General features: G+C 67.0%; 42 protein-coding genes and 1 tRNA gene (1 of these 43 only partly in view). 22 read left to right on the forward strand and 21 right to left on the reverse strand.

Going from position 1 to position 57,671, the window contains the following annotated elements; all coding sequences use genetic code 11:
* From ACFYLW_RS11685 to ACFYLW_RS11735, 11 genes are all read left to right on the forward strand, one after another.
* Nucleotides 1-708, forward strand: the 3' portion of a protein-coding gene (locus tag ACFYLW_RS11685; protein WP_390183051.1) for an acetylornithine deacetylase/succinyl-diaminopimelate desuccinylase family protein. The gene continues 579 nt to the left of window position 1, outside the view; 708 of the gene's 1,287 nt are visible here — the last part of the coding sequence; its start codon lies beyond the left edge, outside the window; its stop codon occupies nt 706-708.
* 5 nt (nt 709-713) lie between these two features.
* Nucleotides 714-1,283: a cupin domain-containing protein gene (locus ACFYLW_RS11690; RefSeq protein ID WP_390183052.1), complete on the forward strand. Its 570-nt coding sequence runs from the start codon at nt 714-716 to the stop codon at nt 1,281-1,283.
* A gap of 291 nt (nt 1,284-1,574) precedes the next feature.
* Nucleotides 1,575-3,770 (forward strand): TonB-dependent receptor, encoded by a 2,196-nt coding sequence (locus ACFYLW_RS11695; RefSeq protein ID WP_390183053.1) that lies wholly within the window; start codon nt 1,575-1,577, stop codon nt 3,768-3,770.
* A 180-nt stretch (nt 3,771-3,950) separates the two neighbouring features.
* Nucleotides 3,951-5,270: an aspartate aminotransferase family protein gene (locus tag ACFYLW_RS11700; protein WP_390183054.1), complete on the forward strand. Its 1,320-nt coding sequence runs from the start codon at nt 3,951-3,953 to the stop codon at nt 5,268-5,270.
* Nucleotides 5,271-5,298: 28 nt separating this feature from the next.
* The gene (locus ACFYLW_RS11705; protein ID WP_390183055.1) at nt 5,299-7,518 is read left to right on the forward strand and encodes a TonB-dependent receptor; all 2,220 of its coding nucleotides are present in this window, start codon (nt 5,299-5,301) and stop codon (nt 7,516-7,518) included.
* An 80-nt stretch (nt 7,519-7,598) separates the two neighbouring features.
* Complete coding sequence (locus tag ACFYLW_RS11710) at nt 7,599-9,179, forward strand: alkaline phosphatase D family protein (protein ID WP_390183056.1); 1,581 nt, start codon at nt 7,599-7,601, stop codon at nt 9,177-9,179.
* Nucleotides 9,180-9,202: 23 nt separating this feature from the next.
* Nucleotides 9,203-10,057, forward strand: coding sequence for a phosphatase PAP2 family protein (locus ACFYLW_RS11715; protein WP_390183057.1), 855 nt, complete (start codon nt 9,203-9,205; stop codon nt 10,055-10,057).
* 87 nt (nt 10,058-10,144) lie between these two features.
* A complete protein-coding gene (locus ACFYLW_RS11720) occupies nt 10,145-12,751 on the forward strand; it encodes an ABC transporter substrate-binding protein (protein WP_390183058.1) in 2,607 nt (868 codons plus the stop codon).
* Complete coding sequence (locus ACFYLW_RS11725) at nt 12,748-13,605, forward strand: ABC transporter permease (RefSeq protein ID WP_390183059.1); 858 nt, start codon at nt 12,748-12,750, stop codon at nt 13,603-13,605. The genes ACFYLW_RS11720 and ACFYLW_RS11725 overlap by 4 nt, the downstream gene beginning before the upstream one ends.
* A gap of 2 nt (nt 13,606-13,607) precedes the next feature.
* Nucleotides 13,608-15,224 (forward strand): ABC transporter ATP-binding protein, encoded by a 1,617-nt coding sequence (locus tag ACFYLW_RS11730; protein WP_390183061.1) that lies wholly within the window; start codon nt 13,608-13,610, stop codon nt 15,222-15,224.
* Complete coding sequence (locus ACFYLW_RS11735) at nt 15,221-16,345, forward strand: P1 family peptidase (RefSeq protein WP_390183062.1); 1,125 nt, start codon at nt 15,221-15,223, stop codon at nt 16,343-16,345. Before ACFYLW_RS11730 ends, ACFYLW_RS11735 begins: the two co-directional genes overlap by 4 nt.
* A 34-nt stretch (nt 16,346-16,379) precedes the next feature.
* Here the strand turns inward: ACFYLW_RS11735 and ACFYLW_RS11740 are convergent, their stop codons facing one another.
* Entirely contained in the window at nt 16,380-18,851 is a 2,472-nt protein-coding gene (locus ACFYLW_RS11740) for a zinc-dependent metalloprotease (protein ID WP_390183063.1), read from the reverse strand.
* Between the two features lie 27 nt (nt 18,852-18,878).
* Entirely contained in the window at nt 18,879-20,618 is a 1,740-nt protein-coding gene (ggt, locus tag ACFYLW_RS11745) for a gamma-glutamyltransferase (protein WP_390183064.1), read from the reverse strand.
* 393 nt (nt 20,619-21,011) lie between these two features.
* Between ggt and ACFYLW_RS11750 the strand changes: the two genes are divergently transcribed.
* Both ACFYLW_RS11750 and ACFYLW_RS11755 read left to right on the forward strand, forming a co-directional pair.
* Nucleotides 21,012-23,993: a TonB-dependent receptor domain-containing protein gene (locus tag ACFYLW_RS11750; protein WP_390183065.1), complete on the forward strand. Its 2,982-nt coding sequence runs from the start codon at nt 21,012-21,014 to the stop codon at nt 23,991-23,993.
* Between the two features lie 82 nt (nt 23,994-24,075).
* Nucleotides 24,076-25,527: an amidohydrolase gene (locus ACFYLW_RS11755; RefSeq protein ID WP_390183067.1), complete on the forward strand. Its 1,452-nt coding sequence runs from the start codon at nt 24,076-24,078 to the stop codon at nt 25,525-25,527.
* A 229-nt stretch (nt 25,528-25,756) separates the two neighbouring features.
* On the opposite strand, the gene ACFYLW_RS11760 is transcribed toward ACFYLW_RS11755, so the two are convergent.
* The 3 genes from ACFYLW_RS11760 to ACFYLW_RS11770 form a co-directional block, all read right to left on the reverse strand.
* Complete coding sequence (locus ACFYLW_RS11760) at nt 25,757-26,206, reverse strand: low affinity iron permease family protein (RefSeq protein ID WP_292082072.1); 450 nt, start codon at nt 26,204-26,206, stop codon at nt 25,757-25,759.
* Between the two features lie 33 nt (nt 26,207-26,239).
* On the reverse strand, nt 26,240-27,733 hold the full coding sequence (locus ACFYLW_RS11765; protein ID WP_390183068.1) for an amidase: 1,494 nt from the start codon (nt 27,731-27,733) through the stop codon (nt 26,240-26,242).
* A 98-nt stretch (nt 27,734-27,831) separates the two neighbouring features.
* Complete coding sequence (locus ACFYLW_RS11770; protein ID WP_390183069.1) at nt 27,832-30,123, reverse strand: S9 family peptidase; 2,292 nt, start codon at nt 30,121-30,123, stop codon at nt 27,832-27,834.
* A gap of 105 nt (nt 30,124-30,228) precedes the next feature.
* On the opposite strand from ACFYLW_RS11770, the gene ACFYLW_RS11775 reads away from it, so the two are divergent.
* Together ACFYLW_RS11775 and ACFYLW_RS11780 are read left to right on the forward strand one after the other, a co-directional pair.
* A complete protein-coding gene (locus ACFYLW_RS11775) occupies nt 30,229-31,044 on the forward strand; it encodes a ferredoxin--NADP reductase (RefSeq protein ID WP_313102289.1) in 816 nt (271 codons plus the stop codon).
* 4 nt (nt 31,045-31,048) lie between these two features.
* Nucleotides 31,049-31,381: a chorismate mutase gene (locus tag ACFYLW_RS11780; protein ID WP_390183070.1), complete on the forward strand. Its 333-nt coding sequence runs from the start codon at nt 31,049-31,051 to the stop codon at nt 31,379-31,381.
* A 178-nt stretch (nt 31,382-31,559) separates the two neighbouring features.
* On the opposite strand, the gene ACFYLW_RS11785 is transcribed toward ACFYLW_RS11780, so the two are convergent.
* Together ACFYLW_RS11785 and ACFYLW_RS11790 are read right to left on the reverse strand one after the other, a co-directional pair.
* Nucleotides 31,560-31,913, reverse strand: coding sequence for an Hpt domain-containing protein (locus ACFYLW_RS11785; protein WP_390183071.1), 354 nt, complete (start codon nt 31,911-31,913; stop codon nt 31,560-31,562).
* On the reverse strand, nt 31,913-33,322 hold the full coding sequence (locus ACFYLW_RS11790; protein ID WP_390183072.1) for an amino acid permease: 1,410 nt from the start codon (nt 33,320-33,322) through the stop codon (nt 31,913-31,915). Before ACFYLW_RS11790 ends, ACFYLW_RS11785 begins: the two co-directional genes overlap by 1 nt.
* A gap of 195 nt (nt 33,323-33,517) precedes the next feature.
* Here ACFYLW_RS11790 and ACFYLW_RS11795 point away from each other — a divergent pair.
* Together ACFYLW_RS11795 and ACFYLW_RS11800 are read left to right on the forward strand one after the other, a co-directional pair.
* Nucleotides 33,518-33,593 (forward strand) — tRNA-Lys (locus ACFYLW_RS11795).
* A gap of 163 nt (nt 33,594-33,756) precedes the next feature.
* Nucleotides 33,757-34,698 carry a DUF808 domain-containing protein gene (locus ACFYLW_RS11800; protein WP_390183073.1) on the forward strand — a complete coding sequence of 314 codons (942 nt, stop codon included), beginning with the start codon at nt 33,757-33,759 and terminating at the stop codon, nt 34,696-34,698.
* 9 nt (nt 34,699-34,707) lie between these two features.
* On the opposite strand, the gene ACFYLW_RS11805 is transcribed toward ACFYLW_RS11800, so the two are convergent.
* The 7 genes from ACFYLW_RS11805 to cyoA all read right to left on the reverse strand — a co-directional run bounded on the left by ACFYLW_RS11805 (nt 34,708) and on the right by cyoA (nt 41,639).
* Nucleotides 34,708-35,253 (reverse strand): response regulator transcription factor, encoded by a 546-nt coding sequence (locus tag ACFYLW_RS11805; RefSeq protein WP_292082061.1) that lies wholly within the window; start codon nt 35,251-35,253, stop codon nt 34,708-34,710.
* Nucleotides 35,250-36,572 (reverse strand): ATP-binding protein, encoded by a 1,323-nt coding sequence (locus ACFYLW_RS11810; protein WP_390183075.1) that lies wholly within the window; start codon nt 36,570-36,572, stop codon nt 35,250-35,252. Before ACFYLW_RS11810 ends, ACFYLW_RS11805 begins: the two co-directional genes overlap by 4 nt.
* On the reverse strand, nt 36,569-37,276 hold the full coding sequence (locus ACFYLW_RS11815) for an SURF1 family protein (RefSeq protein ID WP_390183076.1): 708 nt from the start codon (nt 37,274-37,276) through the stop codon (nt 36,569-36,571). Before ACFYLW_RS11815 ends, ACFYLW_RS11810 begins: the two co-directional genes overlap by 4 nt.
* A gap of 69 nt (nt 37,277-37,345) precedes the next feature.
* Nucleotides 37,346-37,735, reverse strand: coding sequence for a cytochrome o ubiquinol oxidase subunit IV (gene cyoD, locus ACFYLW_RS11820; protein ID WP_292082055.1), 390 nt, complete (start codon nt 37,733-37,735; stop codon nt 37,346-37,348).
* A complete protein-coding gene (cyoC, locus tag ACFYLW_RS11825; protein WP_390183078.1) occupies nt 37,732-38,376 on the reverse strand; it encodes a cytochrome o ubiquinol oxidase subunit III in 645 nt (214 codons plus the stop codon). Before cyoC ends, cyoD begins: the two co-directional genes overlap by 4 nt.
* 4 nt (nt 38,377-38,380) lie before the next feature.
* Nucleotides 38,381-40,378 carry a cytochrome o ubiquinol oxidase subunit I gene (gene cyoB, locus ACFYLW_RS11830; protein ID WP_313472305.1) on the reverse strand — a complete coding sequence of 666 codons (1,998 nt, stop codon included), beginning with the start codon at nt 40,376-40,378 and terminating at the stop codon, nt 38,381-38,383.
* Between the two features lie 37 nt (nt 40,379-40,415).
* Nucleotides 40,416-41,639, reverse strand: coding sequence for a ubiquinol oxidase subunit II (cyoA, locus tag ACFYLW_RS11835; protein WP_390183079.1), 1,224 nt, complete (start codon nt 41,637-41,639; stop codon nt 40,416-40,418).
* A 190-nt stretch (nt 41,640-41,829) separates the two neighbouring features.
* On the opposite strand from cyoA, the gene ACFYLW_RS11840 reads away from it, so the two are divergent.
* Nucleotides 41,830-43,173 carry an MFS transporter gene (locus tag ACFYLW_RS11840; RefSeq protein ID WP_292082045.1) on the forward strand — a complete coding sequence of 448 codons (1,344 nt, stop codon included), beginning with the start codon at nt 41,830-41,832 and terminating at the stop codon, nt 43,171-43,173.
* Nucleotides 43,174-43,399: 226 nt separating this feature from the next.
* A complete protein-coding gene (locus ACFYLW_RS11845) occupies nt 43,400-43,888 on the forward strand; it encodes a hypothetical protein (RefSeq protein ID WP_390183080.1) in 489 nt (162 codons plus the stop codon).
* 2 nt (nt 43,889-43,890) lie between these two features.
* On the opposite strand, the gene ACFYLW_RS11850 is transcribed toward ACFYLW_RS11845, so the two are convergent.
* The 6 genes from ACFYLW_RS11850 to ACFYLW_RS11875 all read right to left on the reverse strand — a co-directional run bounded on the left by ACFYLW_RS11850 (nt 43,891) and on the right by ACFYLW_RS11875 (nt 52,469).
* Complete coding sequence (locus ACFYLW_RS11850) at nt 43,891-44,853, reverse strand: hypothetical protein (RefSeq protein ID WP_390183081.1); 963 nt, start codon at nt 44,851-44,853, stop codon at nt 43,891-43,893.
* Nucleotides 44,850-47,345 carry a hypothetical protein gene (locus ACFYLW_RS11855; RefSeq protein WP_390183082.1) on the reverse strand — a complete coding sequence of 832 codons (2,496 nt, stop codon included), beginning with the start codon at nt 47,343-47,345 and terminating at the stop codon, nt 44,850-44,852. The genes ACFYLW_RS11850 and ACFYLW_RS11855 overlap by 4 nt, the downstream gene beginning before the upstream one ends.
* A gap of 80 nt (nt 47,346-47,425) precedes the next feature.
* Nucleotides 47,426-48,262 (reverse strand): hypothetical protein, encoded by an 837-nt coding sequence (locus ACFYLW_RS11860; protein WP_390183083.1) that lies wholly within the window; start codon nt 48,260-48,262, stop codon nt 47,426-47,428.
* Nucleotides 48,263-48,397: 135 nt separating this feature from the next.
* Entirely contained in the window at nt 48,398-49,237 is an 840-nt protein-coding gene (locus tag ACFYLW_RS11865) for a hypothetical protein (RefSeq protein ID WP_390183084.1), read from the reverse strand.
* Nucleotides 49,238-49,476: 239 nt separating this feature from the next.
* On the reverse strand, nt 49,477-50,076 hold the full coding sequence (locus ACFYLW_RS11870; protein WP_390183086.1) for a hypothetical protein: 600 nt from the start codon (nt 50,074-50,076) through the stop codon (nt 49,477-49,479).
* Nucleotides 50,077-50,315: 239 nt separating this feature from the next.
* The gene (locus ACFYLW_RS11875) at nt 50,316-52,469 is read right to left on the reverse strand and encodes a malate synthase G (protein ID WP_390183087.1); all 2,154 of its coding nucleotides are present in this window, start codon (nt 52,467-52,469) and stop codon (nt 50,316-50,318) included.
* 103 nt (nt 52,470-52,572) lie between these two features.
* Between ACFYLW_RS11875 and ACFYLW_RS11880 the strand changes: the two genes are divergently transcribed.
* Nucleotides 52,573-53,463 carry a LysR family transcriptional regulator gene (locus tag ACFYLW_RS11880; protein WP_390183088.1) on the forward strand — a complete coding sequence of 297 codons (891 nt, stop codon included), beginning with the start codon at nt 52,573-52,575 and terminating at the stop codon, nt 53,461-53,463.
* Between the two features lie 161 nt (nt 53,464-53,624).
* Here ACFYLW_RS11880 and ACFYLW_RS11885 read toward each other — a convergent pair whose 3' ends face one another.
* Nucleotides 53,625-56,090, reverse strand: coding sequence for a prolyl oligopeptidase family serine peptidase (locus ACFYLW_RS11885; protein ID WP_390183089.1), 2,466 nt, complete (start codon nt 56,088-56,090; stop codon nt 53,625-53,627).
* A gap of 168 nt (nt 56,091-56,258) precedes the next feature.
* On the opposite strand from ACFYLW_RS11885, the gene ACFYLW_RS11890 reads away from it, so the two are divergent.
* A complete protein-coding gene (locus ACFYLW_RS11890; RefSeq protein ID WP_390183090.1) occupies nt 56,259-56,960 on the forward strand; it encodes a CoA transferase subunit A in 702 nt (233 codons plus the stop codon).
* A 3-nt stretch (nt 56,961-56,963) separates the two neighbouring features.
* On the forward strand, nt 56,964-57,614 hold the full coding sequence (locus ACFYLW_RS11895) for a 3-oxoacid CoA-transferase subunit B (protein ID WP_390183091.1): 651 nt from the start codon (nt 56,964-56,966) through the stop codon (nt 57,612-57,614).
* Nucleotides 57,615-57,671: the final 57 nt, after the last annotated feature.

A 57,671-nucleotide genomic window follows, 5' to 3' on the forward strand; every position in this document is an offset into this window, starting at 1 on the left:
GTGGACCGGGTCTGCATCGGCCACCGTGGCGTCTGGTGGGCCGAGATCGAGACCAAGGGCCGCATCGCCCATGGCTCCATGCCCTTCCTCGGCGACTCGGCCATCCGCCACATGGGCGCGGTGATGGAAGAGTTTGAATCCAAGCTCTACCCGGCCATGGCCGCCCGCCATTCCGACATGCCGGTCGTGCCCGAGGGCGCGCGCCAGTCGACCATGAACATCAACTCCATCCACGGCGGTCAGGCCGAGGGCTTCGACGGCCTGCCCGCGCCCTGCGTGGCGGATTCCAGCCGCATGATCATCGACCGCCGCTTCCTGATCGAAGAGACGCTGGAGGATGTGAAGGGCGAGGTGAAGGCCATCCTCGACGGGCTGGCGGCCCAGCGCCACGGCTTCCGCTACGAGATGCGCGACCTGTTCCAGGTGGCCCCCAGCATGGCCGACCGCGACGGCCCGGTGGCCAGCACCACCGCCGCCGCCATCGAGACGGTGCTGGGACGCAAGGCCCAGTTCGTCTGCTCGCCCGGCACCTATGACCAGAAGCACGTCGACCGCATCGGCAAGTTGAAGGACTGCATCGCCTACGGACCCGGCGTGCTCGACCTGGCGCACCAGCCTGACGAATGGGTCGGGATCGACGACATGACCAACTCGGCCAAGGTCATGGCCCGCGCGGCCTACGACCTGCTGACCCGCAAGCGAGGATGAGCGACATGGCGCGTGGAGACGGCGACGAAGGCGACAACATCATCGGCCCGCGCCTGCGGGCCCTTCGGGACCGGCTGGGTCTGTCGCAGCGCGCCCTGGCGCGCAAGGCGGGCGTGCCCTCCAGCACCGTCAGCCTGGTCGAAAGCGGCCGCACCAGCCCCTCGGTCGGCTCGCTGAAACGTCTGCTGGACGCCGCCGGCGTGTCGCTCGGCGAGTTCTTCAGCTCCGAGTTCGAGACCCCGACCAAGCACTTCTATCGCCACGACGAGCTGACCGACATCTCGCGCGGCGAGGTCTCCTATCGCCAGCTCGGCTCGGGTCAGGACAGCAGTCTGCAGATCTTGCACGAGACCTATCAGCCCGGATCGGACAGTGGCCGCGTCATGCTCTCCCACGAAGGCGAAGAGGGCGGGCTGATCATTTCCGGCCGCCTGGAAGTCACCGTGGACGGCCAGTCGCGCGTGCTGAAAGCCGGCGACGGCTACCTCTTCCCCAGCACCCTGCCCCACCGCTTCCGCAACGTCGGCGACGTCCCCTGCGTCGTCATCAGCGCCTGCACCCCGCCGACCTTCTGACCCTGCGTTGCACTTGCTCAGAATACTGAGCGAGAAAAAAAAAATTACCCATCTTCTCAGCCCATTGGCCTCCCGAAGAAACAGGCTTGTCGATCTTCCCGTTTCGCCAGCTACTTCGTGCGTGACAGTGGAGTGACACCGGGAGGCGGCCAAGGGACAGGCAGGGCTTGCTGCATTGCACAACGCCCCGAGGCCGAGGATAGATTACGGGTGGCGGAACCGTCGTTCCGCCTCGGCCGCAACGAGACCGCTGAAGAAAGGTCCGCGCGGCGTCATGGGAGGGATGAGACGATGAATCGTCTGTTGGTCAGCGTATCCGTCGGGGCGCTCGCAGCCCTGTGTTCCACCACCGCCATGGCCCAGCAGGCGCCGCCTGACCGGGCCACCACGATCGACGAAGTCATCGTCACCGCCCAGCGCCGCGAGCAGGCTGCCCAGGACGTCGGCATCGCGCTGAGCGTCCTCAGCGGCGAGAGCCTGGTCCAGCAGGGCATCACCAACGTCAACCAGCTTCAGAACGCCACGCCCAACCTCGAGGTCGAACCGGCCTTCGGCGGCGGCGCGGCCCAGTTCCGGATGCGCGGCGTCGGCTTCCAGGACTACGCCTCCAACAACTCGCCCACCGTCGGCGTCTATGTGAACGAGGTCGCCTATCCGGTCCCGGTCATGACCCAGGGCCTGATCTTCGACGTCGACCGGGTCGAGGTCCTGCGCGGGCCGCAAGGCACCCTCTACGGCCGCAACACCACCGGCGGCGCCATCAGCTTCGTCACCAAGCGCCCGACCGAGGAACTGTCGGCCGGCCTGATGACCGAATGGGGCAGCCACGACCTGTTCCGCGCCGAGGGCCATGTCTCCGGCCCGCTGGCGGGCGGCCTGCGTGGCCGTCTGGCGGTCTCGACCGAGCAGGGCGGCGCCTGGCAGCGCAACCGCACGACGGGCGAAAGCTTGGGCGACGCCGACCGCACCGGCGCTCGCGCCCTGCTGGCCTGGGATCCGAGCGAGAGCCTGTCCCTGCTGCTCGACGTTCATGGCGGGATCGACAAGTCCGAGAACCTGGGCCTCTACCTGCTCAGCGATCTGCGCACGCGCGGCGGGACCGGCCCGACCATTCTCGCGGACAAGGATCACTCCAAGACCGGATGGGGCCTGTCGCCGCGCTTCGCCGCCTCGATCGGCCGCGACGTCACGGACAAGCCGGGTCGCGACAACTCGTCCTGGGGCACGTCGCTGAACGCCAACCTGGCGCTCAAGGGCATGAACCTGACCAGCATCACCAGCTACGAGACCCTGGACCGCAGCGAATACGGCGACTGGGATTCCAGCGCCTCGGTCGAGGCCGACACCTTCTTCGGCAGCGACGTGGACGTGCTCTCGCAGGAACTGCGCCTGGCCTCTGACAACGACAGCGCCCTGACCTGGGTGGCCGGCTTCTACTATTCCAAGCAGGACCTGAACGAGCGCTACTTCTCGGACTTCATCGACATCTACGGCACCTACGCCCAGGTCACCTATGACCAGTCGGTCGAATCCTGGAGCCTGTTCGGTCAGGCTGAATACGCCTTCGCCGAGCGCTGGAAGGCCATCGTCGGCCTGCGCTACGAGGAAGAGACGCGCGAGCTTCAAGGCTTCGGCTCGGCCTTCGGCGGCGCCACCGCCCTGCCCCCGACCACGGTCGACACCAAGATGACGCCCCTGACCGGCAAGGCGGCGCTGGAGTTCAAGCCGACTGACAACGTCCTGATCTACGGCTCGGCCAGCCGGGGCGCCAAGTCGGGCGGCTTCACCACCTACAACACCGGCAATCGCAGCGGCATCGAGCCCTTCAACCCGGAAATCCTCTGGGCTTACGAAGTCGGCTTCAAAGCCGATCCCTCGCGCGCCGTTCAGATCAACGGCGCAGCCTACTACTACGACTACACCGACCAGCAGGTTCTGTCGGCGGTCTGGGGCGCCAACGGGCCCGTCGGCCGCTTCACCAACGTGCCTTCGTCCCACATCTGGGGGGCTGAACTGGAGGCGGTGCTCAAGCCTATCCAGGGCCTGCGGATCAGCCAGTCGCTCAGCTACAAGAAGGGCGAGTACGACGAATACGCAGCCCTCGACGTCCCCGCGTCGCGTGCCGCCAACATGGCCGTCTTTGAAGACAAGGCGGGCGACCCGATCCTCTTCCCCGCGTGGAGCTACGCCGGTTCGATCAGCTACGACTGGACCGTCAGCGGCTTCGCCGTCACGGCCGAAACCAACTACAGCTACCGTGACGAATACCCCTCGTGGCTGGGCGTCAAATACGACGTGCCGGACTACTGGCTGGCCAACGCCAGCGTGACCGTGGGGCCGGAAACCGCGAACTGGTCCGTCACCTTCTGGGCGCGCAACCTGTTCGATCAGGAATACGACCTGACGCGCAACTTCTTCACCAGCGCCGACATCGCCCAGCCGGGTCGGCCGCGCACGATCGGCGCACGCCTCAGCTTGCAGTATTGAGGATCGCCGCCGGGCTGGAAGGTGTCCGTACGCCTTCCAGCCCGCCCCTGATCGGGGCGCCCACTTTCCTGATCGCGCGACGCTCAAATCATAACAAATCAAAGACTTACGGCGCGCGAATAACAGGCTTCCCTTCCCCCGACATTCATCGACTACTGGGCGTTCTGAAAGGATGTCTGCATGACCGCACGGGCCGCCAACGACCTTGATCCCTTCTGGATGCCGTTCACCGCGAACCGCAGCTTCAAGGCGCATCCGCGGCTGTTGGCCTCGGCCAGGGACATGCACTACTTCACCCCGGACGGTCGCCCGATCCTCGACGGCACGGCGGGCCTGTGGTGCGTCAACGCCGGCCACGCCCGCAAGCCGATCGTCGAGGCGATCCAGCATCAGGCCGAGGTTCTCGACTACGCCCCGACTTTCCAGTTGGGGCACCCCCTGGTTTTCGAACTGGCCGCCCGCCTGGGGATGCTCTTCCCCGCCGACATCAACCACGTCTTCTTCGCCGGCTCGGGTTCGGAAGGCGTCGACAGCGCCCTGAAGATCGCCCTCGCCTGCCAGCGTGCGCGCGGCTTCGAGAACCGCACCCGCCTGATCGGACGACAGAAGGGCTACCACGGCGTCGGCTTCGGCGGCATTTCCGTCGGCGGACTGGAGAACAACAAGCGCGGCTTCCTGACCCTGCCGGGCGTCGACCACCTGTCGCACACGCTGAACCTGGAAGAAGCCGCCTTCTCGCGCGGCCAGCCGACCTGGGGCGCGCACCTGGCCGATGAACTGGATGTCCTGATCGCCGAGCACGGCGCCGAGACCATCGCCGCTGTCATCGTCGAGCCCATGTCCGGCTCGGCGGGCGTCATCGTCCCGCCTGTCGGCTATCTGGAGCGACTGCGCGAGATCACCGCCCGCCACGGCATCCTGCTGATCTTCGACGAGGTCATCACCGGCTTCGGCCGCGTCGGCGGGGCCACGGCGTCCGAGACCCTCGGCGTCATTCCCGACCTGCTGGTCTGCGCCAAGGGGCTGACCAACGGCGCCGTGCCGATGGGCGCGGTCGGCGTACGCAGCGAGGTCTATGACGCCGTGGTCAATCAGGCCGCCGCGCCGGGCATCGAGTTCTTCCACGGCTACACCTATTCGGGCCACCCGCTGGCCGCCGCCGCAGGGCTCGCCACGCTGGACGTCTATGAGAACGAAGGCCTGTTCCCGCGCGCGACCGAAATGGCGCCCTACTGGGAAGAGGCCGTGCACAGTCTGAGGGGGCTGCCGCACGTCATCGACATCCGCAATCTGGGCATGGTCGCCGCCATCGAACTGGCGCCGCGCCCCGACGCGCCCGGCGCCCGGGCCATGGAAGTGTTCCACACAGCCTTCGACGAAGGAATTCTGATCCGCGTGACCGGAGATGTCATCGCCCTGTCGCCTCCGCTGATTATCAGCCGCGCGCAGATCGATGAGCTTATCGATCACCTGTCACAGATCATTCGTCGTACGCCATAAATCCATCACCGACGACGAGGGGGATAAAATGAACAAGTTACTGCTCAGCGCTTCCATCAGTATCCTGACGATTGCCGCATCGTCTGTCGCGTCCGCTCAATCTACTTCAAATAACAATGATCAAAACGCAACGACGATTGGAGAAATCATTGTTACTGCTCAACGACGCGAACAGGCCAGCCAGGACGTCGGCGTCTCGCTGAGCGTCATCGGCGGCGAGCAACTAGACGAAAAAGGCATCTCGGTCGTCAACGACCTGGAGAACGCCGTCCCCAATATGGAGGTCGACAGCCAGTTCGGCGGCGGCCAGCCCCAGTTCCGCATCCGCGGCATCGGCGCGCGCGAATACTCCTCGAACAACGCCTCGACCGTCGGCATCTATGTCGATGAAGTCGCCCACCCCTATACGGTGACCACCCAGGGCGCCCTGTTCGACATCGCCCGGATGGAGGTGCTGCGCGGGCCGCAGGGCACCCTCTATGGCCGCAACACCACCGGCGGCGCCGTCAACATCATCACCAACGCCCCGACGGCCGACTTCCGCGCCGGCTTCAACGCCGAGTACGGGACCTTCGACCGCTACAAGGTCGAGGGCTACGTCTCGGGCCAGATCGCGCCCAACCTGCTGGGCCGCCTGGCCGCCGTCACCGAACAGGGCGGCGCCTGGCAGTATCACCGCGACACCGGCGAGAAGCTGGGCGACCTGAACAAGACCGCCCTCCGCGGCCGCCTGACCTGGGACGCCAGCGAAGACGTCACCATCGACCTGGCCGCCACCTATTCGATCGACAAGTCCGATGGCCGCGGCTTCCGCCTGCTGGGCCCGTACGCCGTCTCGGGCGGCGCCGTGACCTATCCCAAGGACACCGCCTGGCGCATCACCGGGTGGGGCATCTCGCCCGCCATGGCGGCCGTGGCCGGGGTCGGCCTGAACGCCAAGCCCTTCCGCGACAACGACGGCTTTGACGTCAGCGCCCGCATCAAGGCCAATCTCGGCTGGGCAGACCTGACCTCGATCACCGCCTATCAGACCTTCTCGCGCAGCGAGTTCAACGACTGGGACGGCACGCGTTTCAACGAGTCGAACGTCTTCTTCTACAACGACATCGACGTCTTTGCTCAGGAACTGCGTCTGAGCTCCAATGACGACGGTCCGCTCAGCTGGATGGTCGGCGCCCACTATGCCGACGAAAGCATCGACGGCGGCTTCTATACAAACTTCCGGGGCAACGCGAACCTGATCAACACCGGCTACGGCCAGTCGGTGTCGGCCTTCGGGATCTTCACCCACAACTCCTATCAGGTGAACGAGCGCCTGAACCTGATCGCCGGCCTGCGCTGGGAAACGGAAGAGCGGACCCTGGACAGCGGCGGCACCTTCGTCGCCCCCAACCCGCCCCCGCCGACGACCAGCTATGACACCGACCTGAACGAGGTCTCGGGCCGTCTGGGTCTGGAGTACAAGCTGACCGACGACGCCCTGTTCTACGCCAGCGTGGCGCGCGGGGTGAAGTCGGGCGGCTTCACCACCTACAACGCCACCTCGGCGACCCCGTTCAAGCCGGAAATCGTCATCGCCTATGAGGCCGGGATCAAGTCGGACCTGTTCGACCGCCGCCTGCGCCTGAACGGCGCCCTCTTCTACTACGACTACAAGGACCAGCAGGTTCAGGGCCTAGAGTACGACCGCCTGACCGGCCGTCTGGGCAAGATCACCAATGTGCCCAAGTCGCACATCATGGGCGGCGAGATCGAGCTGACCTTGGTTCCGCTGGACGGCCTGACCATCAGCCAGAACATCGGCTACAAGACCGGCGAGTATGACGAATACTTCGCCATCGACGGCGCCAAGACCGACGCCGCCAACCCGGTCAACGGTCCGTGGGACGTCATCATCGCCAACGACCGTTCGGGCGAACGCCTGTCCTTCCCCAAGATGAACTACGGCGGCTCGATCGCCTATGACTGGGGCGTGGGCGGCTGGGATCTGCGCGCCGAAACCAACTACAACTATCGCGACGAGCTGTATTCGGTCAGTTCCTCGTCGATCATCGACGCCTACTGGTTGTGGAACGCCAACTTCAGCGTCGCCCCGACCGGGGCCAACTGGCGCGTCGGCCTGTGGGGCCGCAACCTCTTCAACACCTACTACGAAGAGACCCGCAACGGCTTCAACGGCTCTGCCCGCCCGACCACCTCGCCCAGCCAGGGCCGCACCTACGGCGTGCGCCTGTCGATGGACTTCTAACCCTCTCCCCCGAAGGGGCGGGTCGGCTTCGGCCGGCTCGCCCCCGCCTTTTCCCGTTTCCCACGGACCCGTCTGTTTCCATGAGTTTCCCGCCCTCCCGCCTTGATCGCCGCGCCCTGCTGACGGGTCTGGTCGTCGCGCCCGCCGTGCTCAGCTTCGGCCGGGCCCAGGCGGGCGGCGCCTATCTGTTTCCGCTCGGCGTCGCCAGCGGCGATCCCGCCCCCGACGGCTTCGTCATCTGGACCCGTCTGGCCGCCGATCCCCTGGCGGCCGACGGTCTGGGCGGCCTGTCCGCCGCCGTTCCCGTGCGCTGGGAAGTCGCCGCCGACGACCAGTTCCGCCGCATCGTCGCCGCCGGCGACACAACCGCTTCGGCCGACGCGGCGCACAGCCTGCATGTCGAGGTCGCGGGCCTCGCCCCCGGCCGCCCCTACTGGTACCGCTTCACCGCCCAGGGTCAGCAGAGCCCGACGGGTCGCGCCCTGACCACGCCCGCCCCGAACGCCCAGGCCGACCGCCTGCGTCTGGCTGTCGCCTCCTGCTCGCACTGGGAGCGCGGCTATTTCAGCGCCTATGGCCACATGGCCGACGAGGCGCCGGACCTGACCCTGTTCCTGGGCGACTACATCTATGAATACAGCCTGGGGCCGGACCGCGCCGATCAGGTCGTGCGTCCCTACAATCTGGAAGAAGCCACGACCCTGGCGGGCTATCGCAACCGCTACGCCCTGCACCGCACCGACGCCAACCTGCAGCGCCTGCACGCCGCCGCTCCCTGCCTCGCCGTCTGGGACGACCACGAGGTTCAGGACGACTATTCCGGCGTCTGGTCCAAGGTCTCGGGCGTCGCCCCCACCGACTTCCTGCAGCGCCGCGCCGCCGCCTATCAGGCCTTCTACGAGGCCATGCCGATCCGCCGCACGCGCCTGAGCGCCGCCATGCAGATGCCCATCTATCGCCGCGTCCGCTACGGCAAACTGGCCGAGTTCTTCATGCTGGACGGCCGCCAGTACCGCTCGAAACAGCCGTGCAGCGACGGTGCCAACGGCGGCAAGGGCCAGATCGTCACGGACGCGACCTGCACCGACCGCATGGATCCGTCGCGCACCTTCCTCGGCTTCGAGCAGGAGCGCTGGCTCTACGACGGCCTGGCCCGCGCCGAGGCGCGCTGGAACATCCTGGGCCAGAACCTGGTCATGGCGGGCCTGCGTCTGGCCCGCAGCCCGGCCGAGGAAAACCGCTACTGGACCGACACCTGGGACGGCTTCCCCGCCGCCCGCGACCGCCTGACCAGCGCCCTGTCCGAGCTGAAGCCGTCCAATCCCGTGGTCCTCAGCGGCGACTACCACTCCTTCTGGACCAATGACGTAAAGCTGGACAGCCGCGACCCGTCGTCGGCCACCGTGGCCACCGAGTTCGTCGGCACCTCCATCACATCGACCGGCCCCAGCTACGACGGCCTGATGGCCGTCATGCCCAACAATCCCCAGATCAAGTTCTTCGACAGCCGCCCGCGCGGCTATATGTCGATCGACGTGCGCCCCGACCGCATGGACACGCGCTATCAGGTCATCAGCGACGTGCGCGATCCCAAGGCCAGCCTGTCGACCCTGAAATCCTGGACCGTGGAATCGGGCCGCCCCGGCGCCGTCGCCGCATGATCCCCTACCACCGGAGCTTCCTCATGACCCAGCCGCGCCTCGCCTCCTCTCTCGTCGCGATGAGCCTGGCTCTGGCCCTGAGCGGGACCTTGGGCGGCTGCGCCGGCGCGGTTGCGACTCAAACGGCCGCCGTCGATACGCCGGCGCCCGCTGCCTTCTGGACCGGCTTTCGCGACCATCCGCACGGCTATCTGACGGCCGAGAACACGCCCAACGCCGCCAACTTCCTGCCGCCCCCGCCCGCCGAGGGCTCGCTGCGCGAACAGGCCGACATCGCCGCCTATCGCGAGATGCGGTCGCTCGAAGGGACCGAACGCTGGGTCATCGCCCGCTCCGACAACGAGATCGAGACGCCCGGTGCTCCGCGCGCCTTCGACTGCGCCCTGGGCTTCAAGTTCGAGCCCGAGAAGATGCCGACCCTGACCTTGCTGATGGGCAAGATGCTGGGCGATCTGGAGATGATCCAGACCCCGGCCAAGAAGGGCTGGTTCCGCAAACGTCCCTTCGTGGTCGAATCCCTGCCGACCTGCATCGCGCCGGAAAGCTGGCTGGCGGCCAGCGGTTCCTATCCGTCAGGCCACTCGGCCCTGGGCTGGGCCTGGGCCCTTGTGCTGGCCGAACTGGCGCCGGACCGCGCCGATCAGATCCTGCGCCGCGGCCTGGCCTATGGTGAAAGCCGCGCGGTCTGCGGCGTCCACTATCCCAGCGACGTCGAGGCGGGCCGTATCGTCGGCGCGACCATCGTCACACGGTTGAAGGCTGATCCCGCCTTCCAGGCCGACTTCGCCAGGGCCAAGGTCGAGTTCGAGGCCGCCCGCGCCGCCGCGACCGAGGCCACGGCCGCCTGTCCCGCCTCTCTGGCGCGCCAGCCGTGGTGAGGCGCGCTTATTCGATGGCGTGACACGAAATCCATGACGTAGGCTGACGAAGATCGGCCGCGTCGCCGAGGGGGAGATCAAGGCAAGGTGACGAAAACAGGGGCGAGGACTTCGGTGATCGGGCGGGCGCGACGCGGGCTGGCGGCGCGGCTGCTGTTTGCCCTGACGCTGACCCTTTCGCTCGCCCTGCACGGCGCCCCGTCCCACGCCCAGACGCCCGCCGCCCGCGACCGACTGATCCTGGGGCTGCCGCTGGAGCCGCCGAACCTCGACCCAACCTCGGGCGCGGCGGCGGCGGTGGATGAAGTCGTCTACGCCAACGTCTTCGAGGGCCTGACCAAACTGACCCAGAACGGCGCCGTCGCCCCGTCGCTGGCCGAGACCTGGGAGGCAGCGCCCGACGGCCTGATCTGGACCTTCCACCTGCGGCGCGGGGTCACCTTCTCCGACGGCTCGCCCTTCGACGCCTCGGTGGTGAAGTTCTCGCTGGACCGCATCACGGCCGAGGGTTCGACCAACGCGCAGAAGGCCCTGTTCGCGCCGATCCGCAGCGTCGAGGTCGTCGATCCGGCCACGATCCGTATCCGCCTGTCGCGACCCATGGCCACCCTGCCCTATGTCCTGGCCTGGGGCGACGCGGTCATGGTCTCGCCCGGGACCGCTTCGACCAACGCCGTCACCCCCGTCGGCACCGGTCCGTTCAAGCTGCAGGGCTGGCAACGCGGCAGCCAGCTGACTCTCATGCGCCGCGACGGCTACTGGGGAACGCCGCCCCGCCTGAACACCGTCGTCTTCCGCTTCATCAGCGATCCGACCGCCGCCTTCGCCGCCGTCAGCGCGGGCGACGTGGAGGCCTTCCCCAACTATCCCGCCCCCGAAAACGTGGCCCAGTTCCAGCGCGACCCGCGTTTCCGCGTCGTCGTCGGCGCATCCGAGGGCAAGGTCATCCTGGGGATCAACAACACTAAGGCCCCGTTCAACGACGTGCGGGTGCGCCGCGCCCTATCCTACGCCATCGACCGCGAGGCCCTGATTCAGGGGGCCATGTTCGGCTTCGGCCAACCGATCGGCAGCCACTATTCGCGTCAGGCGCCGGGCTATATCGACCTGACCGGCCTATACCCGCATGATCCGGCCAAGGCGCGCGCCCTGTTGGCCGAAGCGGGCTATCCCAACGGCATCGACGTGACTCTTCGCCTGCCGCCCCGCCCCTACGCCCGGCGCAGCGGCGAGGTGCTGATCTCGCAACTGGCCGAGGCAGGCATACGCGCCAGGATCGAGAATCTGGAATGGGCGCAGTGGCTGGATCAGGTGTTCAAGCGCCGCCAGTTCGACCTGACCATCGTCGAGCACGTCGAGCCGATGGACTACGACATCTATGGCCGCAAGGACTACTATTTCGGCTACGACAGCCCCGCCTTCGACGCCCTGTTGGCCGAGGTCAACGCCGCCCCGGACGAGCCGACGCGCGACCGCCTGCTGGGCGATCTGCAACGCCGCATCGCCGATGACGCGGTCAACGGCTTCCTGTTCCAGTCCTCGCGCATCGGCGTGTGGAAGGCGGACCTGAACGGCCTGTGGATCAACGGTCCCATCGCCGCCAATGACGTCACCGGCGCCTACTGGACCGGTAAGGGCGCAGCGGGCGCAGCAACCGCCGAGCGCACCGGCGGCGGCCTGCCCTGGGGCTGGATCAGCCTGATCGCGGGCGTCGGCCTGCTGGCCTTTGTCGCCTGGCGCTTCGGCGCGGCCTGGCTGCTGAAGAAGGTGGGCGGCCACGCCCTGACCCTGCTGGCGGCGACCGTGGTCATCTTCCTGCTGCTGCAGGTCGTGCCCGGCGATCCGGCCAGCTACATGATGGGGCTGAACGCCAGCCCGGAGGCCATCACCGCCCTGCGCCAACAGATGGGCCTCGAAGGCTCGGGCCTTGAGCGTTACTTCGCCTGGCTCGGCGACCTGCTGACCGGCCAGTTCGGGACCAGCTACACCTATCAGGTGCCGGTCGGCGGCCTGATCGCCGAACGTCTGGCGGTGTCGGCGCCGCTCGCCCTGATGGCCACCGTCCTGTCGCTGCTGGTCGCCCTGCCCATCGGCGTCACCGCCGCCAGCCGCCGGGGAACCGCCGTCGACACCGGCCTGATCGGCGTGACCCAGGTCGGCGTCGCCCTGCCCAACTTCTGGATCGCCATGCTGCTGATCCTGCTGTTCTCGGTGAACCTCGGCTGGTTCTCGGCGGGCGGCTTCCCCGGTTGGAGCCAGGGCTTCTGGCCCGCCTTCAAGGCCCTGATCCTGCCCGCCGTGGCGCTGGCCGCACCGCAAGCCGCCATCCTCGCCCGCGTGCTGCGGACCGCCCTGCTCGACACCATGAACGAGGACTATGTCCGCACCGCCCGCGCCAAGGGCTTGAGCGTCAATCAGGCCCTGTGGCGGCACGCCCTGCGCAACGCCTGGATCCCCGTCCTGACCATTCTGGGACTGCAATTCCCCTTCCTGCTGGCCGGCGGCATCATCATCGAGAACGTCTTCTCCCTCCCCGGCCTCGGCCGTCTGGTCTTCCAGGCCATCACCCAGCGCGACCTGATCGTGGTGCAGAGCGTGGTGGTGGTTCTGGTCTTCGCCGTGGTCCTGGTCAGCTTCCTGATCGACCTCGCCTATCTGTTCGCTGATCCGCGCCTGAGGGGACGCCGCGCATGACCGACGCCCCTGCCATCGCCGCACCAGCCAAGACCCGCGTGCGCTTGCCCCTGTCCCTGATCGTCGGCGCGGCGCTGACGGCCGTCGTCCTGCTGACCGCCCTGCTGGCCCTGGTCTGGACGCCCTATGACGTCGAGGCGGTGGACATCGCCGCCAAGCTGACCGCCCCCTCCGCCACCCACTGGATGGGCACGGATCATTTCGGCCGCGACGTGCTGTCGATGATCATGGCGGGGGCGCAGAACTCCCTCGTCGTGGCCTTCGTCGCCGTCGGCATCGGCGTCGGGATCGGCACGCCTCTGGGCCTGACGGCGGCGGCGCGCGGCGGCTGGATCGACGAACTGGTCATGCGCGGCAACGATCTGATCTTCGCCTTCCCCGCCCTGCTGCTGGCCGTGATGATCACCGCCGTCATGGGGCCGGGCGCGATCAATGCGATCATCGCCATCGGCGTCTTCAACATCCCCGTCTTCACCCGCGTCGCGCGCGGCGCGGCGCAGGGCCTGTGGACCCGCGAATACGTCCTGGCCGCCCGCACGGCGGGCAAGTCCAAGACCCTGATCTCGCTCCAGCACATCCTGCCCAATCTGATGAGCCTGCTGGTGGTTCAGGCCGCCATCCAGTTCGCCGTCGGCATCGTCGCCGAGGCGGGCCTGTCCTACGTCGGCCTGGGCGCCCAGCCGCCCGCGCCCAGCTGGGGCCGGATGCTGGCCGAGGCCCAGACCATGATCGGCTTCGCGCCCTGGCTGGCCATCATGCCGGGCCTGGCCATCTTCGTGACCGTGCTCGGCCTCAGCCTGACCGGCGACGGCCTGCGCGACCTGTTCGACCCGCGCGTGCGGCGGGAGCGTTGATCATGACCGTCCTCGATATCCGCGACCTCAGCCTGTCGATCGGCCAGACGCCGATCCTCAAGAACGTCAGCCTGTCCGTCGCCCCCGGCGAAATCCTCGGCCTTGTCGGCGAGAGCGGTTCGGGCAAGTCCATGACCTCCCTGGCCGTGCTGGGCCTGACGCCGCCGCGCACGACCATGACGGGCGAGATCCGCCTGAACGGTCAGGTCGTCTCGAACGCGCCCGACGCCGTGATGCAGCAGGTGCGCGGCCGCGACGTCGGCATCATCTTCCAGGAGCCGATGACGGCCCTGAACCCCGTCATGACCATCGGCGATCAGGTCGCGGAGACAGTGCGCCTGCACAAAAAGACCTCGCGCAAGGAAGCCCTGGCCGTCGCTCGCTCTGTGCTGGATCGCGTCGGCCTGCCCGCCGAACGCTTCCCCCTGAGCCGCTATCCACACGAACTGTCGGGCGGCCAGAGACAGCGCGTCGCCATCGCCATCGCCATCGCCCTGACGCCCAAGCTGCTGATCGCCGACGAGGCGACGACGGCGCTGGACGTGACGACGCAGGCCCAGGTGCTGGACCTGCTGAAGCGACTGGTGCGCGAGGACGGCATGGGCCTGATCCTCATCACCCACGACCTCGCCGTGGTGGCCGAGACCGCCGACAGGCTGGCGGTGATGAAGGACGGCGAACTGGTCGAGGAGGCGCCCGTCGCGCGCATTCGCGCCGGCATGGCCCACCCCTATTCGCAACGTCTTCTGGCCAACGCCACCCACGCCCCGACGCGCCGCAGCCGCCCCCAGGACGACGCCGCCCCGGTGCTTCAGGTCGAGGGTCTGGTGCGCGAATACGGCGGCGCGCCCGCCCTGTTCGGCAAGTCCAAGACCTTCCGCGCCGTCGATCAGGTCAGCCTGTCGATCCAGCCGGGCGAGAGCGTCGGCCTGGTCGGCGAAAGCGGCTGCGGCAAGTCCACCCTGTTGCGCGCCATCCTCGCGCTGGAGCCACCGCAAGCGGGTCGCGTCCGGGTCAAGGGCCGCGACATCACCGCCGCGCGCGGCGCCGCGCTGAAATCCATCCGCCGCGACATCCAGGTGGTGTTCCAGGACCCCTACGGCAGCTTTGATCCGCGCTGGAAGGTCAGCGATCTGGTCACCGAGAACTTCCACCTGCTGGACGCCAAACCATCCCCTGCCGAGGCCCGCCGCCGCGTCGATGAAATGCTGGAGCGCGTCGGCCTGAACAGTGCGGCCGCCGACCGCTATCCGCACGAGTTCTCGGGCGGCCAGCGCCAGCGCATCGCCATCGCCCGCGCCCTGATCACCGCGCCCTCGGTCATCTGTCTGGACGAGGCGGTCTCGGCGCTCGACGTCTCCGTGCGAGCCCAGGTGCTGGACCTGCTGGCCGACCTGTCGGACCGGCTGGGCCTGTCCTACCTCTTTGTCACCCACGACCTCAGCGTCGTGCGCACGGTGACGGATCGCCTGCTGGTCATGCAGGCCGGAAAGATCGTCGAACAGGGCGCAACCGCCGCCGTCTTCGCCGCCCCTTCGCACCCCTATACGCAGAAACTTCTGGCGGCGACGCCGGATCTGGTCCGCAATCACGCTCTGGAAAAGGAAACCGCCGGATGAACCGCAGAACCGTCCTCGGCTCGGCCCTGATCGGCGCCGCCGCCTCCGCCGCCGGCGCCGCCAGCGCCAAGCCCGCCGCGCAGAGCGCCGCCCGCGCCTCGGGCCGCACCGGCCCGCTGAACCTCATCACCGACGTCGAAGGCATCAAGGTCGGTCAGGCCCATGACGCGGGCGTCCGCACCGGCGTCACCGTCATCCTGGCCGAAAAGCCCGCCGTCGCCGCCGTGGACGTGCGCGGCGGCGGCCCCGCCGGGCGCGAGACGGACGTCCTGCGCGCCGAAAACCTGGTGCAGGAGGTGGACGCCATCATCCTGTCGGGCGGCTCGGTCTATGGCCTGGGCTCGGCCGACAGCGTCGCCGCCTGGATGGGGATGCGCGGGCGCGGCTACGGCATGGGCGGCGCGCCGGGCGTGCCCCCCTCGCCCATCATCCCGACCGCCTGTCTCTACGACCTGGCCAACGGCGGTGACAAGCAGTGGGAGATGGAGCCGCCCTATCGCCGCCTGTCGGTTCAGGCGTTGGAAGCTGCGGGCGACCGTTTCGACCTCGGCACCGCCGGCGCGGGCTATGGCGCGGAAGCCGGCGCGTTGAAGGGCGGCATCGGCTCGGCGTCGGCCGTCATGGCCTCCGGCTGGACCGTCGGCGCCATAGTCGCGGTCAACAGCGTCGGCTCGGTCGTGGCCCCGGGCGGCAAGAGCTTCTGGGCCGCGCCTTATGAGATCGGCGACGAGTTCGGCGGCCTCGGCTCATCGGGTCTGCACGCCTCGGCCGAGGACTGGGGACTGTCCAAGTTCCGGCCTCAGCCGCGCGAGAACACCACCATCGCCTGCATCGCCACCGACGTGGCCCTGACTCGCGTGGAGCTTCAGCGCATGGCCATCATGGCCCAGGACGGCATGGCGCGCGCCATCCGTCCCGCCCACGCGCCTTTCGACGGCGACACCCTGTTCTGCCTGTCGACCGGCAAGAAGGTCATCGACAATCCGGCCATGCGTCAGGTTGCGGTGGCTCAACTCGGTAACGTCGCGGCCGACGTCCTGGCCCGCGCGGCGGCGCGCGGCGTCTATCACGCGACCAACTATGAGGGCGTCACCGGCAAGACCTGGCGGGAGATGAAGTAACCCTCTCCCGCCGGGAGAGGGTTAAGCGTTCAGGTCAATGCCACTCGCCGCCGCCGATCGGCGCGCCGGGCGGCACGGCCTGGGCGACCGGCAGGGTCTCGCTGAGCGCCTTCAGCCCGTCGACCGGCCCGGTCAGAGCTTCGCCCAGGAAAGCGCACTGAGCCGTCTCCAGCCGGTCGCCGCGGCAGCGCTTCAACTGCTCGCCAAAGCGCCGCGCGCTGTCGCGCACCGCCCCTTGCGCCGTGGACGACAGGTCCTTGCCCTGGATCAGGGCGGCCAGATAGGCGGCGTAGCGCGCGCGCGTCACGCGGCGCAGTTCAGCCTGACGCGGGCTGAGATTCGCGCCCGGCCCCACGGCCGTCGCCACCCGGTCCAGAACCTCGGTCAAACCCAGTTGCCCCGCATCCCGACGCTGCTGCTCGACCAGGCGGTTCAGGCGCTCGGGCGCCAGCAGGGTCTCGAACACCACCTCGGACGCCGCCGCCGCCGCCGATGACGGGTCGAACACGGCGTCGGTCTTGCCCTCGAACAGCTCGATCTGCATCTGCCGGTCCGCGTTGCCCGACTGGGCCGAGGACAGCAGGTCGATCAGGTCGTCGCGCAGATCCAGTTCGGCCGGCGACAGGGCCTGCATCAGGGCCTCCAGCGCCGCGCGCTGCTTGTCGGCGGGCACGACCTCGGCCCGCTCATGGCCATCGCCGCTGATGGCGTAGCCATAGTCCACGCCGCCGATCTGCCGCCCGACCGCGGTGGTCTGATAGCGGTGATAGAGATAGATCGGCACGATCACGCGGCGCAGGTCCGCCGCCGGCGCGCCCGCCGGCAGGTTGGCCAGTCCGAAGCGCGACAGGGCGACGCGCCGCACCGCCATGACATTGGCGAACTCGGCGACCGGGTCAGTCCCGTTGTCCCACATGGCGGCGTAGGGCTGCAGACTGCCGAGCGGCCGGGTGTCCGTGTCGTTGACGAAGCGATAGCCCTTTCCTTGAGCCTCCGCCGCCAGTCCGGCGCGGCGCGTCACCGCGTCCTGCCCCGGCGCGTCGCCATAGAGCCAGTCCACCACATAGCGGTCCCAGGCGCCGACGCCGGTCGTATAGGCGCGGCTGAAGTCCAGACGCTCGCCGTCGGCGATCACCCAGGGCGCCGGATAGTCCATGACCGAGGCCCGGTCCTCATAGGTCGAGGCGGCGAAGTTGTGAGCGATGCCCAGGGCGTGGCCGATCTCGTGCGCCGACAGGTGGCGCAGGCGCTGATAGGCCAGACGGTCCGGGTCGTCCTCGCCGCCCGTGCCGCTGCGGTCGGCGCCCACGAGACCCTCGAAGATCATCTTGTCCTGACGGTCGCGCAGCGAACCCAGTTGCACCACGCCGCGCACGATCTCGCCGGTGCGCGGGTCGTTGACGCTGGTGCCCGTCGACCAGCCGCGCGTCTCGCGGTGGACCCACGACACGATGTTGTAGCGCGCGTCCATCGGGTGCGCCCCTTCGGGCAGCAGATCGACCCGGAAAGCGTCTATGTATCCCGCCTTGTCAAAGGCTTGCGCCCACCAGTTGCCGCCCTCGATCAGGGCCTGACGGATGGCGGGCGGGGCGGCGCGGTCGACATAGAAGACGATGGGCTTCTTCACCGTCGAGCGCGCGGCGGTCGGATCGGTCTTCTCCAGCCGGAAACGACGCGCCAGGCGGCTGACCACCGGTTGATCCAGATCGGCGGCGAAGTCCGTCACCATGACCTGGGCCGAGGTGCCCGAGCGCGGATCGTGCAGCACCGGCTGGAAGCCGTCGTCCGGCAGGCGGATGAAGGAGTGACGCACCGTCAGGGTGACCGAGCGTGATTCCGGCGAGACGCGCGACAGTTCGGCTCCCGGCTCATCGCTGGTGAAGGTCTGGACCGTCTGGAACTCGACATTGTCCGGGAAGACCAGGGTCTGATCGGCGTCGAGGTAGCCCAGAGTCGGCGCCGCCTTGAACGTGCCCAGCCGCGCCCGCTTCAGGCGTCCGACGGCGTTGACCGCGTCGCGCTCCAGAAAGCCCGACAGGTCGACGCTGACCGATCCGTCCACTCCCGTCTCGACCACCTCGCCGGACCAGACCACCGAGGGCGCGAAGGAGGCGGCGACCGCGTTCACCTGATCGGGGTCGGCGTCCACGGCGCGGAAGCGAGTGTTCTCGAACTCGGCGAAGACGCGATTGCCCACCTTGCGGAAGGCCACGACCTGGGCCTGCCCCAGACCCGACCGGTCCAGACCGGCCCCGTCCATGCCCAGCCCCGCCGACAGGCCCGGCTGATAGAGGTAGCGGCCCAGAATGCCGTCGGCGCCCGGCGCGGGCAGACGCACCGTCGCCTTGCCCTTCTGCCGGTCCAGCTTCACGCCGAACAGGCCCTCCTGCCAGGCCGAGGCTGACGACGCGGCGGCGGCGGGGCTTCCCGTTTGCGCCAGAACCGGCGCCGCCCCGGCGGCCACGACCAGACCGGCGACGCTCGCCAGCAGAACCTTGCGCAACATGAGCCGCCCCCCGCGGTTGACTGAGATCTACTGGACGCCGAGCGCCAGGGCGTCGGGCCGACGGGTGTCCGCCGCGCCCAGGAATCGATCGCCCTCGATCATGATGGACTGGGTGCTGCCCATTGTCATGGACGGGCGGACCGTGTGGCCGCGCTCGCGCAGCAGGCGTTCGACGTCGGGCGAGAAGCCGCCTTCCAGCTCCAGCGGGCTGTCGCCGCCGCCCTGGTTCAGACGCGGGCGCATGGCCGCCTCGGCGATGTTCAGCTGGTGGTCGATGACGTTGGAGATCAGCTGCACCATGGTGGCGATGATGTAGCCGCCGCCCGGCGTGCCGGTGACCAGCCAGGGCTTGTCGTCGTCAAAGACGATCATCGGCGTGATGGTCGAGCCCAGCCGCTTGCCCGGCGCCGGTGAGTTCGGCTCTCCCCGCGTGCCCCACGAGAAGTTGTCCAGCGAGTTGTTCAGCAGGATGCCCGTCCCCACCGGGGCGACGTGCGCGCCGTAGGAGTTGGACAGGGTATAGGTGTTCGACACCGCATTGCCGTGGGCGTCGGCCACCGAATAGTGGGTCGTGTCCTGGCTCTCATACGGATAGGGGTTGCCCTCCGGGATGTCGGCGGCGGCCAGCGAGCGATCCATGCGGATCAGCTTGACCCGCTCGGCGGCGAACGCCTTGCTGGCCAGACCCTGCGCGGGCGTCGTCCACTGCGGCGCGCCGCCGATCAGGCGACGGTCCGAGGAGACGATCTTCATCGCTTCGGAAATCAGATGCAGGCTGTCGACGCTGCCCCAGCGCAGCTCGCGCATGGGGAAATGCTCCAGCAGGTTCAACCCCTCGGCCACGCTAACGCCCGAGGCGGTCGGCGGCATGTAGGCGATGCGGTGATCGCGATAGGTGGACCAGATCGGCGCGGTCACGTCGGCGCGGTAATCGGCCAGATCCTGCGCATCCATGATCCCGCCGCGCGCCTGCACGCCCTCGACGATCTTCTTCGCCAGTTCGCCGCGATAGAAGGCGTCGGCCCCGCCCTGCTGCACCTGACGCAGGCTCCAGGCCAGTTGCGGCTGCTTGAACAGTTCACCCGCGCGATAGGGCGTGCCGTCCGCCTTCAGATAGGCCTCGCGCGCGCCGGGATCGGTGGCCAGAACCGTGGCGCGGCCCGCCGTGGCGTCCGCCTCCCCGTCCGACAGGATGACGCCGTCCTCGGCCAGCTTGACCGAAGGCGCCAGGACCTGGGCCCAGGTCAGGGCGCCGAAGCGCTTGTGCGCCTCCCACATGCCCGCGACCGTGCCCGGCACCGAGACGTTGCGGAAGCTGGAGGGCGCGCGACGGTCGAACTTGCCGCTGTCGTCCAGCAGGAAGTCGGGCGTCGTGGCGCGCGGAGCCGTGCCGTAATAGTTGATGGCGATGTCCTGGGCCGGGCGGTCCGCCGTCGCGGCCATATGCACGATCATGTAGCCGCCGCCGCCGATATTGCCCGCACGCGGCAGGGTCACGGCCTCGGCGAAGGCGACCGCGACCGCCGCGTCCACGGCGTTGCCCCCCTGCTTCAGAATATCGACGCCGACCTGGGTCGCCAGGGCGCTCTGGCTCACCACCATGCCGCCCCGCCCGATCGTCGGACTGTGGATCTGGCCATAGCTGACGATGTCGCCGCCGCTGCCGACCGCGGGCCGGGTCGGGACCGCCGCTTCCTGCGCCAGCGCGGGCGCCGCCGCCAACAGAGCCGCCGCAGCGACCGCCAGAATCTTCACGTGAGAACGCATAGCCACCCCGTCACAATTCGCGTCAAATTCATCGAAACATGAAGCCTGAAACCAGGCCGCGCTCGACGAAGAACGTCCGGATAGAGCGATAGCATTGCCGAAAGAGCGAACTCAAGGCCGTTTTGAGGTGATTACCTTGCTCGGAATCTTGAACAACAGCAATATTTGACCTTAAACGGTTGACGGCGCGATTGTGGCGGCTTCTAGTCAACCTCGAGACAGAACATCCGGGCCAGGCGCATTGCCATGTGCGGCGCCCGGCGTGCGTTTCATGCCTGCCAATCGTCCGACCGCCACCACTCGTGCCTCGGGGGGATACCGAGCTCGATGACCACCACAGGGGATAACCAGACCATGCGTGCAGCCTTCGCTCGTCGAAGCTTGAAGACGGCCATGTTGGCCACCACGGCCCTGTTCGGCGCCGCGACCGGCGCCGTCGCTCAGGACGCCCCCGAGGAACAGGCCACCCAGGTCGACGAGATCGTCGTGGTCGGCTCGCAGATCCGCGGCGCCAAGGTGACCGCCGCCCTGCCCGTCACCGTGGTCGGCGAGGAGCAGATCCTGGCCGCCGCCGCCACCTCGGGCGACGAACTGCTGCGCACCATCCCCCAGATGGGCGACGTGACCTTCAACTCCTCCTACCTGCCCGCCAGCTCCAATTCGGCGCGCGGCGACACCGGCTCGGTCAACCTGCGCAGCCTCGGCATCGGCAACACCCTGGTGCTGCTGAACGGCCGCCGCGTCGTCGGCCACCCCACGTCCCAGGCCAACGAGCACCTGGTCCCGGTCCTGACCTACAACACCAACGCCATTCCGGTATCGGGCCTGAAGCGCCTGGAAGTCCTGCGCGACGGCGCCGCCGCCATCTACGGCGCGGACGCGGTGGCCGGCGTGATCAACACGGTCCTGCGCGACGACATGACCGACTGGACCGTCTCGGCCCAGTACGGTTTCGCCGAGGGCACAGACATGTGGGAGACCAACTTCTCCCTCTACGGCGGCCAGGACATCGCCGAGGGACGCGGCAACGTCTCGCTCTTCTTCAACTATGACCACCGCGACGAGCTCTCGACGCTGGATCAGTCCTTCACCGCCTCTGACGACAAGCGGCCCCTGTTCGACGGCACGGGCTTCACCGGCTCGGCCTTGAACGGCCTGTCGTCGCTGACGCCCTGGGGCCAGTTCACCCTGCCCAGCGCCGCCTCCTACGGCGGTCAGAGCTTCACCACCTTCACCATCCAGCCCAACACCCTGGCCGGCTGCGCCGCCGCCCTGGCCGACGGCCTGTGCCTGAAGCGGACGACCAATGTCGACGCCTCCCTGCTGGCGGACACGGCCAAGGAAGACCTGACCGTCGTGCCCGAGGTCGATCGCTTCAACCTCTTCCTGACCGGCCGCTATCAGATCAACGACGCGGTCGAGGCCTTCGGCGAACTGGGCGCCTATTACGCGCAATCCAATGCGCGCCAGGCCCCGATCAACACCCTGTCGTCGGTCGTCATGACCATCGCCGGGACCAACTACTACAACCCGTTCAAGCGGGACGTGCGCCTGACCGGTTACCGCTTCAACGACATGGGGCCGATCAATGTCGAGGTGACGAACGAGCAATTCCGCGCCCTCGGCGGCCTGCGCGGCGAATGGCGCGGCTGGAACTGGGAATCGGCCCTGCTCTGGTCCGAAGCCACCGCCAAGGACGTGTCCGACAACATCTCGACGACCCTGCTGGCGGAATGGGCGGCCAAGTCGACGCCTGACGCCTACAACTTCTTCAACGGCGGCGACCCGGCCAATCCGCGCTTCGGCGACGCCACCCCGTCGAATCAGGAAGCTCTGGACGCCATTCGCGTCGACATGGTCCGTAAGACCAAGACCGAGCTGGGCCTGTGGGACTTCAAGATCTCTCGTCCCGACCTATTCACTCTGCCCGGCGGCCCGGTCGGCATGGCGGCCGGCATCGAGGCGCGCACCGAGACCCAGCTGGATGATCGCGACAGCCGGATCGACGGCACGATCCGCTACACCGACAAATCCGGCGCGACCTACAGCGACCTGATCAACTCGTCCGAAAACCCCGACACCTACGGCGAGCGCGACGTCTTCTCCGCCTATCTGGAGTTCGCCGCGCCCCTGGTGTCGCCGGAGATGAACATCCCGCTGGTTCACAATCTGGAAGTGCAGGTCGCGGGCCGCTTCGAGAACTATTCAGACTTCGGCGACGTGGCCAAGCCCAAGGTCGCCGCCGCCTGGGACATCGTCGACGGCTTCCGCGTTCGCGGCTCCTGGGCCCAGGGCTTCCGCGCGCCCAACCTGGAGCAGATCAACGCCACGGTGATCACCCGCTCCAACAGCTCGAACGACTACATCTACTGCGAGGCCCTGCTGCGTCGGGGCGCCATCACCGATATGAGCCAGTGCGGCGCCAGCACCGTCTCCGGCATCCCCAACAGCTTCGTGGACAAGGCCAACGCCAGCCAGACCCACGTCCGCAAGCTCACGGCCGAGCGCCGCTCCGGCAACCCCGACCTGCAGCCGGAAGAGTCCGAAACCCTGTCCTTCGGCCTGGTCGTTCAGCCCCGCTTCGTCCCCGAACAGTTCGGGAACTTCACCTTCACCGCCGACTGGTGGCAGGTCGAGCAGACCGGCATGGTCGGTCTGTTCCGCGGCCAGAACGCCCTGATCCTGGACTACCTGCTGCGCAAGCAGGGCAGCTCGAACCCCAATGTCGTGCGCGCCGATGCGACCGCCGCCGATCAGGCCATCTTCGCAGGCACCGGCCTGACCGCCGTCGGCGAGGTGCAATACATCACCGACGCCTACACCAACCAGCAGCCCCAGACCGTCGAGGGTCTGGATCTGGGCGCCATGTGGAGCCTGCGTGACACGGCCTATGGCGACTTCAGCCTGAACCTGAACGTCTCGCACCTGCTGAAATACTACCTGGAGCTGGCGCCGGGCGCTCAGGCCCTGGTGGACGCCAAGGAAAAGGGCGACATCGCTTCGTCGATCTCACTGGGCGGCAGCATGGGCGACATGATCCGCGATCTGGGTCGCCCCGAGTGGAAGTGGTCCCTGTCCGGCACCTGGCGTAAGGACGCCTGGACCGTCGGCGCCTTCACCCAGTACATCTCGTCCCTCTATGACGACAGCCTGACCAACTCTGCGGGCGACTACTGGACGGTGGACGCCACCATCACCGCCAACCTCTATGGCGAGTATCAGTTTGACGAGGGCCGTCTGGCCGGAACGGCCGTGCGCGTCGGCGTGCGCAACCTGACCGACGAGGAGCCGCCCCTGTCGGCCGCGGGCTTCGTCGGCACCGTCTATCAGCCCTATGGCCGCTACTGGTACGCCAGCTTCCGCAAGACCTTCTGATCCGGTCTTGATCCTCTCGGGCGGAAGGCGAGCCATCGTCTTCCGCCCTTCGTCTATTCGCCGTCCGTTTGTGGAGTTCCCGATGAAACCCGTCTCGATGCGCGCCCTGGCGCTCGCCGCCGTCCTGACCGGCCTCAGCCTCCCGGCCTTCGCCGCCGAACTGTCGCCCCAGGCCCGCGCCCAGATCACTGGCACGGTCGAGCGCAACCAGCCGGCCCTCGACCACGCGGCGCTCGAAATCTGGAAGTTCGCGGAGCTGGGCTATCAGGAGACCCAAAGCTCGAACCTGCTGCAGGGCCAGCTGCGCGAGGCCGGCTTCCAGGTCACGCCGGGCATCGCTAATGAACCCACCGCCTTCCTGGCCAGCTTCAAGAACGGCGACGGCCCGGTCATCGCGGTTCTGGCCGAATACGACGCCCTGCCCGGGCTGTCGCAGACGATGAACCCGGTGCAGGAAAGCGCAGGCGGCCACGCCGGTCATGGCTGCGGTCACAACCTGTTCGGCGCCGCCTCCGTCCACGCCGCCATCGCGGTCAAGGACTGGATGGTCGCCAACAACATCAAGGGCGAACTGCGCGTCTACGGCACGCCCGCCGAGGAAGGCGGCTCGGGCAAGGTCTATATGGTCCGCGACGGCCTGTTCAACGACGTGGACGTGGCCGTTCACTGGCACCCCGGCAACGTCAACAGCGCCCGTCAGGGCGACACCATGTCCAATGTCTCGGGCAAGTTCCGCTTCTACGGCACGGCCGCCCACGCCGCCGCCGCCCCGGATCGCGGCCGCTCGGCCCTGGACGGGGTCGAGGCCATGAACGCCATGGTCAACCTGATGCGCGAGCACATTCCTGACCGCACCCGCATCCACTACGCCATCACCGACGGGGCCAAGGCGCCCAACGTCGTTCCGGCCTTCGCCGAGAGCTACTACTACGTCCGCCACAACGACCCGCAAATCGTCCGCGACGTGCTGGAGCGGGTGAAGAAGGCGGCCGAGGGCGCGGCGCTCGGCACCGGCACCCGCGTCGAGTTCGAGGCCATCGGCGGCGTCTATTCCATGCTGCCAAACGAAGCCCTGATGACCGTCATGGACCGCAACCTGCGCCATGTCGGCGGCATCACCTGGACGCCCGCGGAAATCGCCCTGGCCGCCGAGATCCAAAAGACCCTGCCGACCAAGCCCGACCTGGCCAGCGTCGGCACGATCGAGCCGGCCGTCATCGGCGGCGAGTTCGGCGGCTCGACCGATGTCTCGGACGTGTCCTGGGTCGCGCCCACGGTCGGCCTGTCCACCGCCACCTTCGTCCCCGGCTCGGCGGGCCACAGCTGGCAGAACGTGGTCGCCGCCGGCTCGACCATCGGCCTGAAGGGCGCGCACCTGGCCGCCAAGACCCTGGCCCTGACCACCGCCGAACTGTTCCAGAGCCCAGACACCATCGCCGCCGCCAAGACCGAGTTCGAGCGTCGCCGCGGCCCCGACTTCAAATACGAAGCCCTGCTCGGCGACCGCGCTCCGGCGCTCAACTACCGCGACTAAGACCGCCAAGCCCCTTCTCCCCTTGTGGGAGAAGGTGGCCCGCCAGGGCCGGATGAGGGGTGTCGGCGCAACATTGAAATCAATGTCGCCCGTCTACCTCGCCGCTCCAATCCTTGAAAATCACGGCGTTTGCGCGCCTCTCTGGCCCATTTGGCGCGCCCCGTCCCTTCATGCGCCATCATGTCCTTCGGACCGTCGCCCCGGAGGAATTTCAGACTATTCAGACGAATTAGACTCTATTTTTCGCCGAGCCCTCGAGCGCGCCGTCCTCCTCGACACGAGAGGCCGGCCGTCCCCGGACCGCTCGAGCCGGTTGTCCGGCGTGGATGTCGCGCCCGCGCCGCTCGACCTCCTTGAGGATGACCGCCAGTTCCTTGTCGGTCAGGTGCTCGATGCCGATGAAGCCCGCATCGGCCTTCTTCACCGCATAGACCAGCTCGTCCAGCTTGGCGTGCATGGCCGCCGCATCGCGGTTCTGGGTGTTCTGGATCAGGAAGACCATCAGGAAGGTGATGATGGTCGTGCCGGTGTTGATCACCAGCTGCCAGGTCTCGCTGAACTTGAAGACCGGGCCCGTTACGGCCCAGCCCAGCACCAGCAGCAGACACAGGATGAAGGTCCACGGCCGTCCCGCGACCTTGGCCGTCGTGTTGGCGAAATGGTTGAACAGCTTTTCCATGGCCGTTTAACCCGCCTGAACGGCCGAGGTTGCTCAGAGGGCAGGCTGGGGCATGGGCGGCGGTCGGCGCTCATGCGTGGCCTGCTCATAGGCATGGCCCAGCGATAGGATGCGGGCGTCGTCCCACTTGCCGCCGATGAAGCTGAGGCCCACCGGCATCCCCCGGTCAAAGCCCATGGGCACGCTCAGGTGTGGATAGCCCGCCACCGCCGCCAACCGACTGGCCGAGCCCTGCATGTCGTCGTCGTCTTTGGGATCATTGGTCCAGGCGCGCGAGGTGGTCGGCGCGATCAGGGCCACGACGCGGTGCTCGGCCATCATCCGGTCGATCCCCTCCGGCCCCGCCGCCCGCAGCGACTTCGCCCGCGCCTCGACATAGGCGGGGTCAGTCAGGCCGCCCGTCGTCTGAGCCCGCTCAAACAGGTCCTGGCCAAACAGCACCGTTTCGCGCGTTTCGGCGGCGTTGAAGGCGATGACCTCGGCCAAGGTTCGCGCCTTGACCTGAGCGGGGTCGGTCGAGGCCAGATAGAGGTTCAGATCGTGCTTCAGCTCGGTCAGCAGGACCGTCAGCTCCCAGCCGCCGATGGCGCGCAGGTCGGACGGTCCCTGTTCGATTTCGACCACCTCGGCCCCTGCCGCGCGCAGGGCGACCAGGGCCCGCTCGAACTCAGCCCGCGTCTCGGCCGAATAGGAGGGCAGCAGGAAACGCATGACCCCGATCCGCGCCCCGCGCAGGCTGTTCACGTCCAGAGCGGCACGATAGTCGACCTTGCGCGCGTCTGCCTCGACGGTGGCCGGATCGGCGGGATCGGAACCGGCGATGACGCTCAGGACGATGGCCGCGTCCTCGACCGTCGTGGCGATGGGACCGGCGGTGTCCTGCGAATGGCTGATGGGCACGATATGAGTGCGGCTGACCAGGCCCACGGTCGGCTTGAAACCAACCACGCCGTTGACCGAGGCCGGGCAGGTGATCGAGCCGTCCGTCTCGGTGCCGATGGCGATCGGCGCCAGTCCGATGGCCACCGCGACCGCGCTGCCCGAGGACGAGCCGCAGGGCGTCCGCGCCGGATCATAGGGGTTGCGCGTCTGGCCGCCCACCGCGCTCCAGCCGCTGATGGACTGCGACGAGCGGATGTTGGCCCACTCTGACAGGTTGGTCTTACCGAGGATGACAGCCCCCGCATCTCGCAGCCGCGCCACGATGGGCGCGTCACGGCCGGGCGCATGGCCAAGCAAGGCCAGCGAACCGGCCGTGGTCGGCATGTCGCGGCTTTCGATGTTGTCCTTGAGCAGAACCATCACGCCCTGCATCTGGGCGTTGCCTCCGTCCTGTATCCTCAAGGCGTCTGGCGGCGACCATCGCAGCACGCTTCGGTAGCGCTCATCCATGGTCTGCAGCATTCCGATGAACGACGCCGCAGAGGTCGCCCTCTCTCGGCAGATCTCGACATCTGCTCCATCCGGAATGGAACGTCCGCGCGCGGCGGCGTCGCGACGAATTTCGGCTTGCTCGGCAGGAGCCATCTGGCTGAGCAATCGGCAGCCGGAATGGGATGCCGTCGCCTGTGCGGCTGCCGGGGTTACAGCCCCCCAACAGAGGGCTCCGGCAGCCGCCGCCGCGATCAGTCCGCCTTGACGGGCGCGCGCGTGCCGATGGTGCGGTCGAGGAAGTCGAGGTAGGTGCGCCATAGGTGAAGCTGCCTCTCATTGCCGCGCACGCCGTGGCGCTGACCCGGATAGAGCATGGTCTCGAAGGGGACGCTCTTTTCCTGCAGCGCGTTCAGCACCCGCGTGGTGTTCTCGAAGATGACGTTGTCGTCGGCCATGCCGTGCAGCAGCAGCAGACGCCCGGTCAGGTTGTCGAGACGGCCCAGCACGTCCGAGGCGGCATAGCCTTCCACATTGGCCTGCGGCGTCGACATGTAGCGCTCGGTATAGGCCGTGTCGTAGAGGCTCCACTCGGTCGGCGGGGCGCCGGCCAGGGCCGAGGCCAGACCCATCTTCGGCTCGGTCAGGGCCATCAGGCTCATGAAACCGCCATAGGACCAGCCCATCATGGCGATGCGGCTGTCATCGACATAGGGCAGCGACCGCAGATAGTCTGCGGCGATGACCTGATCCTCGATCTCGGGCTGGCCCATCTTCAGGTACAGCGCCTGCTTGAAGGCCGCCGAACGGTCGCCCTCGCCCCGGTTGTCCAGGCGGAAGACGATGTAGCCCGCCTCGGTCAGCAGCTGGTTGGTCGCCCCCTGCCAGGCGTTCTTGACCCCGCCGCCCGATGGGCCGCCGTAAACCTGCATCACAACCGGATAGGTCTTGGTCGGATCAAAGCCCGGCGGCGTGGTCATCTGCCACACCAGGGTCTCGCCGTGGCTTTGCAGCGTGCCGAAGGTCGGCTTCTGCTGGCGCTCGGCATAGGGCCAGAAGGGATGGCCCGGCTGAAGCCGGTTCTCTTCGATCCAGCGCAGGCGCTGGCCGTCGATCGAATACAGGGCCGACTGCGGCGGCGTGTTCACGTCGGCGTAGTTGCCGACGAAGGCCGTGCCGGTTCTGTTGACCGAGGCGCTCCACCACCCGCCGCGCGGGGTGATCTCGACCGGGGCGATCGGGCGTTTCATGCTGGCGCGGAACAGCTGCTGCTCGATCGGGTATTCCTTGCCGTCGCGCATCGAGGCGGTGAAGAACACCTCGCCGGTCGCTTCGTTGACGCCGTCCAGCGCCTTGACCGGATAGTCGCCGCGCGTGATCGCGCGCAGACGACGACCGTCCCGGCCGTAGAGATACAGGTGCTTCCAGCCGGTCTCCTCCGACGCCCAGATGAAGTCGCCGTTCGTCAGCGGCTTGAAGTCGTGGTTCAACGGCACCCAGGCGGTCGAGCGCTGGGTGGCGATGACGCGGCTGGCCCCGGTCGTCGGGTCAACGCTCAGCAGGTCCAGCGTCTTCTGGTCGCGCGACAGGCGCTGGACGTACATCGTCCGCCCGTCCTTGGCCCAGTTGACGCGGGCCAGGTAGATGTCGGCGTCGGCGCCCAGGTCCACCTTGACCCGCTTGCCGGCCTGCACATCCTGCACATAGAGCTCGACCACGGCGTTGGGGCGACCGGCGCGCGGGTAGCGCTGCTCGATCACCGAGGCGCCGCCGCCGGTGATGTCCAGGCGCGGGATGACGTCGACCTGGGTCTCGTCCGTGCGCTGCAGGGCGATGAAACGCTCGTCCGGGCTCCACCAGTAGCCGGTGTCGCGATCCAGCTCTTCCTGGGCGATGAACTCGGCCGTGGCCCAGGTGATCAGGCCGTCGCCGTCGGTGGTGATCGCCTGTTCGGCGCCCGTGGCCAGGTTCAGCACCACCAGGTCCTGATCGCGCACGAAGCTGACGAAAGAGCCCTTGGGCGAGACCTTGGCGTCGATCTCGTCCGCCGGGGTTTCCGTCAGACGGCGCACGGCGCCGTCAGCGCGGTTGGCCAGGAAGATGTCGCCTTCCAGCGGGGCCAGGATGTAGCGGCCCTGCTCGTCCCACGAATATTCGACCACGCCGCGCTGGCTGATGCGCATGCGCTCGCGGCGCGCCTTCTCGGCCTCGGACAGTTCGCCGGCGTCGGGCGCCAGGGCGCGGGCGTCGATCAGTTTGAACGGCTCGCCCCCCTTCACCGGCGCGGCCCACAGGTCCAGCACGTCCACGTCGTCCTCGCGCGAGCGCAGAAAGGCCAGCAGCTCGCCGTCCGGCGACAGGCTGACGCCCTTGGCGACCGGCCCGGACAGGGACGGATTGGCGAAGACCCGCTCGACCGTCAGGATCGAGGAGGCCGGGGCCGTGGCGGCCGTGGCGGCCGGCGGCGTCGCCGGCTGCGGCGTGGACTGGGCGAAGGCCGAGGTCGCGGCCATCAGGATCGTCGAAGCAAGAAGAAATGTGCGCATGGCGGCGAAGCTAGAGGCGGAATCTTCCGCCGTCATCCGCAAATCTGCGCGGCTGCGACGCCCGCGAGCCTTTCGCATTCGCCCGCGACCGCCTAGTTAGGCCCCATGTCCGACGCCTCCCTCGCTACGCCCCCCGTCAAGGCCAGCCCCTTCCACGACCTCGAGGTCCTGTGGGTCCGCCACTGGAACGACCAGCTGTTCAGCTTCGGCGTGAAACGGCCAGAGGACTTCCGCTTCCGCTCGGGCGAGTTCGTCATGATCGGCCTTCCCGGCGAAGACGGCGGCAAGCCCGTGCTGCGCGCCTATTCCATCGCCTCGCCCTTCTGGGCCGAGGAACTGGAGTTCTTCTCGATCAAGGTCGAGGATGGGCCCCTCACCTCGCGCCTGCAGAAGATCCAGCCGGGCGACAGCGTCCTGATGGGCAAGAAGCCGACGGGCACCCTGGTGCTGGACGCCCTGACCGGCGGCGAGCGTCTGTGGCTGATCGGCACGGGCACGGGCCTGGCGCCCTGGCTGTCGGTGGCGCGCGATCCCGAGACCTATAGCCGCTTCAAGCAGGTCATCGTCTGCCACACGGTGCGCAACGTCGCCGACCTGGCCTATCGAGACTTCTTCACCCACGAGATCCACGACGATCCGCTGATCGGCGACGAGGCCAAGGCCCAGCTGACCTATTATCCGACCGTGACCCGCGAGCGCTTCGAGACGCCGGGCCGGATCACCGACCGCATCAAGTCGGGCGACGTCTTCGCCGACCTGCAACTGCCCATCGGCTTCTCGCCCAACAGCGACCGCGTCATGCTGTGCGGCTCAATGGCCATGATCAAGGAGACCGGCGAACTGCTTGAATCCTACGGCCTGAAAGAAGGCTCGAACGCCGAACCCGGCGACTATGTTCTGGAGCGCGCCTTTGTCGGCTGATCTGATGACCGCCCCCCGCACCGTCGCCATCGACGACCGCAAGGCCCCGGAAGACTGCGCCAGCATGATCGACGTGCGTCAGGGCGTGGATGCGCTCGACCGCGCCTTGGTGACCCTGCTGGCCGAGCGCCAGCGCTACATGGACGCCGCCGCCCGCATCAAGCCGAACCGCGACGCCGTCTTCGACCAGGCCCGCATCGACGACGTGGTGGCCAAGGTCCTGGCCGCCGCCGAACCCGCAGGCCTATCGGCCGACATCGCCGAGCCGGTGTGGCGTCTGCTGATCGACCGCTGCATCGCCCACGAGTTCGCCAAGTACGACGCCACGCGAGGCTAAACTTTCCTTCTCCCCTTGAGGGAGAAGGTGGCCCGTCAGGGCCGGATGAGGGGTGTCAGCGCGACGATGACATGAGGTTGATCAACGCGACTTCCAGACCGGAAACCTCGCGTAAGCGCCCCTCATCCGTCAGGCTGACGCCTGCCACCTTCTCCCTCAAGGGGAGAAGGACCAAGGGTCAGCCCTTCAGGCCCCTCAGCATCAGTTCGTGGCGGTAGGCGGCGATGTCGCCAAGGGCCACGTCCAGCGCCGTCCTGACCCGCTCCAGCCCCGCCGCGGCCAGAGCCTGCTCGCCGTGCTCCACCTCATGACAGACCGCGGCCAGATCACGCGCGCCGATGCCGGCGCTGGCCCCGCGAATGGTGTGGACGGCATCGCGCCAGCCCTCGGACGCCGCGTCCAGCAGAGGCGACCACAGGGCCGCCTGCTGGACGAACAGGCCCAGCACCTCTTCGGTCACATCGTCCATTCCGCCTGTCATGGTCTCGAGGACGGTGAAATCCACCGCCCCCGTCAGATCAAGCCGGGCCATCAGGCTTCCGGGCTCTTGGCCAGACGAGCGTTCTTCGACGACCACAGCAGGTAGATGGCCAGGCCGAACAGGTTCCACAGCAGGAAGTACAGCTGCGTCGAGGCCTTCAGGCTGAAGAAGAAGACGATGCAGCCGACGATGGCGATGCCGCCGACCAGCCACCAAAGCGGGGTCCTGAACTTGCGCTCGCGGTTCGGCTCGCGCACGCGCAGCACGATCAGGCTGATCCCCACGGCCATGAAGGCCATCAGGGTGCCGGCGTTGGCCAGAGAGGCCAGTTCATCCAGACGCATGATGCCGGCCAGGATCGCGACGACGATGGCGGTGAAGACCGTCACCACGACCGGCACGCCGCGATTGGAGATCTTGGCCAGGCGGTTGGGCAGCAGGCCGTCGCGGGCCATGCCCAGGAAGATGCGGCTCTGGCCGAAAAGGAAGGCCAGCAGCACGGTCGGCAGGGCGATGACGGCGGCGGCGGCGATCCACTGGGCGGCGACGCCCTGGCCCAGGCCGCGCATGATCAGCGACAGAGGCTCAGGGCTGTCCGAGAAGCTGGCGACCGGCGCGGCGCCGATCGCGGCGGCGGCGACGACGATATAGAGGACCGTGCAGACCACCATCGAGCCGATGATGCCGATGGCCAGATCGCGCTCGGGCTTCTTGGCCTCCTCGGCCGCCGTGGCGATGGCGTCGAAACCGTAGAAGGCGAAGAAGATGATGGCCGCCGCCGCCATGACGCCCGTCTGGACGAAGGGCGCGCCGAAGCCGTGCGGCATGAAGGGCGTGAAGTTGGCGGCGTCGAAGTGCGGCAGGGCGATGGCCACAAAGGCCACCAGGGCGGCGATCTTCACCAGCACCAGCACGGCGTTCAGCGTGGCGCTTTCCTTGGTGCCCATCAGCAGCAGGCCGGTCACCACGGCGATGATGAAGACGGCGGGCAGGTTGATCAGACCGCCCTCGACGTGCGGGCCGACCGTCAGGGCCAGCGGCAGGTCGATGCCCAGGCCGGCCAGGAAGGGAATGGCGTACCCCGACCAGCCCACGGCCACCGCCGAGACGACCAGCGAATACTCCAGGATCAGGCTCCACCCCACGACCCAGGCGAAGATCTCGCCCAGCGAGGCGTAGGAATAGGTATAGGCGCTGCCCGAGGCGGGCATGATGGTCGACAGCTCGGCATAGGCCAGAGCCGCGCAGGCGCAGACCAGACCGGCCAGGGCGAAGCTGATCAGCACCGCAGGACCGGCCAGCCCGGCGCCCACCCCGATCAGGGTCAGGATGCCGGTGCCGACGATGGCGCCGACGCCCAGGGCCATCAGGTGCGGCCAGCTCAGCGTCTTTTTCAGCGCCGGCCCCTCATGCGGGACCAGCATGGCATCGATCGATCGCCGACGGTTCCAGAACGCCATGTGTGTAATTTCCTCGTGCCGCGTCTGCCGGCGGCTGATTCCGGCCGCGACCTTAGCGCGCGGAACAAACTTTAGAAAATCCCGCAATCAGCCCTTGCGCCCGCTCCGCTTCCTGAGTAATAGGACGGCCCTTCGGGCAACCCAGCGGGTCGCTGCGAAGAACCGGCGCCACACCAAGGGCGCAGACGACGGTACGGGTGATTAGCTCAGTTGGTAGAGCAGCTGACTCTTAATCAGCGGGTCCACAGTTCGAACCTGTGATCACCCACCATCGTCTCTCTCAAATATCTCCAGACCAAGCTCTCCCTTCTCGGGGGATATCGTCGCGCCGTTCGGTGCGTTCCTGTTGAAGGCGAAGCGCAGCCTCTTCCCAAGACTCATTGTCGCAGGCAGGAAACAGGCTCTGCCCTTCTTACTGCCTTACTGGTGCGCCCATGCCCTCTGGACTGATGGCCCTGATCGACGATGTAGCGAGCATCGCCAAGCTGGCCGCCGCCTCCATCGACGACGTCGGCGCCGCATCAAGCAAGGCCGCGAGCAAGGCGGCCGGGGTCGTGGTGGATGACGCCGCAGTCACGCCGAAGTACGTCACTGGCCTGTCGCCCAGCCGCGAACTGCCGATCATCGGCCAGATCGCCTTGGGCTCGATCCGTAACAAGCTGCTGCTGATTCTGCCGGTCGCGCTGTTGCTGACCGCCTTCGCGCCCTGGGCCATCACGCCCCTGCTGATGTGCGGCGGCGCCTACCTCTGCTTCGAAGGGGCGGAGAAGGTGCTGGAGATGTTCGGCGGCCACGAGGCCGAGGAAGCCCCGGTCAGCGACGACCCCGCCCATCTTGAAAAGACCACGGTCGCAGGCGCCGTGCGGACCGACCTGATCCTGTCGGCGGAGATCATGACCATCGCCCTGGCCGATGTCGCCGACGCGCCGCTCGCCACCCAGGCCGGGGTTCTGATCGTGGTCGGCCTGGCCATGACCGTGGCCGTCTACGGCGCGGTGGGCCTTCTGGTGAAGCTAGACGACATCGGCCTGCACATGGCCGAGCGCGCCTCGAAAACCAGCCGTGCTATCGGGCGCGGCCTGGTCAAGGCCATGCCGGGCGTCTTCTCGTCACTGTCCGTCATCGGCACGGCGGCCATGTTGTGGGTCGGCGGCGGCATCCTGCTGCACGGCACGCACACGTTGGGCCTCGCCTGGCCTGCGGAACCCGTGGAGCGTCTGGCTCATGCGGTCGGGGCGGTGTTCGGGCCGCTGGCCGGCGCGATCAGCTGGACGATCACCGCCCTGCTGTCGGCCCTATTGGGCCTGATCGTCGGCGGGGCGCTGGCCGTTCTGCTGCACCAGGCCTTGCGCCTGTTCGGACGCGGCGCGCACTGACCAGCGGCGTCAGGTGACCTGACGCTTCTCCAGCTTCCGGGCCAGGGTGCGGCGGTGCATCCCCAGACGCCGCGCGGTCTCGGAGATGTTGAAATTGGTTTCGGCCAGAACCTCGTGGATGCGCTCCCACTCCAGGGTCTTGATCGAGGTCGGACGGGCGCTGAGGGCGGCGTCGGGGTCGCCTTCCTGTCGGGCGAAGGCCGCCTCGATCTCGTCCGTGCCGGCGGGCTTGGCCAGATAGTGACGCGCGCCCAGCTTGATGGCCTCGACCGCCGTGGCGATGCTGGCGAAGCCGGTCAGGACCACGATATCCAGCTCCGGATCAAAGGCGTGCAGGGTCTGAACGCAGGTCAGGCCCGAGGCCGCCCCCAGCTTCAGATCCACCACGGCGTAGCGCGGATGATGAACTGCCAGCAGTTCGACCAGCTGCTCATGGCTGCGCGCCGAAACCACCTCATAGCCCCGTCGTTCGAACGACTTGCGCAGGGTCTTGGCGAAGGCCTCGTCATCCTCGACGATCAGCAACTGGCGGGGGGCGTCGTTCGGTTCGGTCATTTGGGAGCCAGGGCCTCCAGAGGCAGGGTCAGGCGCACGCTGGCGCCCCCGTCGCGTCGATTGGCGGCGACGACGCCGCCGCCCAGCTTGCGCATCACATTAACCAGCAGAAAGAGCCCCAGCCCCGCCCCCGCCCGTCCCTTGGTCGACTGATAGGGCTGGCCCAGACGCTCGAGGATGTCGGGCGTGAAGCCGGGGCCGTCGTCGTTGAACTCGACGGAAAGCAGTTCATCGCCCAGCGTCGCCGCGATGACCATCCGCTCGGCCCCGGCTTCATGGGCGTTATCCAGCAGGGCGCTGAACACCTGCTTCAGGGCGGGGTCGGCGATGATGCGCGGATTGCGCGGCGTTGGATCCTTCAGCACCACGCCCATGGCGTCGTTCGACTTTTCACGCCAGTCCGCCACGATCTCGGACAGGAAGCCGCCCAGGGTGGTGATGGTCGGCGCCTCGCCCCGCGCCTCGCCCGCCGACATCAGGATGCCGGTGACGATAGTCTTGCAGCGCTCGACCTCCGCCTGCATCTCGGCGATGTCGGAGGTCAGGTCGGAGTCGGCGGCCAGAGCCGGCATCCGTTTCCAGTCGCTGAGGATGACTGACAGCGAGGCCAGGGGCGTGCCCAGCTCATGCGCCGCGCCCGAGGCCAGCAGCCCCATGCGGACGATGTGATCCTGCTCCGCCGCCTGCTGCCGCGCGTCGGCCAGGTAGGCGTCGCGCGCCCGCACGTTCTGCGTCGTGCGCGTCACAAAGGCGACCAGCAGCACGGCGATCAGGATAAAGTTGACCAGGGCGCCGGCTTGGATCAACCCCATGTGGGCGTCGGTGTCGGGCGGCAGCGGCAACGGATGGTGCCAGACCGCCAGCCAGGCCAGGCAGGCGCTGGTGACCAGAACAAAGCCCCAAGCGTAGGGCGGCCGCAGCAGCACCGCCGCCAGCACGATCTGCATCAGATAGAGGGCCGCAAAGGGATTGCTGGTCCCGCCGCTGAAGAACAGCAGCCAGGTCAGGGCGGCCACGTCCACGAAGAGCGCCAGCATCAGTTCGGGATCGGTCACGCTCTGACGACGCAGGGTGACGGGGGCGCTGGCCAGGTTCATCATCGCCAGTCCGGCCGGCGCCAGCAACAGCATCCCCAGCGGCAGCGGGATCTTCAGCCCCCAGTGGACGACGGCGATCGTCACCACCTGGCCTATCACCGCCAGCCAGCGCAACTGGATCAGCAACAGCATGTTGCGCCGCCCCGCCGCGCCCGGCGACACCGACGCCTCGGCCCGGTCGTCCAGACCCAGCAGGCTGCGCGCGAACCGCATCGCGCTCATCGCCTGCGCTTCCTTTCCTCGCGCAGGAAGAAGACGAAACCTGCAGCCGACATCAACGCCAGCCCGAACCAGGTCAGGGCGTAGATCAGATGGCTGTTGGCGAAGCGCACCACGGTCAGGCCGCCGCGCGGCCAGCCGCCGGGATTGGGTGTGGCGTCGGCGTCGATGAAGTAGGACGCGACCGGCCCAGAAAGCCCTCTCGCTTTCGCGATGGCTGCAACATCGCGCGAGAACCAGCGGTCGCCCGCCGGATCATTGGCGCGCAGGAAACCACCGTCCGGCTCGCCGAGACGCAGCAGGCCGACAACGGTCTGCGGCCCCTCGATCTGACCCGCGGTGCGATCCGAAGGCTTCCGACGCTCGGGCGAGACAAAGCCGCGGTTGATCATGACGGTGAAGCCTTGATCGGTCGTCAGCGGCGTCACGACCCAATAGCCGGGACCGAGGTCCGTGACCGCCTTCACCAGGGCCTCGCGCCGATGATCGAAGCGGCCGCTGACGACGACCCGACGATACTGATCGGCCTGGCGCGTGATGGTCTGGCCCGGCGGCGGCGCAGCGACGGGCGCGGCGTGGATGCGGGCGTCGACCTGACGGATCAGTTCCTGCTTCCATGCCAGCCGTTGCACCTGCCAGACGCCGAGCGCCGAGAAGCCCGCGAACAGAACCGCGAACACGACCGCGCCCAGGATCAGGGCGGTCATGCTGCGCGGCGGCCGGACAGGTCGCGACGACGGCTCTATGGCGCTTCTCCCTGCCTCGCCCGCTGGGGCTCAGCCCATGGTCTGCATGTCGTGGGTGGGCATCATGTTGACGTTCAGATGGTACATCACCCAGACCGAGCCCGCGACGGCGATCACCACGATGACGATGGTGAAGATCAGCGCCAGCATGTTCCATCCGCCCTCGGACTTATGGTTCATGTGCAGGAAGAAGATCATGTGCACGATGATCTGCACCACGGCGAAGGCCGTGATGACCAGACCGGTCGTCTGGGGCGCCAGGGCCTCGGTCATGACCAGCCAGAACGGAATCGCCGTCAGCACGACCGACAGCAGGAAGCCGATCATGTAGCTCTTGAACGAGCCATGGTCGTGATCGTCGCCGTGGTGGTGATCGTCGTGATGATCGACAGCGTGTTCGTTGTGGGCCTCGGCGCTCATCGCAGCATCCCGAACAGATAGACGAAGGTGAAGACGCCGATCCAGATGACGTCCAGGAAGTGCCAGAACAGGCTGAGGCACATCAGGCGGCGCTTGTTGGCCGGGATCAGACCCTTTTGCCAGACCTGGACCATCAGGGTGACCAGCCAGATCGTGCCGAAGGTGACGTGCAGGCCGTGGGTGCCGACCAGGAAGAAGAAGGCCGACAGGAAGCCGCTGCGCTGGGGCGTGGCGCCCAGGTGGATCATGTGGGCGAACTCATAGAGCTCGATCCCCAGGAAGCAGAGGCCGAACAGGCCGGTGATCGCCAGCCAGGTCTGCATCTGGGCCGTGCGGTTCTTGACCATGGCCAGCATGGCGAAGCCGTAGGTGATCGACGACAGCAGCAGCATGGACGTGTTCAGCGCCACCAGCGGCAGGTCGAACAGGTCCTTGGGCGCCGGGCCGGCGGCATAGTTGCCGCCGATCACGGCATAGACGGCGAACAGCATCGCGAAGATGAGGCAGTCGCTCATCAGATACATCCAGAAGCCCAGCATGGTGCTGTGGCCTTCCGGGTGATGCGGCTCCTCGACCGGGTGGTAGATCGCCCGCCCGGCCTCGTCGACGTAGTCAGGGTTCAGGGAAGAAGCGTGGCTCATCGGATCATCCCTGCGACGTTGCGGCCGCCAGGGCCTTGGCCAGAGTCTTGGAGCGCGCGTCCTCGGTCGCCTGCACCGTTTCGGCCGGGATGTAGTAGTCGCGCTTGTAGTTGAAGGTGTGGAAGATGGCGTAGGCGATCAGGGCGAAGAAGCCGAGCGCCGCCAGCCACCACATGTACCAGATCAGGGCGACGCCCACGACCGTCGACAGGCCGGCCAGGATCACGCCCGCGCCAGTGTTGGACGGCATATGGATGGCCTTGAAGCCCTCGACCGGACGCTCGTAACCGCGCGCCTTCATGTCCCACCAGGCGTCCGAGTCATGGATGATCGGCGTCTTGGCGAAGTTGTAGTCCGGCGGCGGCGAGGACGTGGCCCACTCCAGGGTGCGGCCGTGCCACGGGTCGCCCGTCTCGTCGCGCAGCTTGTCGCGGTTGATGATGGAGACGGCGAACTGGATCAGCATGGCCAGGATGCCGACGGCGATGATGCCGACGCCGACCGCCGCGATGACGAACCAGATCTGATAGGCCGGATCGTCGAAGACCCGCATACGGCGCGTCACGCCCATGAAGCCCAGGACGTACAGCGGCATGAAGGCGACCCAGAAGCCGACGACCCAGCACCAGAAGCTGACCAGGCCCCACTTCTTGTCCAGCTTGAAGCCGAAGGCCTTGGGCCACCAGTAGTTGATGGCGGCGAACAGGCCGAACAGCACCCCGCCGATGATGACGTTGTGGAAGTGGGCGATCAGGAACAGCGAGTTGTGCAGGACGAAGTCAGCCGGCGGCACCGCCAGCATGACGCCCGTCATGCCGCCGATCACGAAGGTCAGCATGAAGGCGACCGTCCACATCATCGGGAGCTCGAAGCGAATTCGGCCGCGATACATGGTGAACAGCCAGTTGAACAGCTTGGCCCCTGTCGGGATCGAGATGATCATCGTCGTGATCCCGAAGAAGGAGTTCACGGATGCGCCCGAGCCCATGGTGAAGAAGTGGTGCAGCCACACCAGGTAGGACAGGATGGTGATGACCACCGTTGCATAGACCATCGACGTGTAGCCGAAGAGCTTCTTGCCCGAGAAGGTCGAGGTGACTTCCGAGAAGACGCCGAACAGCGGCAGGATCAGGATGTAGACCTCGGGGTGACCCCAGATCCAGATCAGGTTCACGTACATCATCGGGTTGCCGCCGAAGTCGTTCGTGAAGAAGTTGGTGCCGATGTAGCGGTCGGCCGACAGCAGGGCCAGAACGGCGGTCAGCACCGGGAAGGAAGCCACGATCAGGACGTTGGCGCACAGCGAGGTCCAGGTGAAGACCGGCATCTTCATCAGGCCCATGCCCGGCGCGCGCATCTTCACGATGGTGGCGATCAGGTTGATGCCGGACAGGGTGGTGCCCACCCCCGCGATCTGCAGGGCCCAGATGTAATAGTCGACCCCGACGCCGGGGCTGTAGCCGATGCCGGACAGCGGCGGATAGGCCAGCCAGCCCGTGCGCGCGAATTCGCCGACGAACAGCGACATCATCACAACGATCGCGCCGGCCGTCGTCATCCAGAAGCTGAAGTTGTTCAGGAAGGGGAAGGAGACGTCGCGCGCCCCGATCTGCAACGGCACCAGATAGTTCATCAGGCCGGTGATCATGGGCATGGCCACGAAGAAGATCATGATCACGCCATGAGCCGTGAAGATCTGGTCGTAGTGGTGAGCGTTCAGATAGCCCTCGGCGCCGCCGAAGGCCATGGCCTGCTGCAGGCGCATCATCAACGCGTCGGCGAAGCCGCGCAGGAACATGACGAGGCCAAGGATCATGTACATGATCCCGATCTTCTTGTGGTCCACGGTCGTGAACCACTCGGTCCAGAGGTAGCCCCACAGCTTGTAGCGGGTGATCAGGGCCAGGGTCGCCAGGCCGCCGAGAACGACGACGGCGAAGGTGACCACCAGGATGGGCTCGTGGAACGGCAAGGCGTCCCAGGTCAGCCTTCCGAAGATCATGGATGCGATTTGATCAGTAGACATGTGGGTCAGGCGCTCAGGATTGCGACGCGGGCGCGTCGGCGGCGGCAGGCGCGGTGAAGGCGGAGACGAAGGACGGGGCGGACTGGGCCAGTTCGGTCGCCTGGCCCGGACGCGCCAAGCCGGCCCCCATGACGCGAGCGGTCGGCGTCGAACGGGTCATCTCGGCGGCCAGTTGCTGGCGACGGCGGGCGGCGTCGACGGCGGCCTTCTCGGCCTCCAGCGGGGTGCAGACGGCCATGACGTAGGAGTCGCCCGAACCCAGAACGGCCTCGCCGCGACGGGCGTACTTGTCATAGGCCAGCGGCCAGGTGGCGTGGACGGCGGTCAGGCCCAGGCCGCCCTTCTTGTCGATGGCCATCATCTCGCCCATGCACATCTTGCCCGGCTCGACGCACATATTCAGCACGGCGTCGAACAGGCCCTCGTCGACCGAGGCGTAATGGATGACGGGCACCTTCTCGCTGGGCTTCTCCAGCTCCAGATAGGTCTCGCGATCCAGGCTCTTGCTGTCGGCGCGCACGCCCGCGACCCACTGGTCGAAGCCGGCGTCGTTCAGACCGTGGAAGGCGAAACGCATATTGGAGAAGCCGTCGCCGGAATAGTTGGCCGAGAAGCCGACGTATTCGCCCGGACGGTTGATGACGGCGTGCAGCTTCGTCTCCATGCCCGGCATGGCGTAGATCTGACCGGCCAGGGCTGGGATGTAGAAGGAGTTCATCACCCCGGTCGAAGTGATGTGGAAACGGATCGGGCGGTCGACCGGCGCGGCCAGTTCATTGACCGTGGCGATGCCGTACTCCGGGTAGATGAACAGCCACTTCCAGTCCATGGCGACCACGTTGACCTGAAGCGGCTCCACCCCTTCGGCGACGGCCTGGCCCTTGTTGACCCGGTCCAGCGAGCGGTAGGGGTCCAGCAGGTGGGTGCCCGACCAGGTGATGGCCCCCAGGCAGATGATGATCAGCAGCGGCGCGGCCCAGATCACCAGTTCCAGATGGGTCGAGTGATCCCAGTCCGGCTCGTAGCGGGCTTCCTTGTTCGATTCCCGGTACTTCCAGGCGAAGAAGATGGTCAGCGCCATCACCGGGATGATGATGATCAGCATCAGGAAGACCGACATCAGCAGCAGGTCTCGCTGCTGGGCGGCGATATCCCCGGCGGGCGACAGCACCACGGCTTCACAGCCGGGCAGCAGGGCCAGCAAGGGCAACAGCAGAAGGGGTCGCAGGCGGCGCACGAAGGCTCCTGTCCGGAAATGAGGCTCTGGCACGGTCATTGTGCGCCGCCCCTACCCCCGGCCGCCAAGAGGCGACATTGGACAATCCGTCCTATCCCCCCCGACGCCGATCGGGAGCAAATGGCGGCTTTCGTCATTCTTACCATGTCGGCGCGCGTGTCGCGCCCGGGTCCAGGGAACGTCATCGGTCATGAACGCCACCAGCGGCGCGCCTTCTTCAGAGTCCCTTGAGCGGGACGCCAGCCAGATCAACGCGCGACACGGCAAAATCGACGCCGGAGAAATCGCGATCGGCGTGATCATCGGTCGCACGTCGGAGTTCTTCGACTTCTTCGTCTATGCGATCGCCTCGGTCGTGGTCTTCCCGCAGCTGGTCTTCCCCTATGCAGGGCCGCTGGGCGGGACCCTGCTGTCCTTCGCCGTCTTCGCCGTGGCCTTCCTGGCTCGTCCCCTCGGCACGGCCCTGTTCATCGAGATCGACCGGCGCTTCGGACGCGGGACGAAGCTGACCATCGCCCTCTTCCTGCTGGGCCTGTCCACCGTCTGCCTCGGCTTCCTGCCCAGCTACGCCCAGGCGGGCCACTGGGCGGCGGTCATGCTGATCGTGCTGCGCATCGGTCAGGGCGTGGCCCTGGGCGGCGCCTGGGACGGCATGGCCTCGCTGCTGGCCGTCAGCGCGCCCGAGAACCGTCGTGGCTGGTACGCCATGGTGCCGCAACTGGGCGCGCCCTTCGGCCTGATCGTGGCCAGCGCCCTGTTCGCCTACTTCCTCAGCAAGCTGTCGGCCGCCGACTTCCTCGACTGGGGCTGGCGCTATCCCTTCTTCGTGGCCTTCGCCATCAACGTCGTGGCCCTGTTCGCCCGCCTGCGCATCGTGGTGACGCCTGCCTTCCAGGCCGCCTTCGAGACTCTGGAGCTGCATCCCGCCCCGGTCGGCAAGACCGTGCGTGAAGAAGGCGGCGGCATCGTCATCGGCGCCTTCGCCCCCCTGGCCAGTTTCGCCATGTTCCACATGGTGACGGTGTTCCCGCTGTCCTGGGTCTTCCTCTACACCGAGGAGGCGCCCAGCCGCTTCCTGATGATCGAACTGGTCGGCGCCGTCTTCGGCCTCGCCGCCATCCTGGCCTCGGGCTGGCTGGCGGATCGCTACGGCCGTCGCGCCCTGCTGGGCGTCACTGCAGCCGGGATCGCCGCCTTCTCGGGCTTCGCGCCGCAGATGCTGGACGGCGGCCCCCTAGGCGAGCTGGCCTACATGATCCTGGGCTTCGTTTTGCTGGGCCTGTCGTTCGGTCAGGCTTCCGGTTCGATCGCCTCCAGCTTCAGCCTGGCCAACCGCTACACCGCCTCGGCCCTGACCTCGGACCTCGCCTGGCTGTTCGGCGCAGGCTTCGCCCCTCTGGCCGCACTGGCCCTGTCGGGCAAGTTCGGCCTGGCGGCCGGCGGCGGCTATCTGCTGTCGGGCGCGGTCTGCACCCTGCTGGCCCTGTGGCTGAACCGCGAGCTGGGCCGCGGCCGGGCCGGCGCCAAGACCTGACGTCCCCCACACGGGCTACTCCATCTTAACGGGGGTGCGATCCGGATCGCGCCCCCTTTTTCATGCGTTCCAGCCCCCGACCAACCGCCACGTCCGGGCGCTCCCAGGTCATCAAGGTTAGCGACGGTTTACGATGACGCTTAAGCGCCCGCTAAGCCTGTCTGATCGCGTGAAGTTAAGAGCCGCCAAGTATCGTCCCATTGAAATCAAGGGTGATGAGGACGTCATGACCAAGTTGTTCCCGGCAAAACGCCGTACATTGCTGGCGATCGCCGCAGGCCTGACCGCTGTTCTGGCGCCGCAAGTCGCCTCGGCTGATCCGACGAAGGCCAATATCGTCATCACCTCCCAAGTGGAGCCCGGCCTTCCGGGGCAGTCACAAGCGGGCAATACCTTTCAGGTCAGAGCGCAAGTGCCGCTCGCCTGCTGGGTTCGGTCAGACATCGCCATCGTCGCACAAAATGGTAGCGCTGGCGGCGTCCTTGAGGCGTGCAACAATCCAGGCGGATTCACGGTAACAGCCAGATACCGTCCGCTTGAAAGTAGCGAGAAGGCCGAAATTTTCTACAACGACCAAGCCTTCAATCTCGACCAAACCGGAACTCAGGTCTTGAGGCGCTCGCCCATAGCTACGATTAAGCGCGTAAACTACCGATTTGGCACAGTCGAAGTCGAGAATCCGCTAGTCCTGTCCCTTGTCATTCAACCGATCTGAATTCAGCGGGCGGCGATGGTGAATGTAACCACGTCTGAATAAGGACCGGCGCGTCGCCCCGCCACCGATCCAATGCTGACGGCTAGGGGATAGTCATCGAAGCGCGAGCGTGTCGACACGACTTCCCAGCCACTGGGGCGTGAAAGATCGATCGCGCGACTGCCGACCTGCAGAGTGTACGGCACGTACCAGCCGCTATCCCCTTGACGTAGGTGCCCGCCGTTCGCGGACGAAACCGACACGGCATAGCCAGAAGTACTGAGCACATAGAGGCTCGTGTTCAGCGCCCGCTCACCAGCATTGAGCACGCCCAGGTCGATCGTTGGGACGCCTCCAACGCGCGTGAATTCGCCCTTAAGGCCCATCAGCGCAGCGGAAGCTACTCGAACCCCCAATGTCACCGGGCGCTCAGCCAGCGCCGAGCCGCCGGGATGATTGATCCGGACATAGGCGGTTTGAGAGTAGAGGCCGGCGCTCAGCATCTCGGCTGCGCTTATAGACAGCGAGAAACGTAAAATCTGGCGTTCACCAGGCTTTAGGTTGACGGACTTGGACTCCATCCCACGCTGACTCTCGCCCGTGCGGGGGGTAAGATCGCTGGGGCCGCTTTCTTCGACCAGGCTATAGGGCAAGCGCGATGAAGCGCCGTCGAGCACCAAGCCGAACGGGTCGCCCCTCAAATCCACACCGATAGAGCCAGTGGTGCAAGGTCCCTCGCCGCGATTCACGACCGCAAGGTCAAATTGCCGGGTCGCGGCCGTCTCGGTGAGAGGATCGTACTCAATGATCCATTGGTCCGGGCCAGTCTCAAAGACCAAGCCGCAGCGCGGTTGGGCTTTGAGCAGATCTTGATCCTTCGCGGCGACCGCTGTCGTCCCGGATAGGGTCAAAACGGCGAAGGCAAGAAGGGCGAGAATAGGCTTCGTACAGGCGCCAGGCATGGGTTTTCTCCAGGCGGGGATCATTCAGGAACGTCCAAGGGCAATGTCAGGACTTCAAGGTCCAGCAGCCCTTCATTGTCGACGGGAACCGTAAACTCGAATGTAAGCGCAGGGCTCGAATAGAGTTCAACGCGGTAGCGCTTGCCCGGCTCCAGATTCTGTATGGCGAAGCGACCAACCGAGTTTGTGAAGAACAACTCCGGCTCAGCGGCGGGATCGTCGACTGGGCGAACACGGCCTGACATCAGCGCTACCGGACGCGAGCCGTTGCCGACCAGGCGACCAAGCGCGCTAACAAACTTGGCCGAACCCACCTCGATCGCATAGCCGCTACGATAGCCAGGCCGCACGCGTTTCACGCCATCGCCAATGTCATACCCCAACGGCGCCTCGATCGCGTCGTAACGCACCGACTGATTGACGTATGCAGTCAGCGTACTATCGAGCGCCGGCCCGAACGCGCCGCTGCGAGACGTGAAGCGCCCGCCCTCCAGTGTCTCGCCTGCAATCACGCCGCCCTTCAGACTGCTATGCGGATAGACAATGGCGAAGCTGTCATAAATGCTACGTCCCATGGCGACCTTGCCGCCGGTCGTGGCGAACGATGTCCCCATGCGGAAGCTGGTGACCTGCTCCTGGGTAATGTCAGAGAAGTTCTGACCCAAGGCGAAATGCGATAGGCTCGCGTCGAACCGGTTGGAGATATAGTCCACCTGTCCCGACGCCGTCTTGGTGTCCGGGTCGTCTGTCATCGCGAGAGAATAGCCGAAGCTGTCGACGCGATTTTCCGGAGCCTGCTGGAATCTGAGGCTGCCAGATTCCCGAGCAGAGGAATAGCGTGCCTCGACTCGTCGATCATAGCGAGGCGTCCACACCAGAGCGACAGTAGCGCCGAAGCCGTCGCTGCCGAATCCTCCACCGAACGGTGTGTTCGAACGGAAACCGGAGTCGATGTACTCAAGCCCCGCCTGCACCGTCCATTCGCGCGCGAAACGATAACTCGAATTGAGGCTCAGGGAGTAGAAGTCGTCCTGGTCGGCATCCCTGCCCATGCGGTAGGAGCCGCTGAAATTCACCGTCCAGTCAGGTGAAAAGCGCTTCGAGTAGGCCCCTGAAAAGGCCCAGGACACTGAGTTCTCGCCAAAGGCGCGCCCCAATTCGGAGTAGTTCTCGGACGTAAAGTCGGCGATCACCGTCCAAACGTCGGCGCTGCCGCCGAAATCCAGAACATAGTCATAGCTGACCGCGAAGGCGTATCCCTGATCGACAAAGCGGCTATTGCTGAGAGAGCCGTCCAAACGCAACCGGGATCCGCTTCCCAGGACATACTGGGTCTGACCCGTCAAGGTCTGCACATCCTTAGAGGCCTGCAAGCCGACTCCTATAGAAGGACGATCAAGAAAAGCCTTCCTGTAGTAACCGGTGAATGCGAGATCGCCGTTGCTGTAGTCCGGAGAGCCGAACCCGCCGCCGGCGACGACCCCCATATAGGCCGCGTATTCGTAGTCGCCCGGTTCCAGATCGATGCTGTCCAGGTAGGCGTTATAGGCCACGCTCTCGCGTTGACCGGATTCCCCCTGGATCTCCAACTGAATGTCATTGCTACCGGTGCTTAGCGGCAGATTGCTGACGTCGTACTGCCCTGGATCGAGACGAAACTCGCGCACGAAGACGCCATTTCGCAGCACGCGAACCACGGAGTTCTCCTGCAGCACGATTTGACGCGCTCCGGTCAGGACGTTGTTCCGGAATGCCTCAAACCGCCGCTTCTGACGCGCAACCCCCAGGCCGCCCAGCTCGACAAAGCCTTGGCGCCCGCGCGTTTCAGGCGACAGGTCGCCGAGGAACCAACGACGAAAATCCTCGGGCTGGTCGTAAACGAACCGAGCGTAGCGGCGCTCCACCTCATAGGCGTCGCTGAACCGGTCGTCTCGTCCCTGGACGTCAGCCTCGAACACAACCCCGTTGAAGTTGACTGCGCCGTTCAGGAACAGGCTAGGCCGGTCAATGTCGCCGGTGGACGAGCGACGCTGGACGGAAAGGTTGGTGTTCAGATAGGCGCTGAAGGACTCTGGGCCCTGATCCGCCGGATCGGGCGTACCGCCACGAAACAGCGACTCCGGCACGCGTCGCGTCGGGTCGATGCGGAGCACCATGACAGCCAGCTGCTCGGGATCATAGTCCAACTGAATGCCCGTCGCGTTGATCGCATCAGGCTCAAACGTCTCAATTCCAGCAAGCGAAGCCTGCAACTCCGCCCTCGCCGTCTCGGTCAGCAGGGGACCGATCAGCCGAACGAACCCGGCGGAATCGACGATGAAGCGGTCGTCGCGGGTCAGCACCACCGGAAGTTCGCCCAGCACCCGCCGATTGAACTGCAGCGGCACCGTAAGCGCGATGTCACGATCATACGGATTGATGTTGGCGCGGGCAGGCGGTTGCGCCGCTCCGTCCTGGCTCGCCGTCCCGGCTTCGGGCGGCGCCGGCACAGGCGGCGCACCCGCGGCCGTCGCCACATCCTGCGCCTGGATCGGACTAGCCGTGCTTGCGACGACCAGAGCCAGAACCAGACGCGAAGCAGCCCCCCTCCAGGCCTTCATCGCGTGAACCGCACCGTGACGGGCTTGGACGGATCCAGTTCAACGCCGCCGGTAGGAATCTTGAAGGTCCGGCGACCGCCGGCGGGCGCCAGGTAGCCGACACCGACCGTTTCCGACACCAGCTGGCTCGACATGGTGTGCACGTAGGGTTGCCCCGCCTTGTCGGTGGCGGACACGGTCCAGGTTGCGCCGCTCATCAAGGCGTAGCGCTTGCCGCGGTTGACGACCGTGACTTCCAGACCAGGCTCTGCGGGCGGAGCCGCTGCCTTCTCGCCCCCGCCGAGCGAGGGATCGATCTCAGGCGCAGGCGGAGAGACCATGGTGGGAACTGCGGATTCGACCTGCACGTCCGGCTGCGCTCCTGGGGGCGCGACCACGATCAGCGCCTTCATGGTGTAGAGCACCGAAACCTGCAGGGAGCCGCCGCCCTCGCCCTTGGGCGTCAGCTCGACCGGCAGTTGGCGCACCCACAGATAATAGGCGCGCGACGTCTCAATGCGCGGCTCGCCGACCCACTGCACGCGGACAACCTGTCGACCGCTGATGGGAACGACCCCCTGCGGCGGGAAGACCAGGAAGGAATCGTCAGCCGGCTTCTCGACCATCTCGCCGTCGGGACCGACGTCGATCTGGGTGATCAGTGTTTCAAAGGGCATGGCCGCCGAGCCAATATTGCCCACCTCGATGCGCGCCGAAGAGCCTGCGCCGGTGGTGGTCAGCTCTGACACCATGGGCGAAACACGCATGGCGTCGGCCGAGCCGACAGCCAAAAGACCGCCGACAACGACGATCGCGCCGATACGACGCGCCTCACCCCAAAAACCCCGAACCATTTCCCGACTCCCCAAAGGCCGCTTGCGGCCAGATACATCACTGTTAGCCAAGCAAGAGCCGTGCCGTACGACACTCGACGCAAAGCAAAACGGGGAGGCGCAGCGCGCCCCCCCGTTCCGCGCTTTACGCCAGCCTTAGTTGGCGGCGATCGTCACGGTGAAGTTGCCCGAGTAGTTACCGGCCAGCAGAGCCATGTCGGCCTGCGGGATGGTGACCTGCAGGTCCATGTTGGACTTCCAGGCGCCGTGGCTGACCGAGTTCTGGTCGGCGTTGGTGGCGACGTTCAGAGTCTGCAGCGCACCAGTGCCCGTGCCGACGCCAGCGGCGGCGGTGTACTGAGCGCGGACGGCGTACGGCAGGTTGGCCTGGAACACGGCATCATCGTAGCCGCCGCCCAGGTTGTTCACCAGGCCACGAAGGTCGTTCTTCTGGATGGTGATCTTGTTCGGCGTGTTGCAGCCGGCCAGGTTGGTGTCGAAGTTCATCACCGCCGGAGCGACCATGGTGAAGGCGGCGGCCGGGCCGGTGTTGTCCGACACATAGACGCCGATCTGGCCGAAATCGAAGGCCAGAGCGTTGCTGGTGCCGGTGTAGAAGGCGCAGTCTTCCGTGACATTGCCCGTCAGCGTGAAGGTGGCGCTGTCCGAGTTGTCGCCGGCGCCGCCGACGTTACCGACCGAGATAGCGACCCCGTGCCATGCCGGGTTGGTTGCGCCAGCATTGTTGGCAGTCGCCAGATTCTGAGCGTTGCTGATCGCGCCAAGCCCGAAAAAGCCACCGTAGGGAATGTCAACGGTGATGCCGGTGGGGATCGAGATGTTCACGTTGCCGATCGAGCCGCCAGCGTTGATGCTACCAGCGATCACGCCGGTTTGTTGACCTTGCTGGGCAACGCGGACGGTTTGAGCCGAGGCGGCAGTGGCCGACAGGGCCAGGGCGGCGACGCCGGCCAGCAGGAAAGCGGACTTCTTCATAAGAAAATCTCCAAGCGAGGTTTGTGAAAGTTCTGCCGGCCGAGAAGGAAATCCCCGCCGATCTGTAGTGAGGTTTAACGAACAGTGAATGCCGAAGTCAAGATTAAAAACAACGATATCGCGTTTTCAATCAGCAGGCGAAAAGCATTTACGGGTACGAATACGCAATCAATGGCCAACGATATTTATCGACCATTTAAGCACTTACGATTATGGGTGATTTATACTTAAATCACCCCCTACATTCGCGGCGTAACCGTCAGGGACAAGATTTCGGCATAAGACCCCGCCAACAGGCCCGCGCCCTCCGGCTGACGCATGCGGAGCTCAAGCGTACCGCCGCCCGCGCCGATGCCGTCGCCGCTGCTGAGGGTCCGCTCACCCAGCAACTCCCGCGAGGTGTAACGCCCCTCAACCAGAGCCGGGTCAGGCCGAAGCGTGGGGACCGTAAGTTGCAGGTCGTACTCCAACAGCCCCACGAACGGGCCCTGCCCCTGCGGCATCGTGGCGTGCGCCAGACCTCCGCGCTTGGACTGGATGTCGATGTTGAACGGCACGTTGCAGTCCAGGCCGAAGTTGGCCTTGGCGCCTTCGCCCCCGCGCAACTCGCCCAGATTGATCTCTCCGCCGCCGCTCAGAAGACAGCGCGCATCGATACGGCCCGTCAATTTGACATTGATGCTGTCGCTCAGACCGGCCCGAAGATCCGGCGAGACAGAGGTGCCTTCGGCGTAGGCCGCGCTGGCGCTGAACACGGCCAGCGCCAGCGCCATTGCGCCGCCGACGCGCGCCATCGGACGTACCGTTGCGCGCTCCCCTTCGGAAGTGGTCAGAAACAAGCCCACTGTTCGCCTCCCCAAGCCGCAGCTGCGGTGCCCCCGCCACCAGGAGGGGGTTCGTTGGTCAGCGTTCCAAGAGATGTGCCATCCCAAAATGGCACACACCCCATGCAGACGCGGCGTCAGCCCCTTGTCGCAAGGGTTAATGAAACGTTAACGCACGCGGTTCTACGAGCGTCGTTAAGCTTTGACAAGCTTTCGCTTCATTTTGGGACAACGTCGAAATTTACTTCAGGAAATCAGGCCGCCTTGGCGCGGCGTCGCCAGGCGGTCAGCAGGTGCTCGGTATAGCCGTTGGGCTGCTCGCGCCCCTTGAACACCAGGTCGCAGGCGGCGTTCCACGCCGCGCCGTCAAAGGCCGGGGCAAAGGGGCGATAGGCGGGATCGCCCGCGTTCTGACGATCCACCACCACGGCCATGCGCTCCAGCGCCGCCCTCACCTCGGCTTCCGTGACCACGCCGTGACGCAGCCAGTTGGCCAGATGCTGGCTGGAGATACGCAGGGTGGCCCGGTCCTCCATCAGACCGACGTCGTGGATGTCCGGCACCTTGGAGCAGCCGACGCCCTGATCGATCCAGCGCACGACATAGCCGAGGATGCCCTGGGCGTTGTTGTCCAGTTCCTGCCGGATCTCGTCAGCAGAGGGCGTATCCGTCGCGAACGGCGGCCCCAGCAGCGGCGTCAGGCCTGTGGCGGGGCGCTGCGTGATCTCGGCCTGACGGGTCCAGACATCGACCTCGTGATAGTGCAACGCATGCAGCGTCGCCGCCGTCGGCGACGGAACCCAGGCGGTCGAGGCCCCGGCGCGCGGGTGGCCCGCCTTGGTCCCCAGCATCTCGCCCATGCGGTCCGGCGCGGCCCACATGCCCTTGCCGATCTGGGCGCGACCCGACAGCCCGGCCTTCAGGCCGATGTCCACGTTGCGGTCCTCATAGGCCTTGATCCAGCCGGTGTTGCGGATCGCCTCCTTGCGGACCACCGGCCCGCCCTCCATCACCGAATGGATCTCGTCGCCGGTGCGGTCCAGGAAGCCGGTGTTGATGAAGGCCACGCGCCCCCTGGCCGCCGCGATGCAGTTGGCCAGGTTGACGCTGGTGCGCCGCTCCTCGTCCATGATGCCCATCTTCAGCGTCAGCGGCGGCAGGCTGAGCATGGCCTCGACCGCGCCGAAGACGGCGTCGGCGAAGGCGACCTCCTCCGAGCCGTGCATCTTGGGCCGCACCACATAGATGGAGCCGGCCGGGCTGTTGCGCCGGTCCGCCGGGCGCTTCAGGTCGTGCAGGCCGATCAGGCCGGTCATGGCGATGTCGATCAGGCTCTCGGGAACCTCATGCCCCTCCCCGTCCAGCACCGCGTCGGTCGTCAGGTGCAGGCCGACGTTGCGCACCATCAGCAGGCTGCGCCCCTTCACGGCGAAGGCCGTCCCGTCCGGCGCGATATAGGTGCGGTCGCCGTTCATGCGCCGCTGCATCGTCTGGCCGTCCTTGACGAAGCCCGCCGACAGGTCGCCGCGCATCAGGCCCAACCAGTTGGCATAGACCAGCCGCTTGTCCTCGGCGTCCACCGCCGCGACGCTGTCCTCGGCGTCGGCGATGACCGACAGGGCCGCCTCGACCACCACGTCCGCGACGCCCGCCGGATCGGTGCGCCCGATCGCATGGGCACGATCGATGACGATCTCCAGATGCAGACCGTTGTGGCGCAGCAGGACGCCCGAGGGCGCCGCCGCCTCGCCCGCATAGCCGACGAAGACCGCCGGATCGGCCAGACCCGTCGTTCGTCCACTGGACAGGCCGACGACCAGCCGCCCGTTCTCGACACGGTATTCCACCGCCTCGGCATGGCCGCCCTCTGCCAAAGGCGCCGCCTGATCCAGCAGGGCGCGCGCGCGGGCGATGACCCTGCCCCCACGCTCGGCGTCATAGCCGCCGCCTTTCGGCGCCTCGCCCAGGGCGTCCGTGCCGTAAAGCGCATCATACAGACTGCCCCAGCGCGCATTGGCGGCGTTCAGCAGATAGCGGGCGTTGGTCAGCGGCACGACCAGCTGCGGCCCGGCCATGCTGGCGATCTCGGGATCGACATTGGCCGTCTCGGCATGAGCGTCCGTGCGCTCCGGTTCGATGTAGCCGATCTCGCGCAGGAAGGCCTGATAGGCCTCGGGATCCGGCTGGCCCGGATGGGCGCGGTGCCAGTCGTCCAGCTTCGCCTGCAGATCATCCCGCCGCGCCAGCAGGGCGCGGTTCTTCGGCGCATGGTCCGCCAGCAGCCCCTCGACCCCGGCCCAGAAGGCGTCGGGCGCAACACCCGTGCCGGGCGCCGCCTCCTCGCGCACGAAGGCGTCCAGTTCGGCGGCGACGCTCAGGCTTCCGTGGCGGACATAGATGGCGGACATGGCAGGCTCTCCTTGAGCCTCAACCCTAGCCGCCTGCCCGCCGCCTAGCCACGGCGAAGATCGACGGATATCTTTGCGAAAATTGCAATGATGAGATCCCGCCATGCTGGCCGAGTATGAGATCTTCGTCCGGGCGCTGGAGGAAGGCAGCCTGTCCGCCGCCGCGCGTCGGCTGGACCTGTCGCCCGCCGTGGCCTCGCGGCGGCTGGCGCGACTGGAGGACCGGCTGGGGGTGCGACTGATCGAGCGCACCTCGCGGCGGCTGGCCCCGACCGAGGCCGGGCGCCTGGTCTATGACCGCGCCATGCAGCTTCTGGACGGGGTCGAGGATCTGGAGGCCCTGGTGTCGCGCCGCACGACCCAGGCGCGCGGCCTGCTGCGGGTCTCGGCCCCGACCTCGTTCGGGCGGCGCCGGTTGGCGCCGCTGCTGACGCCCTTCCTCGACGCCCACCCCCGGCTGACGCTGGAACTGAACCTGACCGACGCCTTCGTCGACCTGATGGCCGAGGACGTGGACGTGGCGGTGCGTATCGGCAGCTATGAGGCGAGCGATCCCGCCATGCGCCGCCTGGCCCCCAACAGGCGCGTCCTGTGCGCCGCGCCTTCCTATCTGGCCGAACACGACGCGCCCGAGACCCTGGACGACCTTCGCGCCCATGCCCAGCTGGCGGCCGAGAACCAGTCGGCCTGGCGGCTGGAAGGCCCCGACGGCCCTGTGACCTTCCGCGCCCGCAGCCGGGTGCGGACCAACTCGTCCGAAGTGGCGCGTGAACTGGTGCTGGCCGGGGCCGGGATCGCCCTGCGTTCGACCTGGGACGTGGGCGAGGAACTGCGCGATGGACGGCTGCTGCGGATCCTGCCGCAGTACGCGGGGGCGTCGGACGTGGCCATCTTCGCTCTGACCGCGGGGCGGGCTCGCGCGGAAAACCGGGTGCGCGCCTTTGTCGACTTTCTGGCCGGCCTGTACGGCGATGTGCCAGAATGGGACAGATAGCTTCTTCCTTCTCCCCTTGAGGGAGAAGGTGGATTGCGAAGCAAGACGGATGAGGGGTGCGAAGAAGCCAGGCTCACCGCATCCCACAAAGGTCGCGCCGACACCCCTCATCCGGCCCTGACGGGTCACCTTCTCCCACAGGGGGAGAAGGGGCGCGGATTTTACTGCGCCGCCGCCGCCGCCTTCGGCTTCAGGTAGCGGTCCAGCCAGGTGGCCATTTCCCACTGGGTGTGGCCGACCGACTCGCGGGCGCGATAGCCGTGGGCTTCCAGCGGAAGGACGACGTAGCGCACCGTCGCGCCATTGCCCTTCAGCGCCGCATAGAAGCGCTCCGACTGCACCGGGAAGGTGCCGGAGTTGTCGTCCGCCCCACCGTGGATCAGCAGGATGGGCTCATTGACCTTGTTGGCGTAGGTGAAGGGCGACATCTCCGTATAGGTCTCGGTCGCCTCCCAGTAGGAGCGCTGCTCGGCCTGGAAGCCGAACGGCGTCAGGGTGCGGTTATAGGCGCCCGAACGCGCGATGCCGGTCTTGAACAGGTCGGTGTGGGCCAGCAGGTTCGCCGTCATGAAGGCGCCGTAGGAGTGGCCGCCCACGGCGATCCGGTCGCGGTCGGCGACACCCAGGGCCACCACCGCATCGACCGCCGCCTTGGCGCTGGCCGACAGTTGCTCGATGTAGGTGTCGTTCGGCTCGGCCCCGTCGCGGCCGATGATCGGCATCGTCGGGTTGTCGAGGATGGCGTAGCCCTGGGTCAGAAGGAACAGGTGGCTGATGCCCGCCGGACGCACGAAGCGGTTCTCGGTGTCGACCACCTGGCCGGCCACGGCGGCGTCGGTGAACTCGGCCGGATAGGCCCACATCAGCAGCGGCAGCGGACCGTCGCGATCCTTGTCGTAACCGGCGGGCAGATAGAGGGTGCCCGACAGCTGGACCCCGTCGTCGCGGGTATAGGTGATCAGTTCGCGCTTCACGTCGGCCAGTTGCGGGGCCGGATCGGGGAACTGGGTCAGCTGGGTCACGCCGCCGTCCAGATCGCGCATGCGCAGGTTGGCCGGATCGGTGCGGCTCTCGCGATAGGTGACCAGCTTGCGGCCGTTCTCGTCCAGAATGCCGACGACGGTTTCGAACTCGCCCTGAGCCGAGCGCCACAGACGTTCCGTCTCTCCGGTCTTCAGGTCCAGGGTGTCGAGGAAGGGATATTCGCCCTGACGCGTCGCGCCGTCGCCCTCGACGAAGACCTTGGAGCCGTCGGCGGTGAAGCGGATGGTCGAACGACCGCGCGCATTGGGCTCGACGACCACCGCGCCCGGATCATTGTAGCGATCCTGATAGTTGCGATCGACCAGGACGCGGCCCGCGCCGGGGTTCGACGGATCGACCAGGGTGCGGGTCTCGTGGCGGGTGTTGAACCAGCGGCTGTTGACGATGGCGACGTCGTCGCGGCCCCACTGCACGCCCGAATAGCGCTCCTTCAGGTCGATGAGGGTACGCGGGCGATCGTTGAACGGCGCCGGCAGCATGAAGACGCGGTCGCGCACCTCGGCCGCGTTGCGCGGATCACCGCCGTCCTGGGCCTCGACCCAGACCAGGGTGGCGTCGGCGTCGGCCCGCCACTGGGCCGAGCGCGGGCCGGGGGCCACGGCGTCGAACGGCGTCGGCACGTTGTCACGCAGCGGCAGGTCGGCCACGCGGTGCGCCTCACGTCCGTTCAGGTCGGTGATGACGACATCCGCCGGGAACAGGCTGGCCGGCACGACATAGGAATAGGGCTTCTTGACCCGCGTCTGCAGGATGTAGCGACCGTCCGGCGACACCGAGGCGTTCAGGAAGACGCCGGGCTGGCCGATGGTTCGCGCGCGACCGTTCAGCGGCACGAGGGTCAGCTGGCTGGTGAAGTAGTGGTCGAACAGGGCCTCGTCGCCCGCGTCGGCCAGCAGGTCCTGATAGGTGCGCACCGGGGCCGCGCGACCGCCGGTCTCGGCCACGGTCGGACCCGAGGGCGGACGCGTCACGTCGGGCGCGGCGCGGCGACCGGCGGGCACGGCCTGAACCAGCAGACCCGAAGCGTCGGGCAGCCAGCTGAAACCGGCGCCGTTCGCGGCGTTGACGCTGGGCCCGGTCAGGCGACGCGCCTGGGCGGAGGCCACGTCGGCGGTCCACAGCTCAAGGCCGGTCGGGGTGTTCAGCAGGAAGGCCACGGCCTTGCCGTTCGGCGCCCAGCTGACGTTGGTCAGACGCGCATTGGCGGGCAGACCGGCGACCGGTCGCGCCGCGCCGCCCTCGACGGTCTGGAAGCTGAGGCCCGTCAGCCAGGTGACACGGCTGTTGGCCGGGCCGTTGTTCTGGGGATTGATGCGATACCCGCCTAGACGCAGCATGGGCTCGGCCAGTTCGGCGATGCTCGGCAGGCTGGAGCGTTCCTGCAGCAGCAGGGTCTTGCGGTCCGGGCTGAGGCTGGCCGTCGGATTGGGCTTGGAATCCAGAATCTGCGCGATCGGCTGCGGCGGCTGCTGATAGGTGGGCGCGGCGGCGACGGCTTGCGCCGAGGCGGGTTGAGCCAGGGCCGGCACGGCGGCCAGCAAAACAAGCGCCGGCAGGGCGGCTCGCATGATCGTGTTGCGCATGAATCTTTCCCCAAAACTCCGCCTTGAACGCGGCTTTGTCCGTTTAGACGAATGATTGCGCGCAGGGTCAACCGCCAAGGTCGCCAACCGGCGCTTGCCCCCCGCCCATCCGCGCATTATGGACGGATAAGACCGCAATATTCATCAGACGGTGAAAAAGGGAGAGCGATGCGCAAGATCTACGCTGACGTCACGTCCGCGCTGGAGGGCCTGACCTTTGACGGGATGACCGTCATGTCCGGCGGCTTCGGCCTGTGCGGCATTCCCGAGAACCTGATCGCGGGGCTGAAGGCCTCGGGCGCCAAGGGACTGACCGTCATCTCCAATAACGCAGGCGTGGACGGCTTCGGCTTGGGCCAGCTGCTGGAGACCAAGCAGATCGCCAAGATGATCTCGTCCTACGTCGGCGAGAACAAGGAATTCGAGCGTCAGTACCTCGCTGGCGAACTGCAGCTGGAGTTCAACCCCCAGGGCACCCTGGCCGAGCGCATCCGCGCCGGCGGCGCGGGCATCCCCGCCTTCTTCACCGCCACCGGCGTCGGCACCCTGGTCGCCGAGGGCAAGGAAGTGCGCAACTTCGACGGCCGCGACTATGTGATGGAGACCGGCCTGGTCGCCGACCTGGCCATCATCAAGGCCTGGAAGGCCGATGAGCGCGGCAACCTCGTCTTCCGCAAGACCGCCCGCAACTTCAACCCGATGATGGCCACCGCCGGCAAGGTCACGGTCGTCGAGGTCGAGGAGATCGTGCCGACGGGCTCGCTGGACCCCGACCACATCCACACGCCGGGCGTCTATGTCGACCGCCTGATCCAGACCGTGTCCGAGAAGCGCATCGAGCAGCGCACCGTCCGCCAGAAGGAGGCCTGATCCATGGCTCGTACTCGCGAACAACTGGCCGAGCGCGCCGCCAAGGAACTGCAGGACGGCTTCTATGTGAACCTGGGCATCGGCATCCCGACCCTGGTGGCCAACTACATTCCCGAAGGCATGGTCGTGACCCTGCAGTCGGAAAACGGCATGCTGGGCATGGGCCCCTTCCCCTATGAGGGCGAAGAAGACCCCGACCTGATCAACGCCGGCAAGCAGACGATCACCGAGATCCCCGAGTCGGCCTATTTCAGCAGCGCCGACAGCTTCGCCATGATCCGCGGCGGCCACATCAACCTGTCGATCCTCGGCGCGATGGAAGTGGCCCAGAACGGCGACATCGCCAACTGGATGATCCCGGGCAAGCTGGTGAAGGGCATGGGCGGCGCCATGGACCTGGTCGCGGGCGTCAAGCGCGTGGTCGTGGTCATGGAGCACGCCAACAAGCACGGCCAGTCCAAGGTCTTGAAAGCCTGCACCCTGCCGCTGACCGGCACAGGCGTGGTCAGCCGCATCATCACCGATCTGGCCGTCTTCGACGTCAAGCCGGACGGCACGGGTCTGGAATTGATCGAACTGGCCGAGGGCGTGACCCTGGACGAGGTCGCGGCCAAGACCGAGGCCGACTACACGGTAGTGGCCAACCTGGGCTGAACAGCCCTGCCCGTCTGAAAAGCGAAACCCCGGCGACCGCGAGGCCGCCGGGGTTTT

The sequence above is a fragment of the Brevundimonas sp. NPDC007368 genome, from assembly GCF_042869015.1.
Taxonomy (GTDB): domain Bacteria; phylum Pseudomonadota; class Alphaproteobacteria; order Caulobacterales; family Caulobacteraceae; genus Brevundimonas.

Coding starts and splice junctions, on each gene's coding strand:
- ACFYLW_RS11690 (WP_390183052.1), top strand. CDS start 714: ATGGCGCGTGGAGACGGCGACGAAGGCGACAACATCATCGGCCCGCGC.
- ACFYLW_RS11695 (WP_390183053.1), top strand. CDS start 1,575: ATGAATCGTCTGTTGGTCAGCGTATCCGTCGGGGCGCTCGCAGCCCTG.
- ACFYLW_RS11700 (WP_390183054.1), top strand. CDS start 3,951: ATGACCGCACGGGCCGCCAACGACCTTGATCCCTTCTGGATGCCGTTC.
- ACFYLW_RS11705 (WP_390183055.1), top strand. CDS start 5,299: ATGAACAAGTTACTGCTCAGCGCTTCCATCAGTATCCTGACGATTGCC.
- ACFYLW_RS11710 (WP_390183056.1), top strand. CDS start 7,599: ATGAGTTTCCCGCCCTCCCGCCTTGATCGCCGCGCCCTGCTGACGGGT.
- ACFYLW_RS11715 (WP_390183057.1), top strand. CDS start 9,203: ATGACCCAGCCGCGCCTCGCCTCCTCTCTCGTCGCGATGAGCCTGGCT.
- ACFYLW_RS11725 (WP_390183059.1), top strand. CDS start 12,748: ATGACCGACGCCCCTGCCATCGCCGCACCAGCCAAGACCCGCGTGCGC.
- ACFYLW_RS11730 (WP_390183061.1), top strand. CDS start 13,608: ATGACCGTCCTCGATATCCGCGACCTCAGCCTGTCGATCGGCCAGACG.
- ACFYLW_RS11735 (WP_390183062.1), top strand. CDS start 15,221: ATGAACCGCAGAACCGTCCTCGGCTCGGCCCTGATCGGCGCCGCCGCC.
- ACFYLW_RS11740 (WP_390183063.1), bottom strand. CDS start 18,851: ATGTTGCGCAAGGTTCTGCTGGCGAGCGTCGCCGGTCTGGTCGTGGCC.
- ggt (WP_390183064.1), bottom strand. CDS start 20,618: ATGCGTTCTCACGTGAAGATTCTGGCGGTCGCTGCGGCGGCTCTGTTG.
- ACFYLW_RS11750 (WP_390183065.1), top strand. CDS start 21,012: ATGTTGGCCACCACGGCCCTGTTCGGCGCCGCGACCGGCGCCGTCGCT.
- ACFYLW_RS11755 (WP_390183067.1), top strand. CDS start 24,076: ATGAAACCCGTCTCGATGCGCGCCCTGGCGCTCGCCGCCGTCCTGACC.
- ACFYLW_RS11760 (WP_292082072.1), bottom strand. CDS start 26,206: ATGGAAAAGCTGTTCAACCATTTCGCCAACACGACGGCCAAGGTCGCG.
- ACFYLW_RS11765 (WP_390183068.1), bottom strand. CDS start 27,733: ATGGCTCCTGCCGAGCAAGCCGAAATTCGTCGCGACGCCGCCGCGCGC.
- ACFYLW_RS11770 (WP_390183069.1), bottom strand. CDS start 30,123: ATGCGCACATTTCTTCTTGCTTCGACGATCCTGATGGCCGCGACCTCG.
- ACFYLW_RS11775 (WP_313102289.1), top strand. CDS start 30,229: ATGTCCGACGCCTCCCTCGCTACGCCCCCCGTCAAGGCCAGCCCCTTC.
- ACFYLW_RS11780 (WP_390183070.1), top strand. CDS start 31,049: ATGACCGCCCCCCGCACCGTCGCCATCGACGACCGCAAGGCCCCGGAA.
- ACFYLW_RS11785 (WP_390183071.1), bottom strand. CDS start 31,913: ATGGCCCGGCTTGATCTGACGGGGGCGGTGGATTTCACCGTCCTCGAG.
- ACFYLW_RS11790 (WP_390183072.1), bottom strand. CDS start 33,322: ATGGCGTTCTGGAACCGTCGGCGATCGATCGATGCCATGCTGGTCCCG.
- ACFYLW_RS11800 (WP_390183073.1), top strand. CDS start 33,757: ATGCCCTCTGGACTGATGGCCCTGATCGACGATGTAGCGAGCATCGCC.
- ACFYLW_RS11805 (WP_292082061.1), bottom strand. CDS start 35,253: ATGACCGAACCGAACGACGCCCCCCGCCAGTTGCTGATCGTCGAGGAT.
- ACFYLW_RS11810 (WP_390183075.1), bottom strand. CDS start 36,572: ATGAGCGCGATGCGGTTCGCGCGCAGCCTGCTGGGTCTGGACGACCGG.
- ACFYLW_RS11815 (WP_390183076.1), bottom strand. CDS start 37,276: ATGACCGCCCTGATCCTGGGCGCGGTCGTGTTCGCGGTTCTGTTCGCG.
- cyoD (WP_292082055.1), bottom strand. CDS start 37,735: ATGAGCGCCGAGGCCCACAACGAACACGCTGTCGATCATCACGACGAT.
- cyoC (WP_390183078.1), bottom strand. CDS start 38,376: ATGAGCCACGCTTCTTCCCTGAACCCTGACTACGTCGACGAGGCCGGG.
- cyoB (WP_313472305.1), bottom strand. CDS start 40,378: ATGATCTTCGGAAGGCTGACCTGGGACGCCTTGCCGTTCCACGAGCCC.
- ACFYLW_RS11840 (WP_292082045.1), top strand. CDS start 41,830: ATGAACGCCACCAGCGGCGCGCCTTCTTCAGAGTCCCTTGAGCGGGAC.
- ACFYLW_RS11845 (WP_390183080.1), top strand. CDS start 43,400: ATGACCAAGTTGTTCCCGGCAAAACGCCGTACATTGCTGGCGATCGCC.
- ACFYLW_RS11850 (WP_390183081.1), bottom strand. CDS start 44,853: ATGATCCCCGCCTGGAGAAAACCCATGCCTGGCGCCTGTACGAAGCCT.
- ACFYLW_RS11860 (WP_390183083.1), bottom strand. CDS start 48,262: ATGGTTCGGGGTTTTTGGGGTGAGGCGCGTCGTATCGGCGCGATCGTC.
- ACFYLW_RS11865 (WP_390183084.1), bottom strand. CDS start 49,237: ATGAAGAAGTCCGCTTTCCTGCTGGCCGGCGTCGCCGCCCTGGCCCTG.
- ACFYLW_RS11875 (WP_390183087.1), bottom strand. CDS start 52,469: ATGTCCGCCATCTATGTCCGCCACGGAAGCCTGAGCGTCGCCGCCGAA.
- ACFYLW_RS11880 (WP_390183088.1), top strand. CDS start 52,573: ATGCTGGCCGAGTATGAGATCTTCGTCCGGGCGCTGGAGGAAGGCAGC.
- ACFYLW_RS11885 (WP_390183089.1), bottom strand. CDS start 56,090: ATGCGCAACACGATCATGCGAGCCGCCCTGCCGGCGCTTGTTTTGCTG.
- ACFYLW_RS11890 (WP_390183090.1), top strand. CDS start 56,259: ATGCGCAAGATCTACGCTGACGTCACGTCCGCGCTGGAGGGCCTGACC.
- ACFYLW_RS11895 (WP_390183091.1), top strand. CDS start 56,964: ATGGCTCGTACTCGCGAACAACTGGCCGAGCGCGCCGCCAAGGAACTG.